This window comes from Verrucomicrobiaceae bacterium (genome assembly GCA_016713035.1).
Lineage (GTDB): Bacteria > Verrucomicrobiota > Verrucomicrobiia > Verrucomicrobiales > Verrucomicrobiaceae > Prosthecobacter.
In genome coordinates this window covers 517524-573573 of sequence record JADJPW010000004.1, presented here as the reverse complement: position 1 = coordinate 573573, position 56050 = coordinate 517524, and the positions used below count along the sequence as shown (strand labels likewise).

56 protein-coding genes and 4 pseudogenes (2 of these 60 only partly in view) are annotated in these 56050 nt (G+C 60.2%); 22 read left to right on the top strand and 38 right to left on the bottom strand.

The features are described 5' to 3' along the window. Together IPK32_16665 and IPK32_16660 are read right to left on the bottom strand one after the other, a co-directional pair. Positions 1-1008 carry the 5' portion of a hypothetical protein gene (locus IPK32_16665; GenBank protein ID MBK8093557.1) on the bottom strand. 297 nt of this gene lie to the left of the window's left edge, so 1008 of the gene's 1305 nt are visible here — the first part of the coding sequence; its start codon is at positions 1006-1008; the stop codon falls past the left edge of the window. A 9-nt stretch (positions 1009-1017) separates the two neighbouring features. Further along, the gene (locus IPK32_16660) at positions 1018-1659 is read right to left on the bottom strand and encodes a response regulator transcription factor (GenBank protein MBK8093556.1); all 642 of its coding nucleotides are present in this window, start codon (positions 1657-1659) and stop codon (positions 1018-1020) included. Between the two features lie 42 nt (positions 1660-1701). Between IPK32_16660 and IPK32_16655 the strand changes: the two genes are divergently transcribed. Beyond that, positions 1702-2133, top strand: coding sequence for a DUF5069 domain-containing protein (locus tag IPK32_16655; GenBank protein ID MBK8093555.1), 432 nt, complete (start codon positions 1702-1704; stop codon positions 2131-2133). 7 nt (positions 2134-2140) lie between these two features. On the opposite strand, the pseudogene IPK32_16650 reads toward IPK32_16655, so the two are convergent. From IPK32_16650 to nrdR, 3 genes and pseudogenes are all read right to left on the bottom strand, one after another. Then, positions 2141-3475 (bottom strand): annotated as a pseudogene (locus IPK32_16650) (class I tRNA ligase family protein). A 232-nt stretch (positions 3476-3707) separates the two neighbouring features. After that, a pseudogene (locus IPK32_16645) lies at positions 3708-4982 on the bottom strand (class I tRNA ligase family protein). Positions 4983-5063: 81 nt separating this feature from the next. Then, positions 5064-5552 carry a transcriptional repressor NrdR gene (nrdR, locus tag IPK32_16640; GenBank protein ID MBK8093554.1) on the bottom strand — a complete coding sequence of 163 codons (489 nt, stop codon included), beginning with the start codon at positions 5550-5552 and terminating at the stop codon, positions 5064-5066. A gap of 117 nt (positions 5553-5669) precedes the next feature. On the opposite strand from nrdR, the gene IPK32_16635 reads away from it, so the two are divergent. Next, positions 5670-6212: a phosphopantothenoylcysteine decarboxylase gene (locus tag IPK32_16635; protein ID MBK8093553.1), complete on the top strand. Its 543-nt coding sequence runs from the start codon at positions 5670-5672 to the stop codon at positions 6210-6212. Here IPK32_16635 and IPK32_16630 read toward each other — a convergent pair. Beyond that, positions 6209-6646: a hypothetical protein gene (locus tag IPK32_16630; protein ID MBK8093552.1), complete on the bottom strand. Its 438-nt coding sequence runs from the start codon at positions 6644-6646 to the stop codon at positions 6209-6211. The two genes, IPK32_16635 and IPK32_16630, sit on opposite strands and share 4 nt — an antisense overlap. A gap of 46 nt (positions 6647-6692) precedes the next feature. Beyond that, positions 6693-7046, bottom strand: coding sequence for an HIT domain-containing protein (locus IPK32_16625; GenBank protein MBK8093551.1), 354 nt, complete (start codon positions 7044-7046; stop codon positions 6693-6695). 207 nt (positions 7047-7253) lie between these two features. Between IPK32_16625 and rplS the strand changes: the two genes are divergently transcribed. Next, positions 7254-7616: a 50S ribosomal protein L19 gene (rplS, locus tag IPK32_16620; protein MBK8093550.1), complete on the top strand. Its 363-nt coding sequence runs from the start codon at positions 7254-7256 to the stop codon at positions 7614-7616. Here rplS and IPK32_16615 read toward each other — a convergent pair. The 6 genes from IPK32_16615 to IPK32_16590 form a co-directional block, all read right to left on the bottom strand. Further along, complete coding sequence (locus IPK32_16615; GenBank protein ID MBK8093549.1) at positions 7613-9154, bottom strand: CocE/NonD family hydrolase; 1542 nt, start codon at positions 9152-9154, stop codon at positions 7613-7615. The genes rplS and IPK32_16615 overlap by 4 nt on opposite strands. A gap of 140 nt (positions 9155-9294) precedes the next feature. Then, entirely contained in the window at positions 9295-9861 is a 567-nt protein-coding gene (locus tag IPK32_16610; protein MBK8093548.1) for a Uma2 family endonuclease, read from the bottom strand. Between the two features lie 58 nt (positions 9862-9919). Next, positions 9920-10924, bottom strand: a complete 1005-nt coding sequence (locus IPK32_16605; protein ID MBK8093547.1) for a HAMP domain-containing histidine kinase — start codon at positions 10922-10924, stop codon at positions 9920-9922. A gap of 16 nt (positions 10925-10940) precedes the next feature. After that, positions 10941-11960: a hypothetical protein gene (locus tag IPK32_16600; protein MBK8093546.1), complete on the bottom strand. Its 1020-nt coding sequence runs from the start codon at positions 11958-11960 to the stop codon at positions 10941-10943. Between the two features lie 9 nt (positions 11961-11969). Continuing rightward, positions 11970-12653 (bottom strand): response regulator transcription factor, encoded by a 684-nt coding sequence (locus IPK32_16595; GenBank protein MBK8093545.1) that lies wholly within the window; start codon positions 12651-12653, stop codon positions 11970-11972. A gap of 132 nt (positions 12654-12785) precedes the next feature. Beyond that, a complete protein-coding gene (locus IPK32_16590) occupies positions 12786-13274 on the bottom strand; it encodes a hypothetical protein (GenBank protein ID MBK8093544.1) in 489 nt (162 codons plus the stop codon). Positions 13275-13390: 116 nt separating this feature from the next. Here IPK32_16590 and IPK32_16585 point away from each other — a divergent pair, with 116 nt between their 5' ends. Beyond that, positions 13391-14224 (top strand): aldolase, encoded by an 834-nt coding sequence (locus IPK32_16585; GenBank protein MBK8093543.1) that lies wholly within the window; start codon positions 13391-13393, stop codon positions 14222-14224. A gap of 150 nt (positions 14225-14374) precedes the next feature. On the opposite strand, the gene IPK32_16580 is transcribed toward IPK32_16585, so the two are convergent. Together IPK32_16580 and IPK32_16575 are read right to left on the bottom strand one after the other, a co-directional pair. Next, positions 14375-15175: a triose-phosphate isomerase gene (locus IPK32_16580; GenBank protein ID MBK8093542.1), complete on the bottom strand. Its 801-nt coding sequence runs from the start codon at positions 15173-15175 to the stop codon at positions 14375-14377. A gap of 39 nt (positions 15176-15214) precedes the next feature. Then, on the bottom strand, positions 15215-16429 hold the full coding sequence (locus IPK32_16575) for a phosphoglycerate kinase (GenBank protein MBK8093541.1): 1215 nt from the start codon (positions 16427-16429) through the stop codon (positions 15215-15217). Positions 16430-16591: 162 nt separating this feature from the next. Here IPK32_16575 and IPK32_16570 point away from each other — a divergent pair, with 162 nt between their 5' ends. Then, positions 16592-17788: an alpha/beta hydrolase gene (locus IPK32_16570; protein MBK8093540.1), complete on the top strand. Its 1197-nt coding sequence runs from the start codon at positions 16592-16594 to the stop codon at positions 17786-17788. A gap of 585 nt (positions 17789-18373) precedes the next feature. Then, on the top strand, positions 18374-18592 hold the full coding sequence (locus tag IPK32_16565; protein ID MBK8093539.1) for a hypothetical protein: 219 nt from the start codon (positions 18374-18376) through the stop codon (positions 18590-18592). Positions 18593-19256: 664 nt separating this feature from the next. Here the strand turns inward: IPK32_16565 and IPK32_16560 are convergent. Together IPK32_16560 and IPK32_16555 are read right to left on the bottom strand one after the other, a co-directional pair. Continuing rightward, positions 19257-19580 (bottom strand): hypothetical protein, encoded by a 324-nt coding sequence (locus IPK32_16560; GenBank protein MBK8093538.1) that lies wholly within the window; start codon positions 19578-19580, stop codon positions 19257-19259. A 7-nt stretch (positions 19581-19587) separates the two neighbouring features. Then, positions 19588-20241 (bottom strand): helix-turn-helix domain-containing protein, encoded by a 654-nt coding sequence (locus IPK32_16555; protein MBK8093537.1) that lies wholly within the window; start codon positions 20239-20241, stop codon positions 19588-19590. A 164-nt stretch (positions 20242-20405) separates the two neighbouring features. Here IPK32_16555 and IPK32_16550 point away from each other — a divergent pair, with 164 nt between their 5' ends. After that, positions 20406-22256 (top strand): ABC-F family ATP-binding cassette domain-containing protein, encoded by a 1851-nt coding sequence (locus tag IPK32_16550; GenBank protein ID MBK8093536.1) that lies wholly within the window; start codon positions 20406-20408, stop codon positions 22254-22256. 106 nt (positions 22257-22362) lie between these two features. Here the strand turns inward: IPK32_16550 and IPK32_16545 are convergent, their stop codons facing one another. The 12 genes from IPK32_16545 to IPK32_16490 all read right to left on the bottom strand — a co-directional run bounded on the left by IPK32_16545 (position 22363) and on the right by IPK32_16490 (position 35027). Further along, positions 22363-23193, bottom strand: coding sequence for a helix-turn-helix transcriptional regulator (locus IPK32_16545; protein ID MBK8093535.1), 831 nt, complete (start codon positions 23191-23193; stop codon positions 22363-22365). A 166-nt stretch (positions 23194-23359) separates the two neighbouring features. Beyond that, positions 23360-23968 (bottom strand): response regulator transcription factor, encoded by a 609-nt coding sequence (locus tag IPK32_16540; GenBank protein MBK8093534.1) that lies wholly within the window; start codon positions 23966-23968, stop codon positions 23360-23362. 32 nt (positions 23969-24000) lie between these two features. Next, positions 24001-25563, bottom strand: a complete 1563-nt coding sequence (locus IPK32_16535; protein MBK8093533.1) for a PAS domain S-box protein — start codon at positions 25561-25563, stop codon at positions 24001-24003. Beyond that, positions 25560-27920 (bottom strand): heavy metal translocating P-type ATPase metal-binding domain-containing protein, encoded by a 2361-nt coding sequence (locus IPK32_16530; GenBank protein ID MBK8093532.1) that lies wholly within the window; start codon positions 27918-27920, stop codon positions 25560-25562. The genes IPK32_16535 and IPK32_16530 overlap by 4 nt, the downstream gene beginning before the upstream one ends. Before the next feature lie 84 nt (positions 27921-28004). Continuing rightward, a complete protein-coding gene (locus IPK32_16525; protein ID MBK8093531.1) occupies positions 28005-28742 on the bottom strand; it encodes a hypothetical protein in 738 nt (245 codons plus the stop codon). 9 nt (positions 28743-28751) lie between these two features. Then, a complete protein-coding gene (locus IPK32_16520; GenBank protein MBK8093530.1) occupies positions 28752-29450 on the bottom strand; it encodes a sulfite exporter TauE/SafE family protein in 699 nt (232 codons plus the stop codon). A 110-nt stretch (positions 29451-29560) separates the two neighbouring features. After that, a complete protein-coding gene (gene ccoG / locus IPK32_16515; protein MBK8093529.1) occupies positions 29561-30985 on the bottom strand; it encodes a cytochrome c oxidase accessory protein CcoG in 1425 nt (474 codons plus the stop codon). Positions 30986-31065: 80 nt separating this feature from the next. After that, positions 31066-31620: a hypothetical protein gene (locus IPK32_16510; protein MBK8093528.1), complete on the bottom strand. Its 555-nt coding sequence runs from the start codon at positions 31618-31620 to the stop codon at positions 31066-31068. A gap of 17 nt (positions 31621-31637) precedes the next feature. Further along, positions 31638-32288 (bottom strand): hypothetical protein, encoded by a 651-nt coding sequence (locus tag IPK32_16505; GenBank protein MBK8093527.1) that lies wholly within the window; start codon positions 32286-32288, stop codon positions 31638-31640. Continuing rightward, the gene (locus tag IPK32_16500) at positions 32272-32886 is read right to left on the bottom strand and encodes a sigma-70 family RNA polymerase sigma factor (protein MBK8093526.1); all 615 of its coding nucleotides are present in this window, start codon (positions 32884-32886) and stop codon (positions 32272-32274) included. Before IPK32_16500 ends, IPK32_16505 begins: the two co-directional genes overlap by 17 nt. A 60-nt stretch (positions 32887-32946) precedes the next feature. After that, positions 32947-33300 carry a LysM peptidoglycan-binding domain-containing protein gene (locus IPK32_16495; protein MBK8093525.1) on the bottom strand — a complete coding sequence of 118 codons (354 nt, stop codon included), beginning with the start codon at positions 33298-33300 and terminating at the stop codon, positions 32947-32949. 413 nt (positions 33301-33713) lie between these two features. Further along, positions 33714-35027: an ABC transporter permease gene (locus IPK32_16490; GenBank protein ID MBK8093524.1), complete on the bottom strand. Its 1314-nt coding sequence runs from the start codon at positions 35025-35027 to the stop codon at positions 33714-33716. A 62-nt stretch (positions 35028-35089) separates the two neighbouring features. Between IPK32_16490 and IPK32_16485 the strand changes: the two genes are divergently transcribed. The 9 genes from IPK32_16485 to IPK32_16445 all read left to right on the top strand — a co-directional run bounded on the left by IPK32_16485 (position 35090) and on the right by IPK32_16445 (position 42458). After that, positions 35090-35737 (top strand): hypothetical protein, encoded by a 648-nt coding sequence (locus IPK32_16485; protein MBK8093523.1) that lies wholly within the window; start codon positions 35090-35092, stop codon positions 35735-35737. Next, entirely contained in the window at positions 35659-36063 is a 405-nt protein-coding gene (locus IPK32_16480; GenBank protein ID MBK8093522.1) for a CPBP family intramembrane metalloprotease, read from the top strand. Before IPK32_16485 ends, IPK32_16480 begins: the two co-directional genes overlap by 79 nt. Then, a complete protein-coding gene (locus tag IPK32_16475; GenBank protein MBK8093521.1) occupies positions 36060-36863 on the top strand; it encodes a hypothetical protein in 804 nt (267 codons plus the stop codon). Before IPK32_16480 ends, IPK32_16475 begins: the two co-directional genes overlap by 4 nt. After that, positions 36860-37084 carry a hypothetical protein gene (locus tag IPK32_16470; GenBank protein MBK8093520.1) on the top strand — a complete coding sequence of 75 codons (225 nt, stop codon included), beginning with the start codon at positions 36860-36862 and terminating at the stop codon, positions 37082-37084. The genes IPK32_16475 and IPK32_16470 overlap by 4 nt, the downstream gene beginning before the upstream one ends. Then, positions 37084-38622 carry a right-handed parallel beta-helix repeat-containing protein gene (locus IPK32_16465; protein ID MBK8093519.1) on the top strand — a complete coding sequence of 513 codons (1539 nt, stop codon included), beginning with the start codon at positions 37084-37086 and terminating at the stop codon, positions 38620-38622. The genes IPK32_16470 and IPK32_16465 overlap by 1 nt, the downstream gene beginning before the upstream one ends. Beyond that, positions 38522-39037, top strand: a complete 516-nt coding sequence (locus tag IPK32_16460) for a hypothetical protein (protein ID MBK8093518.1) — start codon at positions 38522-38524, stop codon at positions 39035-39037. The genes IPK32_16465 and IPK32_16460 overlap by 101 nt, the downstream gene beginning before the upstream one ends. A gap of 200 nt (positions 39038-39237) precedes the next feature. Next, positions 39238-40653 (top strand): AAA family ATPase, encoded by a 1416-nt coding sequence (locus tag IPK32_16455; GenBank protein ID MBK8093517.1) that lies wholly within the window; start codon positions 39238-39240, stop codon positions 40651-40653. Then, positions 40650-41885 carry a hypothetical protein gene (locus IPK32_16450; GenBank protein MBK8093516.1) on the top strand — a complete coding sequence of 412 codons (1236 nt, stop codon included), beginning with the start codon at positions 40650-40652 and terminating at the stop codon, positions 41883-41885. The genes IPK32_16455 and IPK32_16450 overlap by 4 nt, the downstream gene beginning before the upstream one ends. A gap of 27 nt (positions 41886-41912) precedes the next feature. Beyond that, positions 41913-42458, top strand: coding sequence for a hypothetical protein (locus IPK32_16445; GenBank protein ID MBK8093515.1), 546 nt, complete (start codon positions 41913-41915; stop codon positions 42456-42458). Between the two features lie 60 nt (positions 42459-42518). Here the strand turns inward: IPK32_16445 and IPK32_16440 are convergent, their stop codons facing one another. The 6 genes and pseudogenes from IPK32_16440 to IPK32_16415 form a co-directional block, all read right to left on the bottom strand. Further along, the gene (locus IPK32_16440; protein ID MBK8093514.1) at positions 42519-42803 is read right to left on the bottom strand and encodes a hypothetical protein; all 285 of its coding nucleotides are present in this window, start codon (positions 42801-42803) and stop codon (positions 42519-42521) included. Continuing rightward, positions 42737-43321 (bottom strand): HAMP domain-containing protein, encoded by a 585-nt coding sequence (locus IPK32_16435; protein MBK8093513.1) that lies wholly within the window; start codon positions 43319-43321, stop codon positions 42737-42739. The genes IPK32_16440 and IPK32_16435 overlap by 67 nt, the downstream gene beginning before the upstream one ends. Next, positions 43212-43508: a hypothetical protein gene (locus IPK32_16430; protein MBK8093512.1), complete on the bottom strand. Its 297-nt coding sequence runs from the start codon at positions 43506-43508 to the stop codon at positions 43212-43214. The genes IPK32_16435 and IPK32_16430 overlap by 110 nt, the downstream gene beginning before the upstream one ends. Next, positions 43505-43930 carry a hypothetical protein gene (locus IPK32_16425; GenBank protein MBK8093511.1) on the bottom strand — a complete coding sequence of 142 codons (426 nt, stop codon included), beginning with the start codon at positions 43928-43930 and terminating at the stop codon, positions 43505-43507. Before IPK32_16425 ends, IPK32_16430 begins: the two co-directional genes overlap by 4 nt. Next, positions 43927-44624 (bottom strand): annotated as a pseudogene (locus tag IPK32_16420) (response regulator transcription factor). The gene IPK32_16425 and the pseudogene IPK32_16420 overlap by 4 nt, the downstream one beginning before the upstream one ends. A gap of 108 nt (positions 44625-44732) precedes the next feature. Then, a pseudogene (locus IPK32_16415) lies at positions 44733-45936 on the bottom strand (exo-alpha-sialidase). Positions 45937-45988: 52 nt separating this feature from the next. Here IPK32_16415 and IPK32_16410 point away from each other — a divergent pair. Next, positions 45989-47542: a YHYH protein gene (locus tag IPK32_16410; protein MBK8093510.1), complete on the top strand. Its 1554-nt coding sequence runs from the start codon at positions 45989-45991 to the stop codon at positions 47540-47542. Further along, positions 47539-48738, top strand: coding sequence for a YbhB/YbcL family Raf kinase inhibitor-like protein (locus IPK32_16405; protein MBK8093509.1), 1200 nt, complete (start codon positions 47539-47541; stop codon positions 48736-48738). Before IPK32_16410 ends, IPK32_16405 begins: the two co-directional genes overlap by 4 nt. 825 nt (positions 48739-49563) lie before the next feature. On the opposite strand, the gene IPK32_16400 is transcribed toward IPK32_16405, so the two are convergent. Further along, a complete protein-coding gene (locus IPK32_16400) occupies positions 49564-49989 on the bottom strand; it encodes a hypothetical protein (GenBank protein MBK8093508.1) in 426 nt (141 codons plus the stop codon). 475 nt (positions 49990-50464) lie between these two features. Further along, a complete protein-coding gene (locus IPK32_16395; GenBank protein ID MBK8093507.1) occupies positions 50465-51454 on the bottom strand; it encodes a DUF808 domain-containing protein in 990 nt (329 codons plus the stop codon). Between the two features lie 353 nt (positions 51455-51807). On the opposite strand from IPK32_16395, the gene IPK32_16390 reads away from it, so the two are divergent. Further along, positions 51808-53232 carry a sulfatase gene (locus tag IPK32_16390; GenBank protein MBK8093506.1) on the top strand — a complete coding sequence of 475 codons (1425 nt, stop codon included), beginning with the start codon at positions 51808-51810 and terminating at the stop codon, positions 53230-53232. Positions 53233-53239: 7 nt separating this feature from the next. Here the strand turns inward: IPK32_16390 and IPK32_16385 are convergent, their stop codons facing one another. Beyond that, complete coding sequence (locus IPK32_16385; GenBank protein ID MBK8093505.1) at positions 53240-54526, bottom strand: DUF1552 domain-containing protein; 1287 nt, start codon at positions 54524-54526, stop codon at positions 53240-53242. A 350-nt stretch (positions 54527-54876) separates the two neighbouring features. Between IPK32_16385 and IPK32_16380 the strand changes: the two genes are divergently transcribed. The 3 genes in view from IPK32_16380 to IPK32_16370 are tightly spaced (at most 24 nt apart) and all read left to right on the top strand, a layout consistent with a single transcriptional unit that may run on beyond the window. Then, the gene (locus tag IPK32_16380; protein MBK8093504.1) at positions 54877-55407 is read left to right on the top strand and encodes a hypothetical protein; all 531 of its coding nucleotides are present in this window, start codon (positions 54877-54879) and stop codon (positions 55405-55407) included. Between the two features lie 24 nt (positions 55408-55431). Next, complete coding sequence (locus tag IPK32_16375) at positions 55432-55965, top strand: SRPBCC family protein (GenBank protein MBK8093503.1); 534 nt, start codon at positions 55432-55434, stop codon at positions 55963-55965. Between the two features lie 4 nt (positions 55966-55969). Further along, positions 55970-56050, top strand: the 5' end (the start) of a protein-coding gene (locus tag IPK32_16370) for a DUF2200 domain-containing protein (protein ID MBK8093502.1). The gene runs 312 nt beyond the window's last position; 81 of the gene's 393 nt are visible here — the first part of the coding sequence; the start codon lies at positions 55970-55972; its stop codon lies beyond the right edge, outside the window.

Below are 56050 nucleotides of genomic sequence, written 5' to 3'. Positions count from 1 at the left end.
ACGGCCGGGGCAGGCCAAGTCACAGTCCACTTTGATCCGCGTGCGTTGCGCAAATTTTTCTGCCAGCCAACGCAGGCCGGCTTCGAGGCCAAAATCGTCGAGAATGACGGGGCGCAGCAGTTGGGAGAGCTCACGCACATTGGCGATGGATTCATCGACGAGATGCAGGCAGTCGGTGCGGAGGGAATCGAGGTCGTGGGTGGCTCCACGCGTGAGATTGGAGCGCACGGCGGCGAGTGACTGGCCCAGCTCGTCATGCAGCTCATGGGAGAAGCGGCGAGCGGCCTCCTCCTGCGTTTGCAGCATGTGCCACGAGACGCGATTCAGCTCATCGGACTGCCAGCGGATGCGATGGATGCTGTGACGCACAAAGCGAATCGTCAGGATGGCGCACAGCATGGCAAACACGAAACAAGCGCCGAGCAAGAGCTTCGACTCGTCCGCTAGGTCTTTCAGCTGCGCCTCGATCTCCTGGTTTACTTCGGAAAGATGGCGGGTGCTTTGTAGAATCAGATCGTGAATGAGCTTCACCACCTCATCGTGGCTCGAAAAGAGAGATTCGAGCAGGTCTTTCGGCAGCGGCCCTTCGTAATCGAGTGCCTGCCGGGCTGTGGTTGAAAAATCCTGCGTCGCCAGTGCCAGTAGATGCCACTGTTCTGCTTGGGGTGTTTGCGCCGCTTCTGCCGCTAGGCGTGACACATCGCGGTCCGCTTCCTTCAGGTCCTCCAGCATGCGGCTGCGTGCTCCGACGTTTTCTGTTTTGACTAGCAGGTGCAGCACATGCGCCAGCGCATCTTCCTCTGCCTGTACTTCATAGAGCAGGCGAGCGATGAGGAGCTGCTCCTTCACCAGCCCGGCCGCGTTCCGGCGGATGGCATGGCTGTCCCGCACGGCCACGAGGCCGGCCATGCCCAGCAGCACCATGACGAGGCCGAAACCGATCACCAGCGCCCACAGCACCGTGCGCTCGGTGATGCTGCGGCTGAAGGGGAGCTGGCGGGAGATCATGGCGAAAGGTCAGTCGATGAGGCCGTTGCGGATGGCGAAGCGCACCAGCTCGCCGATGGAGTGCAGATTGAGCTTTTCCATGATGCGGCCGCGATGCGCCTCGACGGTGTACACGCTCAAATTCAGCGCGGTGGCGATCTCCTTGTTCGTTTTGCTCTCGGCGATCATTTGCAGCACCTCACGCTCACGCGGGGAGAGCAGATCTATGGGATTGGTGACGTGCTTCCGGTAGTCATCGAGCACGGCGTCGCTGACTTCGGGACTGAGCCAGCCCTTGCCGACGGCCACGGCACGCACAGCGGCGAGGAAGTCCTTTTCATCGCAATCTTTGAGCAAGTAGCCCTTCGCGCCTGCTCGGAGCATCTCACGGACATACACGCCGTCCTTCTGCATGCTCAGAGCGAGGATGCGGGTCTTCGGTTGCATCTTGGTGATCTGCCGCGCGGCCTCGATGCCGTTGAGCTCTGGCATCGTCACATCCATCACCACGACATCGGGGGTGAGTTTTTCCGCCATCTCGACTGCTTCGCGGCCATTCGAGGCCTCGCCGACGACGTCCATATCCCACTGCGCGGCCAGCAGGGCGCGGAAGCCATTCCGTACAACAGCGTGGTCGTCAGCAAGGAGGATGCGTGTTTGTTTAGCGGCCATAGGGGAGATTGACGGATGCTAGAGCTGTACTAAAGAGTACGCATGGCTTTTCCTTTTCGTTCCCCTCGTGACACTGTCGGCGGCATCGCGGTGTTTGGCCGTATCTTGGACAAGATTCGTTACTTTGCCCGTGAGGGTAATCTACCAGAAGGGTATCACCTGGGCTTCATGTCGGGGAATCGCACCTTTGATGACCGCGTGTGCCGGTTCCTAGGCGTGAGCTTTGAGGATCTGACAAAGCGCACGCTGGAAGGCGGCACGGATGAGGAAGTGCTGGAGTGGTGCTTTCAAAATGGCCGCCGCCCTGATGCCGAGCAGATGGAAATCTGGAACGGCTTCATGAATAAGCGCGGCTGGTGCGATGCCGCCTCCGCTGGACTCCAGAAGCAAAAAGAAGAGGCTGGCCTCGGTCACCGCGAGGACATTCAGGTCTTCTTTGATCTGATGGATGTGGAAGAGGGCCGGAAGGCCTGATGAGCCATCAACCCAGTGCTTCGAGCATGGTTTGGAGCTTCGCGAGCTGTGCGGCCCAATCGGCCTCGCGCTGCGTGTGATCGTCGAGGACCTTCTGCGGCACTTTGGAGGTGAAATTCGTGTCGGCGAGCTTCGCACGGACCTTTTCCAGCTCCGACTGCACTTTGGCGATCTCCTTGCTCACTCGAGCCGTTTCGGCCTCCACGTCGATCAAACCGTCGAGAGGCAGGAAAAGCTCTCCCAGAGGCGTGAGGGCCGCTGGAGTGCCTTTTTTCGGCTGGAAGGCCGAATCGACTTCCAGAGGCTCGGCGTTGAGAAGGATGCGCAGGACCTCGATTTCGTGCGCGGGCAGCTCGGAGGCCGGTTTGAGCACGAAACGCACCTTCTTGTTGATGTTGAAAGTGCTCTTGAGGCCACGACCAAGCTCGACGGCCTTGTACTTGTCGTTCGCGGCCTGTTCGTCCTCGGGAAGGATGCCGAAGTGGGCGAGTTCGTCCGCATCGAGAGGCTTCGGCCAAACGGCGAACATGATGCTCTTGCCGCCTTGGTTGTCGGGAAGGTCGGCGTTGAAGCCCATGCCGTGCCACAGCTCTTCGGTGATGAAGGGCATGAAGGGATGGAATAGACGCAGCGTGTGGCCGAGCACGAAGTCGATGACGGCGAGGGTGTTGGCCTTGCGCTTCTCATCGCTGCCTTGCAGCACGGCCTTGCTGGCCTCGATGTACCAGTCGCAATACTCGCTCCAGAAGAAGCGGTAGAGCGTGGCGGTGGCGTCGCTGAAGCGGTATTCTTCCAAAGCGGTGCTGACTTCGGCGATGGCGGTGTTGAGGCGCAGGAGGATCCATTTGTCGTCGCTGCTGAGCAGGGCGGCGCTGATCTCGGTCTCGACCTCGCCACCTTGCATCTGGCGGAAGCGGGCGGCGTTCCAGAGCTTGGTGCAGAAGTTGCGGCCGAGCTCGACGTTCTTTTCGTCGAAGCAGATGTCCTGACCGAGCGGGGCGCTGCGCATGATGCCGAAGCGCAACGCATCCGCGCTGTAGCTGGCGATCAGCTCCAGCGGATCGGGCGAATTGCCGAGCGATTTGGACATCTTGCGGCCCTGCTTGTCGCGGATGATGCCGGTGAAATAGACGTTCTTGAACGGCAGCTCTCCCATCCACTCGAAGCCCGCCATGATCATGCGGGCGACCCAGAAGAAGATGATGTCCGGCCCCGTGACGAGATCGGTCGTCGGGTAGAAAGCCTTCAGTGTGGAGGTCTTCTCCGGCCATCCCATCGTGGCGAAGGGCCACAGCCAGGAGCTGAACCAGGTGTCGAGGACGTCGGGGTCTTGGGTGAAGCCCAGATCCTCAAACTCCTTTTCTTGAAATCAGATTGCCGGCTGATCCTGCCATTCTCTTTGGATGACGTGAAACGACAGTCGTCTTCGCTTTCCCGGTGTTGTCCTGGCGAGTCAGATCAGGATTCGGTTTTCGTGAACAACTTATCCTTCAGGTGTGCGCGATTGCCTGACCTTTGACATGTTTCGACCATGCATTGCGGCAGGGATGTCCAGGAAGCTGTCGCGCTTGGCTCCACACCGGAATCCGATGCCCCCACCAGACTTGGCGGCTGATGCACCAATCCTGCAGGCCGGTCATCCAGTGGTCATAGACCTTGGCCCAGCGGTCGGGGTGGAATTTCATCTCGCCATTGGCCACGACGGCCTGGCTTTCCTTCACGCTCGGGTATTTGAGGAACCACTGCTCGCTCAAACGGCTCTCGATGGGCACGTCGGCACGCTCGGAGTAGCCGAGGTTGTTCTGATACGGCTCCTCTTTGACGAGGCTGCCGATTTCCGCGAGCAGCTCGGCGGCGCGTTTGCGGGCGGCGAAGCGCTCCATGCCGGCGAGGTCCTTGCCAGCGAGTTCGTTGAGCACGCCGTTCGGATGCATGACATCGACGGCGGGCAGGTTGTGACGCTGCGCGATCTCAAAGTCGGCCTTGTCATGCGCGGGCGTGACCTTCAGCACGCCGGTGCCGAAGGTGAAATCGACATGCTCATCGGCGATGATCGGCAGCAGCTCTTGATTTTCGACCGGCAGCGGACGGCGGACGTGTTTGCCGATGAGATGGGCATAACGCTCGTCCTTCGGATTCACGGCGATGGCTTGGTCGCCCGGGATGACCTCCGGACGCGTGGTGGCGATGGTGAGCCAGGTGCCGGGTTCCTCGACGACCTCGACTTTGAAGTGATACATGATGGCGTTTTGCGCCTTCATGACGACCTCCTCATCGCTCAGCGCGGTGAGGGAGGACGGGCACCAGTTCACCATGCGCTTGCCACGGTAAATGAGGCCCTTTTTGTAGAGATCGACGAACACGCGCATGACGCAGGCGTTGTAGTCGTCGTCAAAGGTGAAGCGCTCGCGGCTCCAGTCGCAGGAGGCGCCGAGCTTCTTGAGCTGCTCGATGATGATGCCGCCGTGCTTTTCCTTCCACTCCCAGATCTTCGCCACGAGGCCCTCGCGGCCCAGATCGTCGCGGTGCTTGATGACGCCCTGCTTTTTCAGCGTCTTCTCGACGACGTTTTGCGTGGCGATGCCGGCGTGGTCGGTGCCGGGCAGCCAGAGCACTTCCTTGCCCAGCATGCGGGCGCGGCGGGCGAGGATGTCCTGGATGGTGTTGTTCAGCACATGGCCGAGCGTGAGGATGCCCGTGACGTTCGGCGGCGGGATGACGATGGAATAAGCCGGGCGCTTCTCGCTCACACGAGCGGGATCGGCTTCAAAGCACTTGTCATCGAGCCAGCGCTGATACCAGCGGGCTTCGACATCGGCGGGCGAGTAGGTTTTCTCGAGTTCGGGCATGGGGGCGCGGAAAATGGGGCAGAATCGACAGCTAGCAAGGGGCAGGGAGCGTGGAGTTTTGCTCCTCTTTGCTGGCGGGGCTTAGCGGAAGAGCTCAGGCTGGCCTTTTTCACGCAGACGGCGCTTCCCGAGGCTCTGGATCTCGTCGATGAAGGCACCGACGTCCTCGAACTGGCGGTAAACACTGGCGTAGCGGACGTAGGCGACGTGATCGAGGGCTTCGAGGCCGTGCATCACCTTCGCGCCGATGACGGTGCTGGGGATTTCTTTGTAGCCCTCTTCCGCGAGTTCATTGGTGATGTCATCGACGAGGAGCTCGATGTCCTCCATTTTGACGGGGCGCTTTTCACAGGCTTTGCGCACACCGGAAAGGAGCTTGTCGCGATTGAAGTTTTCACGGGCACCGTTGCGCTTCACGACGCGGAGTTCCTCGCGCTCGATGATTTCGTAGGTGGTGAAGCGGAAGTTACATTTCATGCACTCGCGGCGGCGGCGGATAGAGCTGCCCTCACGCGCTTCGCGTGAGTCGATGACTTTATCCTGGGAGCTTCCGCATTTCGGGCAGCGCATTCGGTGGTGTGGGTGAAAGTGGGGGGCGGACTGTGGGCCTGCGTGGGCATGCTGGCAAGAGGCGGTTCGTAGTTCGTGCTTTAGATCGTGCGCTGGGCGTGCTAAAGCTGTGCAGACATGTCACGCATCATTCTCGGTATCACGGGCTCTATCGCAGCCTACAAGGCGGCGGACCTCGCCAGCCAGCTCACCAAAGCTGGGCACTCAGTGACGTGTGTGATGAGCCGTGGAGCGCAGGAATTCATCACTCCGCTGACGCTGGGCACGCTCTCACGGCATGCGGTGATTACGGACCTCTTTGCGGAGAAGGAGGGCTGGCAGCCGGGGCACATCCAGCTCGCGGATGATGCAGATTTGCTGCTGATCGCGCCGGCGACTGCGAATGTGCTGGCAGCGATGGCGCAGGGCTTCGCGCATGATGCGCTGACAGCCATCGCGCTGGCCACACGGGCACCGATTTTGATCGCTCCGGCGATGAATGGGAAAATGTGGCTGCATCCGGCTACGGTGCGGAATGTGGAGACGCTGCGGGGCTTTGGGGCCCAGTTCGTAGAGCCTGCGGAGGGTCTGCTGGCCTGCGGATACGAGGGCGTGGGCCGCTTGGCGGAGGTGGAGACGATTTTGAGTGCGGTGGACGCGATCCTCAGCGCCAAGGCCTAATAGAGCAGGAAGCTGATCTGGCTGTCACTGAGCTCGGAGGCGTCTTGCACGGCAAAAAGGGCCTCGGTGTCAAAAGGAGCCTCTAGCTCTGCTTCGGCCACGGGGAGCAGCGGCATGTCTGCGGCTACAGGAGTGACTTTTTCGATGATAGGAGCCGTTTTCGCCACGGTGGGGCCGGTGGCGGATGGTGCCCCGCCGCCACTGAGGAGGGCAAAACCGAGCACGAGGGCCGCCAAGGCACCTCCCGCGAGGCCGAGGCCCATCGGGGTGGTCTTTTCCTCCCACCAAGCACGTAGGGCCGAGAGAAGGCCACGATCCTGCGGCGTCTGGCGGGCCGCTCGGAGCACATTTTGGGCGAAATTCGGCCGCACCGGCACCTCGCGGGCATCGGCCAGCAGGTGTTTGATCGGATCTTGGGGTGACAGCGGTTCCATAGCGACTGGGGGAAACCTAGGCAGCGGGCGAAAGTTGCATTTTTTCTCAACCGGGCGGCCAAGTGAGCTCGCGGCCAGCCAGGAGGTGGACGTGGAGGTGGGGGACGGTCTCGCCGGCATCGTGCCCGTGGTTGATGACGAGGCGGAAGCCCTTTTCACGCGGGCGAATGCCCAGTTTTTCGGCGATTTTGCCCGCTGCGAGCAGCAGGGCCCCCAGCGTGGCCTGATCGTCTGCCACAGCCTCCCCGACACGCGGAATGAGCTTTTTCGGCACGATGAGCATGTGCACGGGGGCCTGGGGATTGATGTCGTTGAATGCGGCGACGAGATCGTCCTCATAGACGAGGGGTGCGGGGATCTCGCGGTCGATGATTTTCTGGAAGATGGTTTTTTCTGGCATAAAGACAGGGCTGTGAGGCTACACCGAGCTAGGGAAAATCGCAAACAGGCACCCCGCAGGGCAGGGGGCATGGATGAAAGATCCCAGCTCGACGGCCTAAAAAGCGGTTGCCAAAGAGGGTGAACTGCCCATCTTCGCGCCCCCTCGCCCCCCAGGCCTTGTTTTGCAACCCCCGTCTGAGGCGCGTTTTTTGGGACCCCTTTAGTCATGAATACCATCGAGAAGATCAATCAAGAGCAGCTCAAAAAAGACCTCACCGAATTCCGCGTGGGAGACACCGTGAAGGTGCACACCCGAGTGATCGAAGGTGACAAAGAGCGTATCCAGCTCTTCAACGGCATCGTCATCGCCCGCAAAGGCTACGGCATCAATGAGGCCTTCACCGTGCGCAAAATCAGCTACGGCGAAGGTGTCGAACGTGTTTTCCCCGTGCATAGCCCGAAGGTGGCCAAGGTCGAAGTGACCAAACCCGGCCGCGTCCGCCGCGCACGCCTGCATTACCTCCGTGGCCGTCAGGGCAAGGAAGCCATGACCGTCAAGGAAGTGGCCCAGCAGATCGAAGCGGCTTAATCGCCCACGGATCTATTTTTCATCACCGGAAGGAGCACGCGAGAAGCGTGCTCTTTTTCGTGTAACACGGTGTGGGTGGCCTTTACGGCATCTTTGAGCCAGTCCTGTGTCTGTGGGCCGCCGGTTTGGCTATTTGGCTCATAAAGTGGGGCTCCAGAGCTGGTCACGGTCACGCGTAGGCGATGTCCGGCATTCAGGATGATGCTGGTCCAGCCGAGGTGCCATTTGAGCCGTGCTGGCTGGCCGGGGGTGAGCAGCGCTTCGTGGTCGAACCCTTCGCGATACCGTGTCCGCAGCGGGTAATCCATCAGCAGCATGCTGCGCCCGTCTGGATACACGTCAGAGAGACGCACGATGACGTCGGTGTCTTTGGCGGTGGAGGTGATCCATAGGTCGGCGAAGACTTGGCCGGTGATTTCGAGCGGTTTTTCGAGCACGGGAGTGGTCCACACGCGCACGTCTTTTTGCGCCTCGAATTCGCGGGCGTCTTTGGCCCCCAGGAAGGCTCTGCCGGGCATCTGCATGGGATTCTGCGGATCGCTGTCATAGCTGGTGCCGCTCTGTTGGGCGGTAGGGGCGGCTGGGGTGAGTGCGGCAGCCTCTTGGAGATAAAAAGCGGTCTCGGTGCTCTGTGGGGGCCAGTCGGAGGCCTCGCGCCAGACGTTTCCGGGAGCATTTGGCTCACCAGTGGCTCCCATGACGTAGTAGCGCACGGCGGGCTCTTTTTCGATGCCATTGGCTGCGCCTTTGAGCCAATGATCGAACCACCGCACCATGTGTGGCAGCTCTGGCCATGTGGCGTTCTGGGGATAGACCATTTCGGCCACCTTACTGCCTTTATTGAGCCGTCCGTGCAGCCAGGGGCCGAGCACGAGCTGCTGGGGAGCATTTGCCCTGCGGCCGAGGTAGCTCATCACGCTGCCCTGGACCATGAAGTCATACCAGCTCCCGATGGTGAAGCAGGGCACCTTCATCTTGGCAAAGTGCAGCGTGCAGTCCTCTGCACGCCAGTAGTCATCGTAGTGCGGATGGGCATCCCACTGGCGCATGAGGGCGGCATTATCCTCTGGCACGCGGCAGTTTTTGCCGAAGTCGGCGAAGCGGCCCGGACGCGTGACGCCGCCGATGCGGTAGCCCTCTTGAAACAGGCTCAAGCCCGTATCGACCATGTACTGGCAGGTCAGATGCGGGGGCTGAGTGACGGCCAAAAAATTCTGCGCAAAGCCACCCTGCGAGCTGCCGAAGGTGCCGACCTTGCCCGTGCACCACGGTTGGGTTGCGAGCCACTCGCAGGTGTCGTAGCCGTCTTTTTGCTCACCCCAGGCGAGTGCGCGGTAACCGACGTAGTGCCCCTCGCTCTTCTGCGAGCCACGGAAGTTCACCATGGCCACGGCGTAGCCATGGCGGGCCAGATCGGCGGCATTTTTCCGAGTCCCCGCTCCGCTGATGTCTGCGTAGCGCTGCTCAAAGACGGCGGGCACTTTGGCATCCCCTGCGGGTAGATAGAGATAGGCCGAAAGCCGCACGCCATCCCGCATGGGGATCATCACATGCTGCTCACGCACACCGCCGAGGTCGAGCGGGGGCAATTCCTGCGCCAGAGTCGCTACCACGCCGCAGATCAGAAAGAGGAATGTCTTCATCAGGCGGTGGAATACGCCCGTGGAGCCGCCTTCGCTCAGATTCCCGCAAAAAGCTCACTCACATCCACCCGCACACCGGGTAGGGCCACGCAGTCGAGCACTTGGCCCGCAGCGCGGACTTCACTGATCATGTAATGTCCATCCACAGGCTGACGATGGACCTCCACGCAGCGGTGCTCTGCATCCACGATCCAGAATTCCTCCACGCCGGCTTCGGCGTAGATTTCGATCATGTCGCGGTCTTCTGCGAGTGTGGTCACGGAGACTTCGATGACGAGCTTTGCGGTGCGGGGATGGCCACGGTGAGTCTCCTCGGCTCCAGCAACGACGGAGAGGTCGGGCTCGGGCTCTGAATCTATGAGCGTGAGTGGCGTCTCGGATCGCACCCAGAAATGGTCGCTCAAGGCTTTGATTAAGGTCTTCAACAAACGTGAAGACAGCTTCGCGTGGGAAATAGACTTCGACATTTTCTCGATGATGACTCCGCGGATGAGCTCCGCACGCTTCGACACGAGTCCTTTGGCGATCATTTCGTGCCATGCCTTCACGGAGAGAGGCAGGGCACGCTTTTGGAGGCCGGGATGGAGATGGGTCAGCGCCATGATGGGGAAAATGCGGGCTTGAGTCGCTTTTGGCAAGCACGGAAAGCTCCCCGCCTACTCACGCCAGCCGTGGCAGCCGCACCACAAAGCATGCGCCGTCTTTCCATGCGGCATCCAGTGTGATCTCACCGCCCAGTGCTGTGGCGAGCCGCTGACAGAGCGCGAGGCCCAGGCCCACACCTGGGGCGGAGTGAGCTGCTTCATCGGCGCTTTTGTGAAAGGGGCGGAAGATGCGCCGCTGCTCGCCGCGTGAGATGCCAGCGCCATGATCACGCACACGCAGTATGGCGAACTTGCCACGCGTGTCTGCCTCGATGTGGATCACGGGCTGCGCGGCCCGTGGAGCGGCGTATTTGCAGGCGTTATCGACTAAATTAAAAAGGATCTGCTCCACCGCGCCAGTGTCGATGTGCAGACGCGTCTGCCGATCCGACTCGGTGACATCCACACGCACCTCCATGCTGCATTCACTCGCCCGCTGTTGCAGACGCGGGAGGATGCGATCCAGCAGGGCTCCGATGCTGGTCTGTTCTGCACGCGATTTTGCGCTGCCGCGCTCCAGCCGCGCATAGGCGAGTACATTTTCCACCAGATGACTCAGGCGACCAGCTTCACCCGTGAGTGTATCGAGGTAGGTTTTGCGCTGGGCCTCGTCCTTCACCATGTCATCGGACAGCATCTCGGAGTAGAGGCGGAAAGTCGTCAGTGGCGTGCGCAGCTCATGCGTCACGGCAGAGACAAAGGCAGCCCTACGCTCACTCAGAGCCACCGTGCCATAAAGCAGCAGCGCCACCGCGAGTGCGGCCAGCAGCACACAAGCGACTGCGGCAGCGAGTGATCGGCGTAGAGGAGTCCAAAAGGGTAGATCTGGCAGATCAAGGACGCCTGGCACCAGCCGCACTGGCAAGGCAGCAAAACGAAGCGGATCATCCAGCGGGGGCGTATCGCGCTCCGCATTCGCGGCGGGTTCTAGACTGGCTTTTTGGAACAAATCACCCAGCTCACCGATCCAGGCTTTTTGCAGTGCGGGCCAGTCCAGCCACACGCCTTGCACGATGCGCATGCCATCCACCCATGCCTCACGAGTGAGGATCAGATTCCCATCGAGCCACACACCCTGAAAGGGCCGCGAACCGGCCTTGGGGGCTGATTTGGACTTGGATAGGGCCGAAATCCCCAAGTGTCACGGCATCAATTTTGGCCTCAGCGGGTGCCATAGGCGCAATGGGCGCTGCTGCAGCAGCTGCTGCTGGGGCTGCCGTACGGGTTTTCGAGCCATCATCGGAATAAGCCAGCGATGGCGCTTTTGCGGCCATTGGGGCCGGTTTTTCGGCTAGGATGGGATTTGCGGCTAAGGTCTTCAATTGAGGCGCATTCTGCTGCTTGATCGCCTCCTCGCTCTGTTGCGCCACAGCACGGCTGCGGATGAAATTCTCCGTCGAGTTCAGGGTTTGCTGCTCAGGCACCAGCAAGCCTTGTTGAGAGGCCCAATTGTTGTTTCGCAGCAGGTTGGTGTTGGTGGCGGAGATATCGGCCTTGGCCTTTATCTCCAGTGGGCTCACGCAGGCGTGTTGCATGAGCACATCCCGATTTGTCGCTTTATCCGCAGGCTTCGCCAGCAGCGTGCGCAGGGTTTGCAGCCGCTGCTCACTGCGTTTCAGAGCGTCTTCATCGACGAAGAGAGCCAGCGCCACATCGCGCTCGCTGTTTTGCGGCACCTGGGGGGATTTTATCGTGCCTGCGGCGTCGATCTGAAAATGCAGCAGCACGTTCTCTGGTAACTCCGTGAGCAGTGACGAGGCTGCGAGCACCTCGCCCTTTTTAAAGAGGTCGTTATCCTTCCCCACCACGCCCTCAGGTGCATGAAAGGCGCGGAAATCATGCGGCGGCCGAGCATTTTCCCGCAGCAACAGCGAGCTCGCCTGGAAATCCATGCGCCACAGCGCCAGCCGCACGCGCTCCTGCCGATCCGCATCCATCGCCGCCATTTCGCGTGCTCTTTCCAGCCCCAGCGTGTGCCAAACGACCCACCCCGTCGCTGCCAGCAATAAGCTCAGGCAGGCGAAAAAGGTGATCCAGATGTGGAGTGGGCGGTGCATGGTTAGTTCTCAAACCAATTGATACCCCTTCCCCCGGATCGTCACGATCAGACGCGGGGTGTCTGCGTCATCACGGAGCTTGGAGCGGAGGTTGGCGACGTGCATATCGACGGTGCGGGTTTCCATCTGGCGGCCTTCTAGGTGCCAGACGCGTTGGAGCAGCTCTTCACGCGATACGGGGCGGCCACGATTCAGCGCGAGGTAGCGCAGCACCTCACGCTCGCGCTCCGAGAGCTCTGCTTGGTCGCCATTGGCAAAACGGGCCACTCCCAGGCCCAAATCGATTGTGGCATCATCGAGAGTGAGCGTTTCACTCACCGGCTGGCGCTCGGATGCACGGCGTAGCACCGCCTCCACACGAGCGAGGAGCTCCCGCACGGAAAAAGGCTTCACCACGTAGTCATCTGCGCCCAGTTTCAGCCCGCGCACGCGATCATTCTCTTCACCTCGGGCGCTGAGGATGATCACAGGCGTGCCGGGTCGCTCACGGCGCAGAGACTTCAAAATATCAAACCCACTGGCATGCGGCAGCACTAGATCGAGCAGGATGAGGTCAAAAGTGGCGCTGAGGGCGAGTTTCATGCCCTTTTCGCCATCAGGTGCCTCCAGGGTGCTGTGACCGGCGAAGTGGAGTGCGTCGAGCACTCCACGGCGGATCGCTGCGTCGTCTTCGATGACAAGGATGGTGCTCATGGTGCGTGCGGGCCGCTGGGTAGCGTGCGTGGGTGGAGTGGGGCGATCATGCGCCGAGGGATCGACCCGGCGGATGCGGAAGTCTGTAAAGGCCGCGTAAAGGAGCGGCAGCTCAGGGATGCCAACCTGGCTTTAGGGCATCGCGCCGGGCTCTGCACGCGGGAGTGAGCCGGTGAAGCGCTCGTTCGGCTTAAAGAGGTAGCCGGGGTTGGCACTCACCAGTTTGTGGTCTTTGAGCACGAATTCTGGCAGGACCATGTTGCTGTTCGGATCAAAGACCTTTCTGCCGCTAAAGTCACCCCAGAGGAGGTATTGGTAGTTGTGGTTGTAGCCGTAGGCGTTGCCACTGGAGGGGGCCTCTGGCAGGCGATCCGGGATTTTGCAGAAGCGCTCATTGACCACGACGAGCCGCGCCTTGTCCCAGGACTCGCCAGGGCGGCGCACATAGCCCCAGAAGTGCGTGTGATCGAGGTGGTAGCGCCGTGCCACCCAGTAATCTCCGCGGGGCTCCGCCGCGATCTCTGCGCGGCGTGCGATCTCGGCTTGGGAATTCCCACCGCCGCCTGAGGTGGCACAGGAGGCCAGTAGGGCCGTGAGGAGGAGCAAAAGAAGTCGTTTCAGCATGGTGTGCTGACTCTGCCGAAGGCCGCGCCCGCCTGCAAGTGCCGGGTCACGCCAAATACCGCTTACGCTCCGCTCTTGCAGGCGGGCAAAGACGGCCTAGATGCCCATTCGCCATGAAATCCTTCCGCCTGAAACGCCTCTTCAATGCCAAATCCAATCGCTGCTTCGATGTGGCGGTCGATCACGGTTTTTTTAATCAAGCTGGTTTCCTCCAGGGCATCGAGGACATGCGGCAGGTGGTGAAGACGCTGGTTGAGGCCGCGCCAGATGCGATCCAGCTCACGCTGGGCATGGCACGGCATCTCCAGGAGATACCAGGCCGTGAGAAGCCCAGCCTCGTGCTCCGCACCGATGTGGCGAACATCTATGGCAAGACGCTGCCGGAGAATCGCCGCTTTAGCCTCATGCTGGAGGACTGCATGCTCCAAGCCGTGCGCTACGACGCCGCCTGCGTGTGCGTGAATCTTTTCCAGATCCCTGGCGCACCCGAGGTGCACGCCGAGTGCGTGGAAAACATCCTCAAACTCAAGCCCCAGGCCGACTACTACGGCATGCCGATGATGGTCGAGCCGCTCGTCTTCCAGCCGAATGAAAAAGCCGGTGGCTACATGGTCAATGGGGATGAGACAGCCATCACCTACCTCGTCCGGCAGGCCGTGGAGCTGGGGGCAGACATCATCAAAGCAGACCCGACCGACGATGTGAGCCGCTACCACAAGGTCATCGAGGCTGCCTCTGGCATCCCGGTGCTGGTCCGCGGCGGTGGCCGTGTCAGTGACCGCGAGATCCTGGAGCGCACGCAGGGTCTGCTCCAGCAAGGAGCCGCCGGCATCGTCTATGGGCGGAATGTCATCCAGCATCCGAATCCGAAGGGCATCACTCGTGCCCTCATGGCCATGGTGCATGAAGGAGCCAGCGTCGAGGAGGCGCTGCGGCTCATCGCCTAGGGTGTGGCGAGAAAGAAGGCAGCCGCGTTTTTAGTGCGGAAGTGCTCAGTGCTCAGTAAATTGGTCTAGCTGACTGAGCACTCAGAACTGAGCACTCAGCACTTTTTAAAGGCATGAAGTGAACAAAATGCCAAGTGGCTCACCCACACATCACGCGTGGGCGTTGGTCCAATCAATCGCGGCGCGGCAGATTTCCCAGAAGGAGCCGGTTTCTAGGCTGGCTCCGCCGACGAGGGCACCGTCCACGTCTGGCTGGGCGATGAGCTCGGCCATGTTGTTTGGCTTCACGCTGCCGCCGTATTGAATGCGGATTTTCACGGCCACATCGGCGCCGAACATGTCACTGAGCACCTTGCGGCAGAAAGCGTGTGCGTCCTGTGCCTGCTGGGCACTGGCGGTGCGGCCGGTGCCGATGGCCCACACGGGCTCATAGGCGATCACCACATCCATGATGCGGCGGGGGCCGACTTCGGCCAGGGACTCGCGCAGTTGGCTTTCCAGCACTTGCTCGATCTTGCCGGCATCGCGTTCTTCGAGTGTCTCACCGATGCAAAGGATGGGGTGCAGGCGTGCTTCGAGAGCGGCGAGCACCTTCGCATTCACGATGGCGTTTGTCTCACCGTAGAGGCTGCGGCGCTCGCTGTGGCCGAGGATGACGTGCTTGCAGCCGCATTCCTTGATCATGCGGGCATTGGTCTCGCCGGTGAAGGCACCAGCGGGCTGGGCGCTCATGTTTTGAGCTGCCAGCTCCACGCTTTGCTCGCGGGCATTGACCAGCGCATTGTGGGAGCGCTCCAGGCTCACAAAGGGTGGTGCCACGACGATCTGCACCGGGCACTTATCCGGCACCAGGCGGGCGAAGGCGCGGAGGAAGTCATCGGACTCCTGCGGAGTCATGTGCATTTTCCAGTTGGCGGCGATGATGGGCTTGCGGAAGTGAGCGATGGGCATGGTTTTGAAAGGACGAATGTTGGAATGACGAATGACGAATTACTTGTCCTTCAGGCAGGCGACGCCGGGGAGGATTTTGCCTTCGAGGAGTTCGAGGGAGGCACCGCCGCCGGTGGAGATGAAGGTCATCTTATCGCCCAGCTTGGCTTTTTTGACGGCTTTCACGCTGTCGCCGCCACCGATGATGTTTTTGGCACTGGAATTGGCCGCCATGGCCTCTGCGATGTCGAAGGTGCCTTTGGAGGCTTCTTTGATCTCGAACACGCCCATCGGGCCGTTCCAGATGACGGTCTTCGCTTTGGAAATTTCTTCGCTGAAGAGCTTCACGCTCTCAGGGCCGATATCGACGCCTTCCCAGCCGTCTGGGATGCTTTCGCCCGCGCCGGTGAATTTGATGTTGCCGAACTTCTTCGCGTCGAAATCGAAGGCGTCGGTGATCATCGCGTCCACGGGGATGAGGATCTTCACGCCACGCTCCTTGGCCTTGTCCAGAGCGGCCTGGGCGATGGGTTCCCACTCGGGTTTGTAGAGGCTTTTGCCGATGGAGATGCCCTGCACCAGCTTGCGGAAGGTGTAGGCCATGCCGCCGCCGATGATGATCGTGTTGGCCTTTTCGAGCAGGCGATTGATGACGCCGATTTTGTCGCTGACCTTTGCTCCGCCGAGGATGACGACAAAGGGGCGATCTGGGTTCTCCAGCTCGTCATTGAGCCAAGTGAGCTCTTTTTCCATCAACAGGCCGGAAACTGCGGGGAGGTAGTCTGCGATGCCCGCTGTGGAGCTATGCGCACGGTGGGCGGAGCCGAAGGCGTCATTCACAAAGACCTCCGCCAGCTCGGCCATGCCCTTCGCGAGCGTGGCATCGTTTTGCTCCTCGCCCGCGTGGAAGCGGGTGTTTTCCAGCAAAAGCACGTCGCCATTGCCCAGAGCGAGGGCTTTGGATTTGGCCTCATCACCGATGCAGTCACTGGCAAAAGCCACCGGCTTGCCAATCAGGGCGCTGAGAGCCGGTGCGACTGGAGCGAGAGACTGCTTCGGATCACGCTGGCCCTTCGGGCGGCCCAAATGGCTCGCTAGGATGATACGGGCACCTTTTTCGATGAGGAACTGGATGGTCGGCAGGGTCTCCTGGATGCGGGTGGCATCGGTGATGACCATCTGGCCGTCTTTCTCCTCCAGAGGCACATTGAAGTCCACACGTACAAAGACGCGTTTTCCGGCGAGGTCGAGATCACGAATAGTCTGCTTGGGCATGGTTTTTTGGGGCAAAGGGGGTGCTATCCATCGCGACTTTAGCCACCTTGGCAAGGGCGCAATCTGGCCACGGGAGGCGGCCCGCACACTCACACGGCGTGCAAGCCTCCTACGCAGGGGCGCGTTTGGTTAGCCATGCGCATAAAGCATGCCTTTTGACCGATGAAATACTTCCTCCTCCTCACCGCCACCGTCTTTTTCTCTCAAACCGCCCTCGCGGAGCCCGCAAAGGTCCGCCTCTGGCCAGACGGTGCCCCTGGGGCGAAGGGGCAGGAGGATAAGGATCAGCCCTTCATCTATGTCTGGCCCGCCGCGAAGGAGCAGGCCAATGGCGCGGCCTTTGTCGTCTGCCCTGGCGGCGGCTACGGGGGCCTCGCGGCAGATCATGAGGGCACCCAGGTGGCGCGGTGGTTCAATGGCATCGGCGTCTCCGCCTTTGTGCTGCATTACCGCCTGGGCAGCCAGGGCTACCACTTCCCCACGCAGCTCATCGACGTGCAGCGGGCCATCCGCCATGTGCGGGCGAATGCGCAGACCTATGGCATCGATCCCCAGCGCATCGGCATCATCGGCTTCAGCGCCGGTGGGCACCTCACCTCCATGGCCGCGACCATGTTCGATGAAAAACCCGCCGGCATGACGAATGACGCGGTCGATCAAGTCAGTGCCCGGCCAGACGTCGCCGCGCCCACTTACCCCGTCATCTCCATGATCCAGGACTATGGCCACAAAGGATCACGCAAAAACCTCCTCGGCCCAGGTGACACGGACGACCTCGCACGGCATGTCAGCACCGAGACGCGAGTGACGGCCAGCACGCCGCCCATTTTCATCTTTCACACCGATGAAGACACCGTGGTGCCAGCGGAGAATCCCGTGGCGCTCTACCTCGCCTGCCGGAAGCACAAAGTGCCCGCCGAGCTGCACATTTACCAGCCAGGGCCGCACGGCGTCGGTCTTTACCTCGGTGATCCCGTGCTGGGGAGCTGGAGTGGGCATCTGCGTGATTGGCTGCGCAATCAGGGCTTCCTCAAGCCCGCGAAGCGCAGCGCCGTGAATGGCAAACTCAACATCAACGGCAAGCCGGTGAGCTGGGGCAGCATCATCTTCACCCCCCAGGATGCCAATCAGCCCGTAGCCTGTGCCCGCGTGATGCATGGGAATTTCAAACTCGATGAAAAAAGCGGTCCCGTGGTCGGAAAAGTCACTCTGAAGGTCAGTTACAGCGCCGCAGACGTCCCCGATCTGGAGACACCCGATGGTACCGTCACCACCACCGAGCAAAAACCCGGCTCCGGCACCTGGAATCTCGAAATCGGCGAAAACGCCAAAAACCTCGTGCTCGACGTGCAGCGCTGAAAAAGCCACACCGGGGGCTTCCAAGAATGTCGCCTCCGTTCCACCGCCCTGACCGCCCAAAAGACCCCCCCCCCCCCCCCGCCGCAGAAGGGCCCAGCCTCCGCTGCGCAGCAATTTCTCCACCACGGCGGTAATCTGCTGCTCCACCGTCTCCGTGTAGGGAGCACGGTGGCCGTATTCATACATGCCAGAGCTGCCCTCGTAGCCGCCTTCCCTCAGCACCCGCAGGCTGGGGACGTAGCTGAGCAGGTCGTTGTTGTAACCACTTACCCAGGTCGTGTTCCAGCCCTGCGCGGCTTTGAACTTCAGCGAGTAATCCACCACCGTCTCGCCCGTGAGTGCGATGAAAGTCAGCTCCGGCCCGAAGCGCCACACCTGCACCGGATAACGCACCCGATCTGGCAGAGCCCCCAGTGCCTCATATTGGCGGATGAAGTGCTCGAACTCACGCTTTGGCATGCCGGTGAGGTTTGGCACGCGTTGCTTCAGCTCCTCAAGCGGTAGGCCGGGTTGTAAAAAGAGCTCCGTCTCGCTCATCGCCGTCTTCAGCGGGCCTGTGAGCGGTTTCATCGGCGCTGCGAGCACTTGATTCACTGCTTCGGCCAAAATGTGGCCGTACATGCCCGTGAGCGATGTCGCCTCTGCATCACGTCCACGGATGCGTGGCAGCGGATTGGCATCCCCACCGCAATTTTGCACAAACATCGCCACACAGCCTGGATGCGCCTTTTCGAGCTCGATTTGGGCAAAACCGGCGTAGTCGCCATTGATGCTCAGACCTCCCAGCGCGGTCGTGTGGCATGAATAGCCGAAAAGCACGGCCCGCAGCGCATCACCGCTCTTTACAGCGATCACGGGCACATCCTGATCGACCTGCCCACCGAGCGCACGACTCTCCGGCCCACGCGAGCGTCGTCTGTTCACCGCCACGCCGGCCAGTCCCTGCTCGAAGCTCAACTCCGCCGGTGCTAGCGCCGCGATGGCGGCACCGATGACTTCATCATACTTCGCATACACCTGCGCCGTGTAGCGGTCCTTCACCGCAGCCTCCGCAGCCGTGAATTCGTAATACAACCACAGCACATCCTCCGTCACCGGGCAGGAGTGATTGTGTGAGGAATTGAGGATCAGGCGCTCACGCGGGATGCCGTGCTTTTCCGCCGCATTTTTGGCGATCACAGCGATCATTTTATCACTCAGGCCTACCAAATCCGCCGTCACGATCACCGCTATCGGCCCTGCATCCTCTCGCAAAGCCAGCGCCTTCAGCCAGATGGCATGCTCCACCCGTTGCGACATGCGTGTCTTCCCACCATAGCCTGCCAGGGGCACGGATTCGCCCGGTGTGATGTCTGCCCGTGCGGCTCCTGCCTGCCATGCCGCCTGGGCAAAACTCCCACCGAACAAAAGCGCCAGAATCAGGTTTTTCATGCCCGGCTATACGCCCACGTCAGGCACGATCTTCAGCTCAGTGCAACTCACCCTTCGACTTCGCCTCCTCAGCAGGCGGTGCCTCAGGCTCCTGACGCACCTCCATCTCCACCCAGCCATCTCCTTCACGCTCGATACGCAGGCTATTGATGATCATCACGATGGCTAGGCCGATGCAGGCCGTCGTGGCCTCTAGGATGAAAGGGGATGTCACAAAGACGAAAATGTAGCTCGCGCCCTCCAGCACCACTTGGCGCAGTTCCTCATTGATCACGCATGCGACGCCGATCAGCGCCAGGAAGCCCAGCGACCATAATACGGGCGGCAACCAGCCGCGATTCGATGGCGAAGAAGAAGGCATCACGCGTTCACAGGCCCTCGCGTGGATTGAGTTCGATGAGGCCGTTTTTTGTCGGTGGTGCGATCACGATGGGATCGACCGGGATCGCAGGCTGCACCTGCACAGGCTCCGCGGGCAGCACCTTGTCCACGGGAGCTATAGCGGGAGGTGCCTCAGCAGCCACGCTAGTCTCCTGGGCGGCGGTGGTGGTCTGCTCGATCGTCTGCACGACGGGCTCATCCTTCTTTAAAGTGGCGACATATTGACCGTACAGACCTGCCAGAGCCACGAGGAAGAGAAAAATCCCGATTCCCGCTGGCACGGGCGACTTGATCGTCTGCACACTGCTGCTGCTGACGGGCTCAGAGAGCCGCACAGAGGGCTTTTTGCGCTCTGCGAGCCATGGGCCGAGGGAATCCGTGAGATAGCGGTAATCCTGCGGTCCGCCCAACATCGCTGGTGGCAACTCATGGAGCACCTCAGAGGCATCCACATCGAGGTAATCACTGTACAGCTTCAAAAACGACCGTGCATACGTCATGCTGCCGAATGCGGCGATGTTATCTGTTTCCAGATGATGCAGACGCTGTGCTGGCACACGCGTTTCGTGAGCGGCGTCGGCCAAAGAGAGCCCGCGTGCTTCGCGGGCGGCCTTCATGCGCTGTCCGAGGGTGAGATGCATCGTTTCTGGCTGGTGACGGGCCGATACTGACATCTCATCAAACGGATGCGATGAGTTTTTTATAAATTTGTCACCAAAATGGGCCAGGTAGCCGCATCACCACCCACTTGCCCCTTTGACCTAGGCGTCACTCCCGCCTACCTCCCGCGCCCCGCTTCCCCCACATGCTCTCCGTTTCCAACGTCAGTAAAACCTACGCCGGCCGTACTCTCTTCAGCCAGGTGTCTTTTCACATCAACCGTGGCGAAAAAATCGGCCTCATCGGTCCCAATGGGGCGGGGAAATCCACCCTGTTCTCCCTCCTCCTCCAAGACGCCGTGCCAGATGATGGCCGTGTCATGATGGAGCGGGGCATCACCTTCGGCTTCCTGCCGCAGGAGAGTGCACCCATTGATGACGTCACCGTCCTGGAACTCGCCACCGGCCATCTCGATGAAAATCACCGCTGGGAGGTCGAGCCGAAGGCCAAACGCATCCTCAGCGGCCTCGCCTTCCGCGAGTCGGACTTCGAGCGCAATGCCCGCACCCTCAGCGGCGGCTGGGTGATGCGTGCCCATCTGGCCCGTTTGCTCGTGCAGGAGCCAGATCTGCTCCTACTCGATGAGCCGACGAACCACCTCGATCTCGAGTCGCTCATTTGGTTCCAAGATTACCTCCAGGGCTATCCCGGAGCCATTTTGATGATCTCGCACGACCGCGAGTTCCTCAACACCCTCTGCGACAGCATCCTCGAGATCGCCCATAGCAAAATCACCCGCTACACCGGCAATTACGACGACTACCTGCGTGAAAAAGCCGCCCGCATGGAGCAGATGCAGGGAGCCTACGACAACCAGCAGCGCGAGCTGGCCAAAATGCAGGCTTGGGTGGATAAATTCAAAGCGAAGGCCAACTTCGCCTCCCGTGCGCAGGACAAGGCCAAGATGATCGACCGCATCGAAAAGATCGAAGCCCCCGTCGCCGATGCCAAAACGGTCAAATTTCGCTTCCCCCAGCCTCCACGCAGCGGCCTGCGGGTCATTCGCATGACCGGCATCGACTTCGCCTATGGCGAAACACCGGTCTATACCGGCCTCGATCTCGAAATCGAGCGCGGACAGCGCACCGTGCTCGTCGGCCCCAATGGCGCGGGCAAATCCACGCTGCTAAAGCTCCTCGCGGGTGCTTTGACCCAGCAGGCCGGGAACCGGGAACTCGGTCACAACGTCAAGCTCGGCTACTTCGCCCAATATCGCGGGGATGTGCTCAACATGCGCCACACCGTGCTGCAATCCGCCATGGATCTGCCTAGCCGCCCCGGTGAAAACCTCTGCCGCACCCTCCTCGGCTCCTTCCTGTTTCACGGTGATGATGTTTTCAAACCTGTCGGCGTCCTCAGCGGTGGTGAAAAAAGCCGCCTCGTGCTCGTGCGCCTGCTGCTCGATCCACCGAACTTCCTCCTCATGGATGAGCCGACGACGCATCTCGACATGGGCAGCATCGATGCCCTCATCAGCGCCCTGGATCAATACGAGGGCACCCTCGTCTTCATCAGCCATGACGTGCACTTCATCCGCCAGATGGCGAAAAACGTCCTGCATGTGAGTGCGGGCGTCATCACGCCCTACGCAGGTGATTATCAATACTACCTGGATAAATCGAAGGCGGGTAGCGCTCGTGAGGCCCTCACCGCCACGCTGCACAATGCCCAGCCTGTCGCCTACACCGCATCCACCGTCCGCGAGCCGCCCAAATCCAAAGAGCAAAAGCGCCTCGAAGCCGAAGCCCGCAACGCCCGCAGCAAAGCGAAAAAAGACGCCGAGCAACGTGTCAGCAAAATAGAGGCCGAACTCGCCACTCTCGACAAACGCAAACATGAAATCGTCGAACTCCTCCAAGACGAAGCGACGTATGCCGACGCTGTGAAATTCCGTGCCCTGAGTGCCGAGTTGGAGGCCGTGGAACCGAAAGTCGCCAAACTCACGACCGAGTGGGAGAAAGCGGCGGAGGAAGTCGAAAAACTGGCCGCAGTGTGATGGTGGACTGAGGCTGCAAAAATGGAGCACGAGTAAAAAACAACCCCGCACGGCTGTGAAAGCACGCACGGGGTCTGGAACCTGACTTTCAGGTTTTGGGGGGATTTTACGCGGCCATGGCTGCCATCTCGGCGCTGCCGGATTTTAGACGGCTGCGGAACTCTGTGGGGCTCTCGCTGGTGATGCGGCGGAAGCTGCGATTGAAGTGCGAGAGGCTCTGGAAGCCCACGTCATAGGCCACTTCTGTGATGCGGCTAGCAGGGCGCATGAGCATGCGGCGGGCTTTTTCCACGCGGGCGTGATTGACGAAATCGGTGAAGGTGAGGCCGGTAGCCTTCTTGAAGAGCTTGCAGAAGTGGAAGGGGCTCACATTCACCGCGCGGGCGACGGCTTCGAGGCTGAGGCTTTCGGCCAGATGGGCGTGGATGAAGGTTTTGGCATTCCGCACAGCCTCTGGCTCATGCGTGGTCTGTGCAAAGAGCATGCGGTGGGCGTTTTCACCGAGCTGGGCGGCAAAGGAGACGAGGACTGTCTTTGCAGCCTCGTAGCGAGCGACGTCGAGTGCGGGGTGGCTGTCAAAGTGGGCTTTTGCAGCGCGGATGTCGGCAGCGCTGCTGTCTTTGGAGAGCATGTCACGAGCCACGTCGTGGAAGGCGGCGTCTCCGGGTGGGATCAGGCGTGTCGCGCCAGTCTGCATGAAGGCGATCGCGTTTTTCCCGATTTTGACCGGCACGCGGGTGACGGTGAGGCCACCAGTGCGGAGGGTGATGGGATCGAGCACGTCATGTTCGCTTTCTTGGGCGGCGACGAGGCTCAGATCAAGGCCTGTCAGTGCGAGGAAGGAATCCTGATGGAGGCGGAAAATGGGGCTTTCGGCAAGGTTTTGGATGAAGCGAGCTTTACTGGCTGGAGTGGCGGTATTGGTGTTGGTATTCATAGGCGTCAGGTGTGTTGATCTTGACGCTTGGAGACTAGGTTGCGCGGCATCATGCAGCTATTGTCTGCGGCTACGGCATTTCGCATGAGGGATGACCGTAGTGGCGGCCTAGTGGATACCAGTAGTGCTCCCTTCAGCGGTAGAGCGTGTGTGGCGGTGGCTGGGGCTACTTTTTGCCTTCGACCCACTGCACCGCGTAGCGCACGAGTGCGGCTCCGTCGGTGATGCCCAGCTTTTCTTTGATGTGAGCGCGGTGGGCCTCCACGGTGCGTGCGCTGATGCCGAGGCGCTGTGCGATGATCTTGGTGGCGGTGCCGGTGCCGATGAGCTCGAGGATCTCGAGCTCGCGGTCGGTGAGCGTGTCGGTGCCAGCGCTGCCGCCTTTGCCTTTTGCCCCGCTGATCTGGCCGAGCATGCGTGCTGCCATGGCATCACTGATGTAGATGCCACCAGAGAGGATTTTCCGCACCGCGCTGACGAGGTGGTCTGCGGCGGCTTCTTTCATGATGTAGCCGCGTGCCCCGGCCCGCAGTGAGCGCTCACCATAGAGAGACTCGTCATGCATGGAGAGGACGAGGCAAAGGGTGGTGGGGAACTGCGCCTGGATGTCTTTGAGCAGCTCGAGGCCGCTTTTATCCGGCAGGGTGAGGTCGATGATGGCCACATCGGGCCTGAGAGTGCCGACGGCTTCGAGTCCTTCGCGTGCGGAGCCTGCTTCGCCGCAGATTTCGAGGCCTTCCTCCATGCGTAGGAGCTGCGCTAGGCCATGGCGCATGATGGGGTGGTCGTCGATGAGCAGGAGTCGTTTCACTCGGGAGAGGGTGCTGGAGGATGAGTGAGCGGGAAGCGGCAGCGGACGAGCGTGCCACCTGTGGGACCAGCTTCAATCTCTAAATCACCACCGATCATGCGTGCGCGGTGCGTCATGGTGAGCAGGCCCATGCCGGTGCGTTTGCCACTGATGTTATCTGGGATGCCGAGGCCGTTATCTTTGATGCTGAGTGCCAGAGTACCGCCGCTGGCAGAAAGGGTGATCTCGATGCGGGTGGCGTGGCTGTGCTTGATCGCATTGGCCAGGGCCTCCTGGGCGATGCGGAAGATCTGCACAGCAGCTTTGCTGTCGGTGACCTCCACAGGTGTGTCACAGCGGTAGGGGCAGGGGATGCGAAAGATGCGCTCCGTGCTCTGTGCCAGATCCGCGAGTGCAGCCATGAGCCCGCCGGAGTCTAGCACCACAGGCATCAGCCCGCGTGACATCTCCCGCGCACGCACATTCGCCTGGGTGACGAGCCGCCCGATCTCATCCACGCCCACGGCTTCATGACGCTGATCATGGGAGAGCTTGCGATGCACCACCTTGGCGAGGCAGCCGATGGCGGCGAGTTGTTGGCAGAGGTCATCATGGATGTCCTGACCGATGCGGTTCTGCTCCTCTTCGCTGATGGAGAGGATTTTGTCCTCCAAGGCCTTGCGATCTGAGAGGTCGCGGATGATGCCGGTGAAGACTCGCTTCCCGCCAGGCAGCATCACCTCGCCGACAGAGAGGTCGATGGGGAAAATGCTGCCGTCTTTCCGCTGGGCCACAGCCTCGCGGCCGATACCGATGATTTTTTTCACTCCGGTGCGCAGGTAATTCTGCACATAGCTATCGTGGTGATCACGATAGGGCTGCGGCATGAGCATGGAGATATTTTGGCCGATCATCTCCTCCTTCGTATAGCCGAAGAGCCTCTCCGCAGCGCTGTTTACCGTCTCGAGGATGCACTCGGCGCTCATGGTGATGATGGCGTTCACTGCCGTCTCCACGATGGCCCGGCTACGTAATTCTGAGGCGACTAGCGCCTGCTGCGCTGTGCGTAGGTCTGTGATGTCACGCCCGATGCACAGCAGCCGCGGCCCATCGCCATCCGTGCCACGCAGGGCGGAAAAATGCCACTCCACATAGCGCAGAGTACCGTCATCGGTCAGGAGCGGCAGCTCATGCCTGCGGCTCTCATTTTGCTGCGCCTGCACCGTGCTACAAAGCTGGCGTGACGTGGCTCGCAGGTGCTCTGGCACGAGCAGAGAAGTCCACTCCTGACCACGCAGCTCCAATAGGCTGTGCCCGGTGGCTTTTTCCACTGCGCGGCTAGCCCAGATGATGTTCCCGTGTGGATCGAGTTCCATGACGAGCATGCCAGCGTGGTCGGCTAGGCTCTGGAAAAGGACGTGATCGGGACTGGGCATGGCGTGTGGGGAATGATCTACACTGGTGCTGTGCAGCCCAGTGGAGATGCGTCCATGCTTCCTGCCGCTGCCTGTGCTGTCAAGACGGCCATCACTGCGCAAATGACGCTTGCCGGATGCGGGTATGTGGCGTGCAGCGATCATAAGGCTGGCGCTGCTGTCGCGAGCATGGGCGAATCAGGGTGAGTACGAGCAGCATCCACACGCATCCTGCTCTGGCGGAAAGTCAGCGCTACGATGCCCAGTGTGGCGACAGAGCTCAGTGGCATCAAGACAGCGGCTGCCAGCGGGCTGAGGTGGCCCATCAGGCCTGCTACGGCGGTGATGAGATTGTAGCTCAGTGAAAAGGTGAACACACGCCGCGTCGCACTCCGGTGTACCCTAGCGATGCGCAGCAGACCGCTCACAAAAGTCAGGCTACTGCCGATGAAGAAGAAGTCCGCTTTTTGCTCCAAGAAGCTGCGCCCCGTCACCGGACTGCCTGCGGCGAGTGCTGCGTCAAAAGCGAGGCTGTCATTCGCCCCATCGCCGATGAAGAGCGCATCATGGCGTGTGTGCTCGCTGATCCAGGTGGCTTTTTGCTCCGGGGTGAGTGCGCAGGCCCAGTGCTCTCGGCCCAGACCTAGCTGGGCAGCGATTGCGGCCACCTTCGCCTCGCGATCACCACTCAGGATGGCGACACCGAGGCCGCGCTGCTGGAGGTGCCGCACCTCGTCGATCGACTCGGCCCGCAAGGCATCACGGAAGCGGAAGGCGGCCAATTCTTTGCCATCACAAGTCAGCACGGCATCTGCTGCGCCATCCTGGCTGCGTTTCAGTGCCCAGACATGGCCGCTGGTGGTATCGGTGAACTCCAGGCCCTGCCCCACGACCTCCTGGACATCCTGGCCCGCGATTTCGAGCCCTGGGCCGATGGCATCAAACAAGCTGCGACTGACGGGATGCAGATTCCCACGCACGAGAGTGCGCAGGGCGGTTTTTTCATCCGCGCTCATCTTTTGGAGTGCGGCAGGATTCTCCAAAGCTGGGTTCTCCAGTGTGAGCGTGCCCGTTTTATCGAAAATGACGTGCTTGGTCCGCATCAGCCGCTTCCACAGCGCTAGGGAGCGCACAAAGACGCCCAACCGCTCCGCCCGCGATGAGGCCAGCTCCTCTGCCAGCGGCACCGCCACACCCAGGGCGCATGGGCAGCTCACGACAAAGATGGAAATCATCACACTGAGTGACTGCGTCACACCAGCACCACTCAGAGCCCACCAGATGGCACCACAGATGCCCACCACCACCACAGCGGCCAGATACCAGCGCAGCAGACGCTCCAGGCCCGTATCACGCTGATCCACACCACGCCGGGCATGCAGGAGGCGCTTCAGCGTTGAGGACTCCCAGGTCTCCAGCGCCTCCAGATCGAGCATGTCGGCACCGATATTCAGTGCGCCAGAGGGCAGTAGCTGCCCCTCATCACGCTGGAGGGAGTCGCTCTCACCATTCATCCACTCCATGCTCACGCTGGCACGGTCACTGAGCAGCTTCGCCGCGACGGGCACGGTCTGCATGCTTTTCACGCGGAAGTGCATGCCGGGTTGCAGCGCAGAGAGCGGCAGGTTTTCCTCACCATCGATCAAGCGGACAGTTTCTGGGATGGAAGTGTCACGCATGAGCTTGCGGCGATTTCTCTCCACCGCCGCGTGCTGCGCCCAGCGCCCCACCAGCATCAAAAAGATGAACATGGCCACAAAGTCGAAGTACTTCAGTCCCCGCACGCCAGCCACCCAGCCGCCCATGGACCCGATCCATGCTGCGATGATCCCCAGCGCGATCGGCGTGTCGATATGCAGCACGCCCATGCGCAGGCTACTCCACGCCCGCTCGATGAAGTACGAGCCACCCACTAGCAGCGCCAGCGTGGCGGAAACAGCCGCGATCATGTCAAACCAGCCCGCAAAGGCAAAATCCTCGGGCATGCCAAAATAAGCCGGGACGCTAAAAGCCATCGCATTCATCGCAAAGGCACCACACACGCCCATTCGCCGCTCCAGGCCACTCGCGGCTGGTTTTTCGCCCATTTGGGTCTGCGGAGGCCCGACGAGGTAACCGAAGTGCTGTAGCTGTTTGGCGAAGGCAACGGCATCGAACACCCCTGGCAGCATTTTGAGCCGGATTTCACCGCGCAGCACATCCACGTCGATCTGCGCGGCACCCTCCATGCGGGAGAAAATCTTCTCCATGAGCCACACGCAGCCCACGCAGGTCATGCCCTGCACGGCGAGCGTGAAGTCCGCCGGATTCGCCTGCACGATCTGCTCTAGCCAGGTGTAGTCTCGCTCACGCAGCGCCTGGGCGGGCACCGGAGGCAGGTTTTTATCACCCCGCAGGTCATAGAACCGGTCTAGGCCCTCATCATGCAGCATGCGGTACACGAAATCGCACCCGCCGCAGCAAAAGGCGTCGTGGCGCGATGCTGGGACCGGAGTCCCGCAGTGTAAGCAGATATCAGGCATGTGTGAAGAAGTGCTTCGAGTATCCCGATTTCACCTCCCCCATGCTCTGCGCTCCTTGGCATAGAGGAGGCGGGAATTGCCGCGTCAGCCTTCATCACGCAGGCTCAGCATGAGGAGATCAAAGGGCAAAATGCCGTCCGCAGTCTTCACAAAGTTGTCCGGCTTGGCATCCAATACGAGCAGCGCCTTCACCTCATTGAACCAGCCGAAAAACGATCCCGGAATGTGCTCAAAACCCAGTTCGTTCATGAGAGTGGCGATTTCCTGCTCGGTCGGATGTGGGCGCTCTGGATCATCAGCGATCAACCAGCGCTGGGAGATGACGATGGATGCACCACCAGGCACGATGCCGGGCAACTGACTCACTTTGTCCGAGACGATGACGCCTTCCAAGATCACATCGTCATCAAAGATGTGATTGTGCATGGCAAAGCGTCGCAGGTAGTCGAGCGGTGTGGCGGAGGCGGGCTTCCAGCAGCCGTCCTGCCAGCAGGGCACCATGCCAAAGGTTCCTGTCCAGGTGCGCTTCAACACGCGGTGGTCAGAGTCGCGAAAACGCACCTCGTGCTCGCCTGTTTCATCGCTGACCAAGGGCAAGGCTTCAAACTCAGACTCTGCGATCAGGCACTTGGCTGATTTTGCCCATTTGATGAGGCGCTGAACCTGAACTTCCGCGAGGCTTCCGCCTGTGCCAGCACCTGCTGAAGCGAGGGCTTCGGCCGCTTCGCCAAAGCCCGACGTGTCGCGACGACCTTCGGATGGGGTGTGAGGTGGGAAATGCTCATGCCACCGAGGTTCGGCTTCGGGAGCCGATTTGTCAATCTGGGAGCCTCACATCGCCGCGTGGCAGCAACTGGGGATTTCCTCACTGCCGAAGTCCAGTGTGCCGCGTAGCCGCCAGGCGAGGATGATGGCAGCAGCGAGTGCGAGGCCGCGCTGCACACGCTGCATGGTGCCGGGTGGCCATTTCGCAGTGAGCCGGTGGAGCTGCGTCTGGGCGAGAGCGAGCAGGGGCAGCGTGCCCAGGCCAAAAGCGGCGGCGAATTCTGCCCCACGTGCGGCACTGCCATTGGCCAAAGCGAGGCCGAACATCATGTAAAGTGGCCCACAGGGCAGTAGTGGTGTGGCTAGGCCGAGCAACGCAGCGCGGGACATGCCAGGGAGCTTGTAGGCGGCGAGTTGCACCTTCCGCAGTGGTTTGGCCAGCAGCGCGGGCTTTGGCATCCAGCGATCCACGCCGATACCGATGGCGATAAAGACCAGCACGATCATCCACGGCAGCACCAGGCCAGCGCCGCGATGAAAAAAGCCCAGTGGCATGGCCCCCAGGCTGCCTGCTAGGGCACCGATGAGTGCATACGAGGTGAGCCGCGCTGCGTGATACGCCGCCGTGCTGCGCATGAAGCTGCCACCGCTACCAGACAGTGCCCAGGAGCAGGAAAGCGGCCCACACATGCCGACGCAGTGCAGGCTGGTGACGAGTCCGGCCATGAAGGCCGCTGCGCTGGTATCAATGACTTGCATGGGCAGGTGGCACCGCCAGCGGCACTCGCTGCGGCGCATTTTGGAAAGCGATGATGAAGAAAAAAGTCCAGCCCGTCAGAAACAGGCCGAAGAGCAGCGCCACGAGCAGCCAGGGCTTATTGGAGATAATCTTTGGGATTGAGGGGAGCATTGTTTTGGAGGCGTGGATCGGGTCCGAGCAGCTCGATCCCGCGTGTGAGCACGAAGTCGTTCGTTTCCGTATCAGTGATGCGGGCTTTGAAGAGGATGCCATCGCGGAAGGACTTCACCGGCACGGAGATGATGAGCGTGCGCTGGTTTTCCTGCATGGGCTGGAGTGTGATGACCTGCTCATTGCCGCTGACCTGCGTGTCTGTGGGCAACTGGCCATCCAGCGTGATGCGGAAGCTACCTTCACGGTTGCGCTTGTTGATGACGCGGATGGTGAACTGGTTCCTCACCACGCCATCCTGCACGAAGTAAGAGGCCCCCTGCATGCGCACGAGGCTGGCACCCATCGGGGAAAGTGAGCGTGAGGCCACGATGAAGGCCGCGACTCCTGCCAACAACATGAAGGTATAAAACAGCGTGCGCGGGCGGATGAGGCGTGTTTTCCCGCCATGCAGGCCGGTGTGTGAGTCGTAGCGCACCAATCCCGTGGGCCGGTGCAGCTTGGTCATGATCTCATCGCAGGCATCCACACACGCGGCACAGCCGATGCACTCGAGCTGGAGCCCATTGCGGATGTCGATGCCGGTGGGGCACACTTGCACGCAGCGGCGGCAGTCCACACAGGAGCCAGCGCTTTCCCCTTTGCCGCGTGGCTCCCCACGCTGCTTATCGTAGCCGATGACCACGCTGTGATCGTCCGTGAGCGCGGACTGGAGCCTGCCATAAGGGCATAAAATCACGCAGAACTGCTCCCGGAACCAACTGAAGCTAAAATACAGCGCACCTGTCAGGAACAGCACCACTCCAAAGGCCACTAGATGCTCCTGCGGTGGCCCACTCATCATTTCATACAGCCCATGCAGAGAGACGAAGTAGCTCAGTGCCACATGCGCGATGAGTGCAGAGACGGCGAGGTAGATGCCGTGCTTGAGCACACGTTTGGTGATTTTTGCGCGGGTCCACGGTGCTGCATCCAGCGCACGCCGTGCAGTCGCATCTCCGTCGATCAGCCGCTCGATGCGGCGGTACACGTTTTCCAAGAACACCGTGTAAGGGCAGGTCCATCCGCACCAGAGCCGCCCAAAGAGCGCCGTGAGGTAAAAAAGCGAGAAAGCCAGCCCCGTGACGACAAAGAAGCCGATCCACAGATCCTGCGTAGCAAAGGTGATGCCGAAAAAGTGAAACCGCCGCTCCATCACATCGAGAAACACGGCCGGGTAGCCATTGATGGGAATCCACGGCAGCGCGACGTAAACCAAGAGCATCACCAGCGCGGCCAGCCTACGCCAGCGTGTGAAAGGGCCGCGAACATCCGCTGGATGCAGGGACTTCTTTGATCCGTCTGCGTGGATGCTGGAGAGAGACTCGAGCGTGGGTGTGTTGGGCTTCATTGAGCAGTGCTAACATGGCGCAGAATGCCCCTAGAGCTTTCCCCTCTTTGCGGATGGGTGAGTGATTTTTGCGGCGGAGCTTACTTTTTCTGCGATTCCAGCACAAAGATGAGCTGCCCATCACGCCATTTCGGGCCACCGATGAAGAGGGGGCTCTGTGGGTGCAGGACGGCATCCGTTTTGACCAGCACTTGCTGCTCGCGCCAGACTTGGAGGTGCAGATTCATGCCGCCATCAGCCGCTGGGCCTTTGGAGTCGATTTTGAGGAACAAATCACGCGTGGGCACCACCCAGGATTCATATTCGCGGAGCACATCCTGCAGGTGCTGCCCCAGGATCTCGTAGTGCTGGTAGGGGAAGACTTTGGCGAGGCGCTTGGTGAGGTCTTTTTGGCCTTCGGGGGCTTTTTCGGCGCTGCCGGTGAGCTTGGAGGCATCATTCACAGCGAAAATGAGCGCTCCCCAGACTTTGCCGTCGGTGGCCGGTTTTTTGGCCGGGAGCGGTGCTGGCTGCTGCGCGGCTCCGAAGGATGAAAACAGCATCAAACCTGCCGAAAGCAGCACGCGGCACGCCGAGCGCCGCTGGGGGCGGCGACAGTTTTTTGCGGCATTGAGTGCGGTGGCTTCGTTCGGCATGCGGAATCGTGTTTTCGTTATTTGAGCACCTGGGGTTGGCCTTTGGCATCGGTGGCCATGACGAGCAGTACGCTGCCTTTTTCGTCAAAAAACGTGGTGGTGGCCACTTCGGCGTCGGATTCCGCGTGGTGGACTTTGAAGCCAGTGATCTTGTGGTCGGCGGGCATGGGCTCTAGGCCTCCGAGCATGATGACGGTGGCGCGGGCTTCTTCGGAGTGGAAGACCTCGGCGCTGATGGTCGGATTCGGCGTGTAGGAGCTCAGAATGGCTGTGGTGCCGCCTCGGGAGCCCATTTGCATCCAGGCAAAGCCGGCCACGACTAGCGCCGCTGCCGCTGCGGTGGCGAACCAGGGCATGCGTAGCCAGCTAAGCCAGCCGCCGGCAGCGCTACGGCTCTCTGCGCGGCGGTTTTGCTCCCGCTGCTCGTCGATTTCCATTTGGGCGATGCGGACTTGGATCTGGGAATTGAAAAAGTCCGCATGAGGCATGGGCAGCTCGGCGGGCAGATGCGCCTTCAGCGTGGCGCTGAGGCGGCGCATGGATTCTGCCTCCGCAGCGAGCTGCGGATCGTTTTGGAGCGCGGCTTCGAAAGCGGCGTTCTCGTTGGGACTCATTTCGCCGTCTAGCCAGCGAATGAGGTCGTGGTTTTCGTCAGACGGGGTTTTCATAAGTGTCTTTGAGCATTTCCTGGAGTTTCTTGCGTGCGTAAAAAAGGCGGGACATCACGGTGCCCAGTGAGCAGGGCACCATCTGCGCGATCTCTTCGTAGGAGAGCCCCTCCACCTCACGCAGGACGACGACTTGGCGGTGATCTGGGGAGAGGCGGCTGATGGCATCCTGGATGCGGCGGCCTAGCTCCTCACGCTTCATGGCGCGGTCGGGTGCATCGAATCCCTGCGGTGCAGTGCGTGCGCCGGGCATGGCGCGGTGCTCGGTGTGCTCGTCATCGAATTCGCCTGCGCTTTCGATCTTCTTTTTGCGCAGCCAGTCGTAGGTGACGTTGTGGGCGATGCGGTAGATCCAGGTGTAGAAGGCCGCGTCCAGCTTGAAGTTCGGCAAGGCACGCCATGCCTTGATGAAGGCCTCTTGGGAGAGGTCCCATGCTTCAGTTTCATTCTGTACGAGGTGGTAGGTCATGGCGTAGATGCGCCCGCGGTAGCGTGTGACCAGCAGGTCAAACGCGCGTGTGTCGCCCGCTTGGCTACGTTTGACCAGATCCACGTCGGTGGGTTCGACGGGCTCGGTCGCGGCAGCGGCTGCGGACATGTTTCAGTGGTATTGGCGGGTTTCTGACGCGGGGGCCGGGCTCTTTATTCGAGTGAAAAATCAGGGAATTTTCAGAGTCTGTCCGGGGCGGATGAGATCGCTCGTGAGGCCGTTGGCGGCCTTGATCTTGGCCACGCTGGTCTTTTTCTTCAAAGCGATGCCGTAGAGGGTGTCTCCCTTGCCCACAGTGACTTTGGAGCCGCTGCTGGATTTGGGTTTGGCCTTGGACTTCGATTTGGAGGCGGTGGTTTTCGGTTTGGACTTGGGTTTTGAGCTGCTGCTGCTCGTGGTGCTGCGCTTGGGCGTGCTGTAGGAGGTGGAGGCGACGGTTTTCTTCGGCGCATCAAAGGAATACGGATTCGCGGGTGGCTCTGGTGCGGAGGCGGGTGGTGGCGGTGTCTCGTAATTCGGCATGGTCACATCCGCCGGGCCGCTGGAGCCAGGGTAGGGGTTGTAATGGCCGTCGTTGAAGTTCGAGGCGTAGGGGTCGCTCACATTCGCTGCGGGATCGTTGGTCGATTTGCAGGCGGCTAGGCAGAGGGATGCGGCGAGGGCGAAAAGAAAGGGCGTTTTCGTCATACAGAGGTCGCCATGATGCGGTCAGCGGTGGGGATGGTCAAGGCTAGGGAATGTTTTAAAACGGAGAGAAATTAGCCCGCATTTTTCGCGCAATGACTCGGAAAGTGCCCAGTCCTCAGTGCTCAGTGGGGAGTTTTATGAGGCAAAAATGCAACTGAGCACTGAAAACTGAGCACTTGGCTCAGAGGGTCACAAAATCAGAAGGATGCGCTTCCATCCCGGAGTGTGAAAATGCGGGATTAGGCGGCTTACCGCCGCCGCTCTGCCACCACGGCCAGCAGGATCACAGCTCCGAGCACGATGTTTTGCGTATTGCTCTCTACATTGGTCAGATTCATGCCGTTCTGGATCACGGCGATGACGAAGGCACCCAGCAGCGTGCCCAGCATGGTGCCACGCCCACCACTGAGACTCGTCCCGCCGACGACGGCGGCGGCGATGGCGTAGAGCTCATACTTCGTGCCAAAGGTGCCGCTGCCGCTCTTGAGCTGCGAGGCCATGACCACGCCGCCCAGACCTGCGAGCAGGCCACAAAGCGTGTACGCCAGCACCGTCACTCGCTGCACCGGCACGCCGGAGATCATGGCCGCCTCCGCATTGCCGCCCACGGCATAAAGATGCCGCCCCAGGGCTGTCTGCGTCATCAGCACATGCGCTACCGCGTAGAGCAGCAGCATCAGTAGCACTGCATTCGGCACACCAGCCAGATCCGCGCCGCGTCCCAGCCAGATGAAGCTCTCTGGCACCTGATACACGCTCTGATTCTCCGCCAGGCGGAACGACAGGCCACTGCACACCAGCATCAGCGCCAGCGTGACGATGAAGGCTGGTAGCCGTAGCCGCGTGATGAGCACTCCATTCAACCAACCGCATGCGCCGCATACCGCCACCCCGCATGCGCCTGCCGCCAGCATGCCCACGGTGCCCGCGCTGGTGCCGCCGTAGGCATCACGGATCACCAGTGTCGTCACCACCGCGCTCAGGGCGATGAGACTGCCCACGCTCAGGTCGATCCCGCCTGCCACGATCACCATCGTCATGCCGATGGCCAAAATGGCGATCACCGCGATCTGGCTGGCGACATTGAGCAAATTCTCCGCAGTCAAAAACACCGGCCAGCGTGTGCTGCGTGGCTGGAGCACGCGTGCGTCCTTCATCGACGGGAAATCCGCGCCCAGATCGCTAAAGACCAGCCACCCCGCAGTCACATCCGTGCCGGCGATGTAGTCCAGCCCGCCGCCAGCCTCGGCGATGCGCCGCAGCGCGGCACGGGCATCACGCGGCTCGCCCTGCACGACGGCGAGCACGCTCGCGCCGCGATTTCTCAGCTCCGCCTCCGCTGCACTGGCAAAGGCGCTGTCCTCCGCCTGACCACCGCGCACAGCCACCAGCACGCGGGCACCTTTTTCCACCTGCGCAGCCACTTCACGACCGGCGGCCGCGCCACGCGGCATCACCTCCGTCAGTTCTCGGGCTCGATCAGGTAGTGCCAGATCCAGTTTCGGAAGTCCCAAGAGGCACGCACATAGCGCTTGCCTCCTTCGGGGATGGATTCGTGCCATTCGTGCGCTTGGTTTTTTTTCATAGATTGATGCGAGGCTAGCATGCGATAGTCACCCCGCGCATGCAACCTCCCGGTCCATCTCGTTCTGCCCTGCCGCCCCTGCTCGGCTACCTCGCCGCCGTACTTATCGGCGGGGCACTCCTCGCGCCGCTGCTCTTTGATTTGGGGAAATGGGCTCAGGCATGGCTCAGCGGCTCCTCGCTGCGTGATCTAGGCATCACGCAGTGGCTGCTGGATGAGATCCGCCGCGCTAGCTTCACTCGCTACTTCAACCGGGCCGTGCTGGTGCTCGCGCTGGGGCTACTGTGGCCGCTCATGCGGCTCATCCGGCTGGATCGGCGTGTGTGGCCTCCGGTGGTGCCTGTGGGCACTGGGATCAAAGAAGCGCTCACCGGCTTCGCACTAGCGGCGGGGCTACTTTTTGGCCTGGGGCTGCTTTTTATCCAAAGTGGCGTGTATCAGCTCAAAGCGGACGCGGCTTGGCTACGGCTCGCGCCGCATCTCACGGCCGCATTGGGCGCAGGAATCATCGAAGAGCTGTTTTTTTCGCGGCGCACTGCTCGGCATCCTGCTTCGCAGCATGAGCACGCGGCAGGCTTTTTGCTGGTGTATCCTTCATTTTCGCCATTGTGCACTTTTTGCGCCCACCAGAGAGCTGGCAGCTCGCGGATGAGGCTGTGCGCTGGCATAGCGGATTCGCCGTGCTAAGTCAGCTCTTCAGCGGCTTTGGCGACTGGCGCTTTTTCGTGGCAGAATTCCTCACGCTGACCGCTGTGGGGGCTGTTTTGGCCTTTGCTCGGCTGCGCAGTGGCCGTCTGTGGCTGCCCATCGGCCTGCATGCGGGTTGGGTCTTTGGTTTGAAGTATTGCATGGCCCTCACCCTGCCCACTGCGCTCATCACCAGCGGCCAGAGCCTGCCCCGGATCGGCGCGAACCTCAAAATCGGCCTCGCACCATTCGCGACGGTACTTTTCACTGGCTTCATCGTGTCGCGGCTCCAAAAGAAGCCGCCTCACTCGATCACTCTCACATGAATCCCCGCACCATCCGCAAGCTCCACCGCTGGCTCGGCCTCTTCTTCAGTATCTCCGTCCTCATGGCCGCTGGCAGTGGGGTGATTCATAACGTCATGACACGCACGCAGGCCCCGCCACCGCAGGCGAAGCCCTCCGGCGGTGGCATGGACGTGAACGCCATCCGCATCAGCGTCGCAGAAGCCACTGCCAAGCTCAGCAACCCCGCGCCCACCGTGCAAGCCGTGAATCTGCGCGGCATCGGTGGCCAGCCCTGGTATCAAATCTACACCCCAGAGTCGAAGACACCGCACTACGTCAGCGCCGTAGATGGCCGTGTCGATGCCGCCCAAGATGAAGCCTACGCGGCGGAGATCGCACGCGGCTTCCTCGCAGGCTCCGAGGTGAAAAAACCGACTACCTCACCGCCTTCAACACCGAGTACCTCAACATCTTCCGCATCCTGCCCGTGTATCGCTTTGATACCGGCGACGCTCTCGACACCCGCGTCTATGTCAGCACCACCACCGGCAGCGTCACACGCCACACCGATCGCCAGCGCCAGCTCGAAGCCACCATCTTCACGAACTTCCACAAGCTCGGCTTCATCCGTGACAAAGACACCCGTGACTTCGTCCTCACCGTGCTCACCGCAGGCACCGCAGTCGTCGCGCTGCTTGGCATCGCGCTCTTTTTCGTCACGCGTCCGCGCTCACGCGGATGAATCAGGGGCAAAATGCCGCCCTCCGCTCTCATGGACATGCCGCACGTTCTTTGAGCGTGGAATTTGGCCAGCCAAAGCCGTTATGATCGCGCCATGAAGCTCTTTTTGTGCCTCGCTCTCCTCACCACCCTCGCACTCGCCGATGACTCGGCAAAACTCGCCGCGCTACTCGAAAAAAGTGGCGTCGTGACCATCCCTGCGGGCGATTACCATCTCGATGGCACGCAGCCGATCCCCCCTGCGATCAAACACCACCATCATGGCCCACGGCGCACGCTTCCTCCCTGCCGGAGTCGCTGCCGGACAAAGCTCGCGTAGTGCTCTTTGCTGGTGAAAACATCGCGCACTTCGCATGGCATGGCGGCGAGTTCATCGGGCATGTCTTTGACCCCGCGAAGAAGGACAACACCTGGGAACCGAACGCCAACACGAAAGGCATCGAGATCACCACCACCGTCGAAGGCGGCACGCACGACATTTTGTTTCGCGATGTGAAGGCCGACGGCATGGCCGCCGCCGTCATCGGCGTGCATGGCAAATACGGCACGAAAAGCGAGAGCGAAGTCGAGCACTACGCCGAGCGTGTCACTCTCGATAGCTGCACCCTGCTGCGCAGCGGCAAGTTCATGTGGGACTACGGCTACCTCTGGCAGATCATCACGTTTCCCGAGTCCTACCAGCCCTGGGAAGTCGAGCGGGCCAAAAAATACTTCCGCACCGATCTCATGCGCGAAGTAGCCTTCAGCGGCGACCTCGTGAAGTTCGACAACACCACTCGCCCGCTCGCCATCAGCGCCACCGATGAGCCGAAAGAGGCGCTAACCTTCATGGGCAATGATTTGCCGAAAAACATCCTTCGCGGCCTCCAATACTTCGTCGTCGAGTCCACACCCACCCACATCAAAATCGCCGAAAAACCCGGCGGAGCACCGATTCGCTTCACAAGCGACGGTAGCGGCACTTTGGCCTTTAACCTCCAGGCCACCTACCTCGCCGCTTATGCCCCCACTGGCAGCGGACCCGGCAAAGGCGCCTTCGACATCGTCGGCGCACGCGATGTGCGTGTCACGGGCTGCCAGCTCAGCGCCATCGGCGACACCATGCACATCCAGCGCTGCAAAAACATCGTTTTCGCCAGCAACCACATCCTCGGCAGCCGCATGGGAGCGTTCTTTTTGGCCGAGTATTGCCAAAACGCCTCCATCACCGGCAATCTCGTGGATGGCACCAATGGCAGCCGCGTCATCAGCGTCGAGAAAAGCTGCACCGATGTCACCATGACCGGAAACACCTTCCGTGGCGGCGGTCGCGGTGCCTGGATCAACCAGCCCGTGAACTTCATCATGACCGGCAACATCTTCGTCAACAACACCACCAAAAACGACCCCGACCCACGCCTCGGTCGCATCGCCTTCCAGACCGCGCAGCCAGGCCACTTCCCCGAGCTCTACTTCACCCTCTACGAGCCCGGAGCCACCTACGGCCCCATCATCGTCAAAGATAACATTTTCCACCTCGGCCCCCATTGCCCCGAAGAAGCCGTCACCTTCGCCCCCCAACGGCCACGACCTCGTCTTCACCGGCAACACCTTCCAAAACAAGCCCGCCACCATCGTCGTCGATCCCACCTGCACGCGTGGAACCATCGAGGGCAATCTCGGCGCAAAAACCGTGAAGAAGCCCGTCGATTTCAATCACGGGCGGCGGTGAAAAGAACCCGGTTGTTCCGCATTCCTAGCCGGATAGACCTGCCTTATGCTCGTCAAAGCCTTTCTCGATTTCGTCGCCACTGTGGATCGTGCCACGATTCTGCCCACACTTGCGGCGGCGGATCAAACCCGTGCAGAAATCATTGAGCGCTTCCCGCTCGACGAGTTTGCCACACTGCCGCTGGAGCGCTTCGCCGTCGGCAAAAATGACAAATCCACGCTCTGCTATCTGCTTGAGTTTGGTTCAGATGGTCTCGGCAGCATGAGTGGTGGCAGCGCGGGCAAGCTCGGCGTGTATTATAATCGCAAAAGCCAGATGTGGCGCAGCGCAATACCGGACATGCCTGACCCGCAAGCAGCTTGGCAGGCACTACGGGCGGACTTTCTCAGCTGCATCGAACTCGGCAAAACTGGACGTTGGGATGAGATCGACGCACTCCCGGTTGCTCGCTATACCTCAGCTCTGCGCACGAAATGGCTGCACTATATTTCCCGGATGAAGTCATCAATATTTACTCCTTCTACCACCTCAAGCAGTGGATCAGAATGTTCGGCGGAGTGAGCAAACGCATTCATGGCAAAAGATTCACCGCCTTTGCCAACCGCCAGCTTGTTGAAATCCTCCGTGCTATTCCAGAGCTCAACGGGCGCAGCCTCCGGGAGATTGGCCACCTTCTCTACAGTTGGCCGGAGAGTCCTTTGCGCAAAACGAAGCCTAGCGACGATGGAGATGACGATGATGAAACCAAAACAACGCCAGCCATGATATGGACGAAACCACCCCTGAACCAAATCCTCTACGGTCCGCCTGGCACTGGCAAAACTTATGAAGCCATTCGCCGTGCCGCTGAAATTATAGAAGGCCGAGAGATTCCAGACGATGACCATGCCAAGGCCGCCTATGACAAAGCCTGTGATTCAGGGCGCATCCGTCTGGCCACCTTTCACCAGTCATTCAGTTACGAGGACTTTATAGAGGGAATTCGTCCGGTGATGAGCGAGGACAGAGAAGCACGATTTGAGGTGAGGGATGGCGTTTTCAAAGAAATGGCGATCGAAACCCTCGCTGCATGTTTGGAGCGCCCACAAGGGTCTGCGGATGGAAGCCTCTTTGATACATGTTGGAGAATTCTCATCGAAGTTGTAAACGAGACGGATGGTCTTGAGATTGATGGTCTCAAGGGAGTGATATGGCAACTTTCCGCAACGGAGCTTGGAAACATCAAGGCTATCAACAAATCGACCCAGAAGGAACTTACCTGCGGAAGGGCAAATGCAGCCAAGATTTGGCAGGCCTATTTTCCAATGGAGCGAATTTCATCCATGGAAGTTTCTGAAGCACTCAGCAAAGGCGCTCATTTCGGAGTGGTTGCCGCGATTTACAACTACCTCGCTTCTAAAATTGCTCCTCAAGCCAAGAAATCCCAGCAAGCACCTGAAGGGACTTCCACGGAAGGAATTGCAGACAAGGCATCCGTCGTGTCCTCCTATCTTGAAGAGGGTCCACGTTCCGGCTGGCAGCTTCGCGCTGACAAAAACTATCCGCCCTACGTCCTGATCATCGACGAGATCAATCGAGGGAACATCAGCCGCATCTTTGGGGAGCTGATCACGCTCATTGAGGAGGACAAGCGTGAGGGCGCGGAGAATGCGTTACGAGTGACTCTGCCTTCCTCGCGTGAGCTTTTCGCGGTGCCACCGAACCTTTACATCCTTGGCACGATGAACACGGCGGACAAATCGTTGGCCCTGCTGGATGTGGCGCTGCGGCGGCGTTTTGAGTTTGAGGAGCTGGCTCCGAACTTCAGTGTTTGCGAGGGGCTGACTGACGAGATGAAAAGCGTGCTGAACCGGCTCAATGAGCGGATCGAACTGCGGAAGGATCGCGATCACCGCATCGGTCATGCGTTCTTCATGGGTGTGAAGGATGCAGAAGGCTTCAACCGTGTGTTTCGACGGAAAGTGGTGCCGCTGCTACAGGAGTATTTCTTCAATGACATCGACGGTGCACGCTTCGTGCTCGGAGAAGAGGCCCCAAACAGTGAAAAAGGCTTCCTACGGCCCCTGAAGGCCAAAGTGGAGTCTAAATACCAGCGGAACCGCTGGCGCTGGTTCACCGATGAGGAGCCGGGTATGGACTGCTGGGCCGTTTTGAACGCCAACCTCGCTGAAACGTGATTTCTGAACCTTTCCGCCTCTGCGAGCATCAACGTGTGAATGTGAGCTGGAGCCACGACACACGCCAAGCGGTGCTGGCTTCGGCTACGGCCTGGCAGGAGGCGCATGGTTTGAAGCAGCCGCCATTGAGTTTTGAAGGGCTGGACGGGAACATTTTGAGAGCGCAGCAGCATGTGGGCGTGATCGAGGCGGGCGGTGTTTGTGTGGAGATTTATCCCAAACTCGACGCCGAACTCGTGAAAGATGGGCAGGTGACGAATCAAAGCGCCGCCACAGTGATGAAAAACCTGCTCTGGCTGCTGGAGGAGTCCGGCCACGAAGGTCTCATCGACGCTGGCGAGGCCGAGGTGGAGGAGTCTCCCGATTCCATCTGCGATCTCCTGGCCTGGCTCTTTGCGCGGCGACTGCGTCACCAGCTCGGTATGGGGCTGGCACAGGAATACATCAGCATGCGAGATGATCTGCCGCTGGTGCGGGGCCGGATTGACTTTGCAAGGCAGTCCACGGTTCATTTTGGCCGCCCGGATGTGATCGCATGCGCATGGGATGAGTTCACGCCGGACACGCCGCTCGCCCACCTGCTGCGCTGCGCTGCTGAGGTGCTCTTGGAGCGTGTGCGCCTGCCCGGTGCCGCCGCGGACTTGCGTGATGCACTCGCCATGTTTGATGAAGTCGAATCCGTGCAGCCCGTTCAGGCAGTCGCATCAGCCACAGGCATCCGTTGGTCACGGCTGAATGTCCGCTGGAGGCCGTGCCATGATCTAGCGCTCGCTGTTTTGACCGGTCAGGGCCGTGAAATGCACGCTGGGAGCAGCGGCAGTTTCGTTTTCCTCATCGACATGAATCGCCTCTTTGAGGACTACTGCCTGTGTTGGCTCGAAAAGACCTACAAGCAGCGCATCGAGCCGCAAAAACGTCTTGGCACGCTGCTTGTGGCCCCGGACAAACGTATCGCGCAGGACGCGGACTTCTTCTGGCTGGATGAAAACGAGATCTGGGTCGGCGATGCAAAGTACAAGCTCCCCGATGTCCAAAACTGGCCGCGCATCGAAGATCTGCGCCAGCTCATCTGCTACGGCCAACTCGCACAACGAATCCACACGGGCAAACCCAGTAGGCTCATGATCCTGCACCCTACGACGGGTGAGGAGAACTGTGAGACGCTGCAAACCTTCGATGCACAGGAATTGCGTCTTCAAAGCATTCGAGTCACTCGCAGCGATCTAGCCTGAGATTCATCTCCAACACAACCCACCACCATGATCCTCCGCCTCATCTCCCTCCTCACGCTCGCGTTTCTCACCACGGCTCGTGCAGAGCAGTTTGTGCTTTTTGATGTGACGTTCACCTTCACGCAGGAAGATGCGCTTAATTCGAAGCCCAGTCAGTCGCACTACTACCTCAAAGACGACCGACTCAATCCGCAGCGTCCGAAGGACTGGACGACACCGGTGGATTACCGCAACGGCACGGCGCATCTGCGGCTGGAGGTGCTCGAAAAACCGGCGGGGGATCAGCCCACGTCGTGGAGCGTGTGCTACATCCCTTACAAAGGCCAAAACCACGGCTACGGCTGCATCGGCACGGGGGCGTATTCCAAGACGGGCGTGATCGAAAAGGATCTCGATATGACGAAGTTCTGGCAGAACAACGACATCATCTGGAGCCAGGGCATCAAGGAGATGCATCTCGTCCTCAAAGACGACAAAAATCTCCACGTCCACAAGCGCCCTGATCCCGAGAAGTTCTTTCCCACGAAGGTGCGCATGACGCTGATCCAGGTGTCCAAGGGGGGCGAAGTATGATCCCTCACAAGTTCCAGCCGCGAAGTAACGGATCGACGGCTTTTTTGCCAGCCGCTCATCTCATGGCAGAGTGATGTCCACCACCAGCCCGCCGCCCTCGCGATTCCGTGCCGTCACGGTGCCACCGCAGGCTTCGATGCAGCGCTTCGTGATCGCGAGGCCGAGGCCGCTGCCACCTGTGTTGCGGCCACGGGCCGCCTCAGGGCGGAAAAAGGGCTCAAAGAGGCGTGCAATGGCCTCTTCGGGCACTCCGGGGCCACGATCTGCGATTTGGAGTGTCACGTGGCCGTTTTCAGCATTGGCGGTGATTTCGATGTTTTTGGCGTAGCGGATGGCGTTGCGCACGACGTTGCCGATGCCGCGATCCAGGGCGTTTCGGAGGCTGTGGAGCTTGAAGTCGCCGATCTCGAGTTTGATGCCGTTTTCGGGCGCTTCGCGGGCGAGGATGTTTTGGAGCAATTCGCGCAAATCGAGGTCTTCGGGCGTTCCGCGGCCGGGGATGGTTTCCGCTTTGGAGAAGGCGAGGACCTCTTCGACGAGTTTGGCCATGTGCTGGAGTTCGCGGTCGAGTTTTGCAGGTAGGTGGATTGATCGGGCGTGCTGCGCTGCTCCACCACGCCGAGCGCCATCTGCATGCGGGCGATGGGGCTGCATAGCTCGTGTGCGACATCGGCGGTGATGCGTTTTTGCTCGCGCATGTAGTCGCCGAGCTGCGCGGCCATGGTGTTCACGGAGGTGGAGAGCTCGCCGAGTTCATCGCTGCGTTGTTTTTCGATGCGCTCGTCGAATTTGCCATGCGCGATGCGGCCTGCGGCGTGGTTGAGCGTGCCGATGAAGCCGGTGATGCCGCGCACGAAGGGCATCCACATGGAGTGCGGAGATGAGGAGTGCGGCAGCAGCGAGCCAGAGCCACGGGCGCAGATCGAAAAAGAGGCCGCCGCCGCTGATGCTGTCAGAGACCATGACGAGCGTGAGTGAGCGACCATCCTGCGCGACGAGGTCGAGATGCACACCAGCCCAGTAGCGAGCGGGATCGCCAGCACGCATCATGAAGCGCGGCTTCGGCGGTGCATCGGCAGGACGTTTCGAGACAGGGCCGGGTGCGCGGCGGGCGAGTTTTTCTCCGAGTGGACGGCGGTCGATGAGTCGCGGCATGACCTCGGGCGGTGGCGTGAGCGGTTTGCCATGGAGCTGCTCGCCGCGTCCGTCAAAAGGCCGAAGGTGACGCCGTGTTTTTGATCGTAGTCGCTCAAATGAGCGGGCCATTCGCTCTCGGCGAGGCGGGAGAACTCAAAGGTGATGGTCTCGCCGATGGCGGCGATGCGATCACCGGGCTCGCCGGAGAGCATCCAGTCGAGACCGAGGCGAAACTGCGCCTTGAGGAAGAAAAAGAAGAGCAGCGCCAGCACCGCGAGGTTCAGGGCGAACCACGAGAGGATCTTGCCGTAAAGCGGTAGGCGCACGCGGCTCATCGGGCGGGAGTGACGAGTTGATAGCCGTAGCCGCGCACGGTTTTGATGTAGCGCGGCTCCTTGGGGTCATCGCCGAGTTTTTGCGTAGCGTGGAGATGTGCATGTCGATGGCGCGGTCAAAGACATCCCACTCGCGGTCGGCGACCTCTTCGATGAGCTGCTCGCGTGTTTTGACACGACCGTGGGCCTTCGCGAGTGACAAAAGAAGGCCGAACTCAGCCGGCGTGAGCTGCACGGGCTGGTCGCCGAGGACGACATCATGCGTTTCGGGATTGATGCGCAGTTCGCCGATGACGATTTCTTTGATAGGAGCCTGAGGAGCAGTCTCCGCGATCCAGCCGGTGCGGCGCAGCAGGGCGCGGAGGCGGGCGAGGAGCTCGCGGGAGGAAAAAGTCTTCGGCAGGTAGTCGTCTGCACCGAGTTCGAGGCCGACGATGCGGTCCACCTCCTCGCCGCGGCCGGTGAGCATCATGACGGGCACTTTGGACTTCGCACGGATGCGGCGGAGGACTTCAAAGCCATCGCAGCCGGGCATCATGACATCGAGGATGATGGCCGCCCAGCCCTCGGAGGTGGCGCGGTCAGCTCCACGCTCGCCATCGTGCTCCATTTCGACCTGGAAGCCCATCGGCGTTAGGTAATCGGCCACGAGCTGGCAGAGCTCGGTGTCGTCGTCGATGATGAGGAGGCGCATGGCGGAGTGTGATGCAGACCTTCCTGTCTGCACGGCTCTTTACACAATCCCGACAAATTTATGCACAGCTTGAGAAGCACGAATCTGAACGGCGTTGTGCTGCCTTGGCTATGCCACCAACGCATTCGCCTTCCGCCACTTCACGCGGGCGAGGTTGAGTTCGCCGGTGTTGGTTTTGGGGCACCAGGAGCCGTCGGTGATCCAGGATTCGGCGGGGCTGGCATTGCAGACGCCGAAGTTGCCGTTGAAGGCGACGAGGTCGGCGGCGTTCACGCCATCGCCGATGAGCGGGAGCACGACGCGCTCGGTGGCGCGGATGAGGCGGAGCGTTTTCCGGGTCCACCTGCGCCACCCAGAGCGGGGCACGCCAGCGGATGACCTTTTCGTTGGTGGGATCGCGTCGCGTATAGACGAGGAAGAGGCCGTCGGAATGCGTGAGCCAGTGCTGCTGCGTGCTGTTCGTCATGAGCGGCGTGCCGTCGTCCCAGCTCCATGGCTGCTGCGGCTCGTAGTGCAGGCCGTCATCGCTCACGGCGACGTAGCCTTTGCGATCCTCGGCGCGGATGGTGAGGTAAAAACGGCCTCCGAACCGCGTGAGCGAAGGCTCGAGCAGTCCGCGGCCGACGCTGTTCGTAAGCGCGTTGCCGGTTTGTTTGATGAGGAGCTGGTCGCCATCAAAGGAGCAGCGCACGCCGCACACGGAGCGCGTCTGGCCTTTGACGCCGAAGGTGAAGCTCATGAGCACATCGCCATCCGGCAGCATGTGGCGCTGGCCGCAGTTGTTTGAGTAGATCTCGGTGGCACGCGGGTCGTCCCACACGAGCTTGCGACGCGGCCCCCACGTGCCGTCTTTCCACACGGCGTAGATCGGCCAGCGCGGCGGCTGGTTGCGATCAAAGCCTTTGTCCTTGTAGAAGACATTGTGACCGAGCGCGAGCACGCTGCCGGTCTGCGGATGAAACTCGGGCGTGATGTCGCAAACGGCCTCATTCAAGCCATCGGGCAGCTTTTCCCAACCCAGCGGCGGCGCGGGCATGAACTCGCTCCAGGTTTGGCCGAGGTCATCGGAGGTGGTCCAGTGCACATGCCCGAAGTGATCGGAGCCCACGATGGGCTGCGTGGTCATGAAGGCCTTCTTGCCGACCATGCAGGCTCGCGGATGGAACCAGGTGCCTTTGGGCAGCGCGGGGGTCTTCAGCACGACTTTCTCGATGGACTCGATGAGCGGGTCCTCCGCGGCCAAAACGTGCGTGTGAGCCGAGGCGAGCGCGAGGCTGGTCGTTTGGAGAAAATGGCGGCGGGTGAGGTGCATGCGTTTGATTAAGACGCGTCGCACGGGCAGCGCTTTGCAGAAGTGGGCGCGAATGCCTGCCTGCGGCTGCCTTGACGCAATCCTGACAAATCTCCCGAGAATCGCTGAAGCCGTTTTGACGCGTCGAGAGTTAGTAGGCGGTGCTATGAAAACGCTCTCTGCCCTTCTTCTATTCGCGACAAGCCTCGCCGCGCATGATCTGGCCACCACCGACCGCGAGGCGCTGCGGGCGCATATTCTCGAGGAGTGGATGCAGAAGGGAGCGCGGGCACTCCTGCCCGCATCTTCTGAAAATGGCGGCGAAGCCGCGAAGAGGAATGAAGCGGAGAAGAGTCTCCGCGCTCCTCTTCTCGCCTCCACGGCCTCGGTCGTCCAACTCGCCGCCGCGGCAGTCGCGAACGCGGCGAATGCCCCGCAGACCGCGAAGGCCTTTCTGCCCTTCACGAAGCTCGATCTGCGTGCGGATGGTGAGTTTCTCTATGTGGGCTCGAATGGCATGCCGGATCACAACATGATGGTCGGCATCACCGCGTGGCAGCAGCAGGTGCCGCTGCCGCAGCCGTATTTCGATGACAATGCCTGGCGCATTCCGCTGAAGCCGGTGCCAGCCAAGGAACCCGCCATGATCAAAGGTCGCTTCCTGCGCGGCGCGATCGCTTTGGCGGTGAATGGCATCCCGATCTTCAACCCGCAGAACAATCGCGGTGAGATCAGCTATGAAATCGGCGAGCTCGACGAGTGGGGCGGTCATTGCGGACGCGCGGATGATTATCACTACCACATCGCGCCGCTGCATTTGCAGGCGCAGGTGGGCAAAGGCATGCCGGTGGCTTATGCGCTCGATGGCTATCCGATCTATGGCCTCACGGAGCCGGATGGCTCGCCCGTGGCGAACCTCGACGAGTGCCACGGCCACGAATCGCCCGGCGGCTATCATTATCATGCTTCGAACAAGTATCCGTATGTCTTCGGTGGCTTCCACGGCGAGGTCGTGGAGGCGGGCGAGCAAGTGGATCCGCAACCACGTGCGCAAGGTGTGCGTGAGGCCCTCACGGCGCTTCGCGGTGCCAAGATCACCGCCTTCGAAAGCACCGGCAAGGACAGCTACAAGCTCAGCTACGAGGTGAATGGCGACAAACGCAGCGTCAGCTACTCGATCAAGGCCGATGGCACCTATCCCTTTCACTTCGACAATGGTCGCGAAGGCACGGCGGATGAAGTTTACACCGCACGTCGCCAAGGTGGCGGTGGTGGTGATCGTCCGCCCGGCGGCGGTGCTGAAGGCATGAAGGGCAAAGGAAAAGGCAAGGGACAGGGCAAAGGTGGTCGCGAAGGCGAGATGCGTCGCGGTGATGAACCGCCGCCCCGTCCCGGTGAAGAAGGCGGTCGCCCGCCGCGTCCGCAGGCCGAGGTGGAAGGCATCCTCGATGTGAATGGCGATGGCGTCCCGATGCGATGGCGAAGGCCAAAGAGCAGTTCAACACCTTCGATCACAATCGCGATGGCAAACTCGACACCCCGGAACTCGATGAACTCGCTGGCAACGCACCTGCCGGTGACGCCCCTCGACCCCGTGACAATGAACCTCCAGCACGCGAAGAGATGAAGCGCGGTGAAGGTGGAGGTCGTGGAGGCAAGCAGGAAACGTTCGTGGCACTGCCGGATCAGCCTCGCAGCAGCGATGGCAAGTTCATGCTCAATAGCCCCGTGGTGGAAGACCTCAAAAATCTGCCCATTGAGTTCACTGGAGACGGAGTCGGCATCAGCCCACCTCTCGAGTGGATCGGGGCACCCTCTGGCACACAGAGCTTCGCCTTGATCATGGATCATGTGACGCCTGATGGAGACAAGAAGTGGTATTGGACCATCTATGACATCCCCAGCGAAGTCGCAAGCCTGCCAAAGGACTCGCAACGCATTGGCAAGCTAGGCACTGGCTTCAAAGGTGACGCGGGCTACGAACCCCCGCACTCCAAGGGGCCTGGCGCAAAGACCTACGTGATCACGATGTACGCCCTCTCTGGCCCGCTGAAGGTGAATAACACTCCCGGTCGTGAAGAGCTCATCGCCGCGATGAAGGACAAGGTGCTCGCGAGTTCATCTCTGCGTGTCGTTCACAGCAGTGGATCAGGCGCAGGGTCATTCCGTCCCCGCCGAGAGCCAATGCGGGCCAGGAACCCAAAAAGGGGGCGGCAAAGGAAAAGGCAAAGGTGGCCCTCCCGGCCTCGTGAAGCCCAGCATCGCCGACACGATCAAACTCAACGTCTATGCCGACAATTGGTTCATGCTCTACGTCAACGGCCGCCTCGTCGCCGTGGACAGCATTCAGTTCACGCCGCACAATGTCGTCAGCGTCGATTTCCTGCCCGAGTATCCCATGACCATCGCCGTGCTTGCGAAGGACAACGCCGATCCGAAGACCGGCATGGAATACGGCACCAGCATCGGCGACGCCGGCCTGTGCATCAATTCGCCGACGGCACCGTCACCAACGCCACCTGGAAGGCCAAAACTTCTTCCACGGCCCCATCAACGCCGACACCGCGAACCCAAAAGTCATCCAAGAGCCTCTTCCTGCCAATTGGTGGACCGTGGACTTCGACGACAGCACCTGGAAAAACGCCAAGGAATACACCGTCGAAGAAGTCGATCCCAAACAGCCCTACTTCGAGAACGACTTCGAAGGTGCCAAGTTCATCTGGAGCGACGACATCGCCCTCGACAACACCGTCATCTTCCGCACCAAGGTCGAAAAACCCGGCTGGACGCCAAGATGGAACACGAAGCCCGATCTCGATGTGAGCGGCGTGCCAGTGAAGTGATGGTCCTCTGATGCATTCCAGTAGTGCTGGTAGAGCCTTTCACGGGTCATTGCCCCACACTAAAGCGAGCGACAACATGGGGGCGCAGCCCCGACTCAGCTAGCCTTCCCTTCTTCATTAATGGAAGGAGGGGCGGAGAAAAAGCAGCAGCGGAGCCAGCCGACAATGCTCCACCGACGATCATCCATGTCGTGGGCCGTTCGCAGGGCCTGTATCCAGGCAGTCAGCCATGATTCCGCAAAAGTGCACCCGTGGCCATCTTGCTCATCAGCAGCGGAATGCAGGACAATGATGCGAATGAGGCCTCTTGGCCTTTGGGCGCTATGGAGGCGGCATACTCATAGACACGCGGCGAATAGAGTGCCTCCCCGATTGAGAAAACCACCTGCCAGAGAACAATCATCACGATGTAAGCGGATGAATTTGCCCCTGAAAATCCAGGTAACCATGCCCCACCGCGTCCCCAAGGCACCATCGGCTAGCCCTTGAAAAAACTGCCCGGGAGCGCCATGAATATAAATGAGACCGCCGTGACAAATCCGCCGAAAATAACCATCGAATAGGCTGAATGCTTCCGCGTGAGAATACCGATCAGAGGTGCTAGGACTAGAATGAGCACACTGTTGACCGCATTGAAGCGCCCTGCTCGATCACCGCCTTCCACTCCAGTTCGCGTTCCGGGAAAGTGGGAAGCACGCTGTCCATCGTTCCAAAAACGATCTTGAGAAGGCCGATCATGGCTAGGAAAGTCAATAGCCGCGCGAAGCCAGGGTGCCGCACCAATCCCATGAGTTGTTTACCGGTTTCACTCGCTGTGTTCGGATGGTGGTGCCAAATTTCGCCAGAACCCACCGTCTTGGCCACTGCTTTTAGTTGCAGCGGTCATATCATGGTCGGCTCGCATCAGCCACAACAGAGGCAACATGAGCAACTCCACTGCAATACTCACGAAGATGAGCACCCGTTCTTGGCTAAATGGCACTCCAGTAAAACTCACCATTCCAGCTTGATCGGGCGGCAGAGCGGAGAAGACGGAATCGCGAAAGAAATAAGCAACGAGGAAACCAGCGTTCATGATCGCGTAGAAGATCGAGAACGCCACGGAGCGCTGTTCCGGCGTGGTGAATTTACGCGTGGCCGCCACGAGCACTGGCGTGCAAAATGCCTCGCCGATGGCTGCTGGCACCATGCCAAACACAAGAGCGACCCATACGTTGGTGCTGGCAAACATCACGGTCCGGGAACACGACGGAAAGCAGCATGCCGATCATCAGAGTGCGTCGCATTCCAATCGCATCAGCAAGAGAGCCAGATAGCAACGTGGCAACCATGATGAATGTGCCCCAGGCAGCAAAGACCGCCTGCCCCTGGCATCACTCAAATGAAGGTCTTTGATTGCCCAATTTGTGATACACCACGTTGAGCAACTTGTAGGCGGTCACGATTACCATCTTCAAACCAAAGGTAATCCAAAGTTCACGCTGGGCTCCGCGAGCTTGATGAGCGCAAACATTCCGATTCCGAAAATTGCCCCTCCAACAATGCAACCTGGTACGACACCCATTTTTGCCTTCTCCGAGACAAGATAGGCAAAAGCTGCGCCGATGAGTGCCAGCACACCTCCACGGAGGAGGAGCGGTGAAAACGAGGTGGTAGCAGGAGGAGTGTCAGTCATGGGCAGAGGGGGACAGCTTATGTGCCTTTGGTCAAGCTCTGTGGCGAGGCAACGATCTTATCTTGCCCCTCCAGCGAGCGATGAGAGGCAGCATCACATGATTCACAAATGGATCGACCAGGGCTCCGACGATCACACCGAGGATGGATGCGATGCCCGCCTGCCCCAGCCACGCCAGAAAGCCGTGCAAAGCTGGCAACAATCCAGCAAAAGCCTCCGCCGAGTGATGCACCGCCTCCTCAGGCCCGTGTACACCCATCTGATGCAGACCATGGATGAGGATGCCACCACCTACCCAAAGCATAGCGATCATACCGACGAAACTCAGCACTTTGAGAAACACTGGCATACCGGCGACCATTCCGCGTCCGATGCTGCGAACGATCCCACTGCCAGAGCGTGCCAGCGCTACCCCCGCATCATCCGCTTTCACGATCAGTGCGACGACTCCATAGACCAGCAATGTCATGCCCAGACCCACCACGGCGAGAACAAACGCCTGCATCCACAATGGCGAGCTGGTGACAGATGCGAGCGTGATAGCCATGATCTCGGCAGAGAGGATGAAGTCCGTGCGGATGGCGCTGGTCACGCGTTCGTCCTCCAGCTCCTCCGCAGTGGTCGGGGCGGCTGATTCTGCTTCATCCACCTCGGTATGATGGTCTGGACGGATGATCTGGACCACCTTGTGATAGCCCTCTAGGCATAAAAACGCACCTCCAGCCATCAGCAGCGGAGTGATGATCCACGGAGCCACGAGGCTCAGGATCAGGGCTCCAGGCAGGAGGATGAGCAGCTTGTTTTTCAGAGAGCCTTTGGCGATTTTCACGATGATGGGCAATTCGCGCTCGGCACTCAGGCCCACGACGTATCGTGGTGTGACAGCGGCATCGTCGATGACGATGCCCGCAGCTTTTCCACCAGCTTTCGCGGCCATCGCGCCAGCATCATCCAGGGAAGATGCGGCCACCTTGGCCAGTGCGGTGACATCATCTAGCAGGGCAATGAGACCAGAGGTCATGGCCGACCTCCTTTCATAGGAATTTCGCAGTGAAATGAAGCGCTACGTGACTGGTGGAAAATGCGGAAGAGACGAAGGGAGATAAACATCATATGATGGGAGGACTGGGATGTGCGCATGAGCTGTGGAAGGTCAACTCGGGCCATAAACTTGTTTTTGCCGACTTAGAGACACCTTTTTGCGGCAAAACGTCGCAACTTACTCGCGGCACCTACTAGGGAGGTCGAAGGCGAAGGCGGAAACGGTCGAATCATGCCTCAGACCGTATTGACGTCGTTTCTATTGACCCAATCCTGACAAATGAACTCGAATTCCGTGATACCACCCTGACGTGGAGAGTGTTCATGGAGGATATGAAAATCCTGCTTCTCCTCCTAGTCGCGATGAGCTCATTCGCAGCAGAGTCGCCAAACTTCATCTTCATTCTCTCCGATGACCAGGACTGGACGGGGCTGTCCGTGCAGATGCATCCTGATCTGCCGAACTCGAAGAGCGATTTTTACCGCACGCCGAATCTGGAGATGCTCGCAGCACAGGGCATGAGGTTTAGCGCAGCGTATGCGCCTGCTCCCGTGTGCTCGCCTACGCGGATCAGTTTGCAGACAGGGCGGAATCCTGCGGCACTGGGCTGGACAAAGGCTGCACCCGCAGAGGAAGGGCATCGTTTGATCGAAGGAGCCTCTCGCAAGCATATTGGCAGCGAGGAAGTCACTGTGGCGGAGTTACTGCATTCGGCGGGCTATGCGACGGCGCATTTTGGCAAGTGGCATCTCGGTGGTGGTGGGCCGCAGGCGCATGGTTACGACGTGAGTGATGGAGATACGGGCAATCGCGATGCGGATCAATATGTCGATCCGAACCCGGTGGACATCTTTGGCATGAATGAGCGAGCGGAGGCCTTCATGAAGAAGCAAGTCGATGCACGGAAGCCCTTCTACATGCAGATGTCCTACTACGCACTGCATCTGCCGGAGAACGCGCTCAAGGCCACGCGGGCCTTTTACGAAAAACAGACGCCCGGTCGCATGCACAGCAATGTGGATGTCGCCGCGATCACAGCGGATCTCGACACGGGCGTGGGACGCTTGCTGTCTGCTGTCGAAAAGCTCGGCCTCAGCAGAAACACCTACATTATCTACATGTCTGACAACGGCGGTGGTGGGGGTGGCGGCGGCGCTGGAGGCGGCGGCAAAGGAAAGGGGAAAGGCGGCGGTGGGCGTGAGCAAGTGCGGCCACTCAGTGCAGGGAAAGGCGGCGTGTCGGAGGGCGGTATCCGTGTGCCCTTAATCATCCGTGGCCCAGGCATCGCGGCGAACTCGTGGTGCCATCAACGAGTCGTGGGTTACGATTTTCTACCGACACTCTGCAAGCTAGCCGGTGTGAAAGTGGCGCTACCCACGAATCTCGATGGTGGCGATTTTTCGCCCTTGCTGCGGGGTGCCCAAGAACCGGTAAAGCGTGCTCGCGAGGAAATGGTGTTTCACTTCCCGCACTATCAGGGTGATACGCCGCACAGCGCGATCCTCAGTGGAAACATGAAGCTGATCCACTTCTACGAGACTGGGGAGGATAGACTCTTCGATCTCGATGCGGATCTGGCGGAGAGGAGTGATCTCGCTGCCAGGAGCCCGGATGTCACTGCACGCCTCTCCAGGCGACTCGCAGACTACTTAAAGGAAGTCGGCGCTGAAATGCCGAAGCCGAATCCCAACTATGACCCTGCTAAAGAGCCTGCGAGGAAGGGCGGGGCCAAAGGTGGGAAGAAGCCAATGAAGTGACCAAGCGTCACGCCACGATCTCCTTCAGCACGCCGGAGCTATCGCCATGCCGCTCGGCATTCACGCCGATGCCATGCAGCAGAGTGAGCCAAGTGTTGCACAGTGGCGTGTCTTTCGGTGCCACGATGTTGTGTCCGAGCTTGATGCCCGCGCCGCCGCCGGTGAGCAGCGTGGGGCAGTTGTCGAGATTGTGCTCCGTGCGGATGTTGCTGCCGTAGGCGAGGGCGACGTGATCAAAGAGGCGGCTGCCATCGGCTTCCTTGGTGGCTTTGAGCTTGTCGAGGAGCCCAGCGAGCAGCTCGCTCTGCACCAGATCGCGCTGCTGCGAAGCGGCGAGCTTTTCGCCCATGGTCGAGTGATAGTGACTCATGTCATGCGGGGCCACTTTGATGCCGATGCTCGTCAGCAGCGTACTCACCGGCTGGCGGTAGGTCAGCACGCGGGTGCTGTCCGTCTGCATCGCGGCGACGATGATGTCATACATGATTTTGATCTCTTCTTTGCCCGCCAGGCCTTCCTGCGGCTGAGGGATCGGCGCCTTCGGCTGCGGCACGCCGATCCATTGCTCGTCCTTCGCGAGCCGCGTCTCGATGTCGCGGATGCCCTGGAAGTATTCGTCGAGCTTCGCCTTGTCGTTTTTGCCAAGGCCACGCTGCATCGCCTTCGCGTTCTCCATCACCGTGTCCAGCACGCTGCGCTTCTGCGCCAGCATCGCCTTCTGCTGCTCGATGGGCGTCGTGTCCTTGGAAAACAGCCGATGAAACGCCTCCACCGGGCCTTTGTGACCGCCGATGGGTTTGCCGCTCACATCCCAAGCCATCGAAAGCCCCGGCCCATGTCCCGAGGCCTCCGCGTTCTCGCTGCCATTGAGCTGAAGAGAAGCAAAACGCGTCTCCATGCCCAGCTTCGCCGCAGCGACCTGATCCGCCGAGATGCTGTTGTGAAACGTCTGCCCAGGCTCCGCGAAGCGGTTCGCGCCCGTGAGCCACATCGTGCTGCCCCAGTGGCCTTCGTTCGAGTATTTGTTCCAAAGCCCCTGTACGATGGAAAAGTCCGCCTTGTGCCTCGCCAGCGGCTTTAGGCCCTCCGGCAGCGTGTAATCCTTCCCCGTCTGCTTGCTGTCCGGAAACCACGTCTCCGTCGTGATGCCCCAGCCAAAGCCTAGGAACACCAAACGCTTTGGCGGAGCCGATAAGGCAGCCGCCGAGGCAAAACGACGAAAGCCCAGCGACTCCAAAGCGGGCAAAGCAATGAGCGCAGTTTTAGACTGGAGAAAGTGGCGGCGGGTTTTCATGGGGGCTGGGCTTTGATCAATACCTCCATCGTGAGGCAATCCTTGCCGGATACTTGCGCCTTGCTGATACCCACTCTTCAGGGGCTTGTCCGCTGCACATGGTGCAGCCCACAATCACGCTCAGATCTGGCTAGAAAATGCCTGGCTTTGCGATTTGGCCTCAATCTGGCGGAACAAGAACATTCAGGCCATCGCGAGCTACACGATCGATCCTCTTCAGCCTACTTGTGGTAAGGTTATATTTTCACTTTTCTGTCCTCGCGGTGTTTTATCGTTCGTCCATGCTGTGACTGGTAGTCATTTCATCATGTTCTGCTTGTACCCAAATACATCCCAACCGCATCGTTAACATGTTAACACACTCTCTCTTCCTCACCCTAACCGCTTTGGCGGTTCTCACGTCCTGCCAGTCCGGCCAGACGAAACACGCTACCTGTGCCGAGATGCCGCCTTACAAAGGCTCCACAGCGTTTGAACGCATGAAATCACTCGTCGGCAAATGGTCGGGCGAATCGCCTGAGATGGGTGTGATGAATACCGAGTTCCGCCTTATCGCGGGCGATTCGGTTATTGAGGAGCGCTTCGCTGCGGGCACTCCGATGGAGATGCTCAGCGTGTATCACGATGTGAATGGCAAGCTCACCATGACGCATTACTGCATGCTGCGAAACCAGCCGCGCATGAAGCTAGCGAAGCAGACCGCGGACTCGCTCACCTTTGATCTCGCTCCGACGCCCGGTCTGAATGTGCAGAAAGACATGCACATGCACGGTGCCACCTACACCTTCATTGATGCGAACCACTTCAAACTCGAAGGCGTGTCTTGGAAAGACGGCAAAAGCGCCCCCTGCGGACCGCCAGTCATCTTCACGCGGAAATAGCTCACACCCAACCCACCCACTATCATGCTCAAGAAGATCCTCATCGTCCTAGTTGTGCTCATCGCCGGCCTCATCGCCACCGCCTTGCTGAAATCGCCAGATTTCCGCGTCGAGCGCAGTATCACCGTCGCAGCTCCGCCGGAGGCGGTGTTTGTCTGGTTCAATAGCCACAAAAAGTTCAACGAGTTCAATCCCTGGCTAAAAATGGACCCCGGCTCGAAGGTAGAATATCTCGGGCCTGAAACTGGCGTCGGCTCCGCCTCGACTTGGGAGGGCAAAATGACCGGCAAGGGCAAGGCCACCATCACCGAGAGCAAACCGAACGAACTCATCCGCCTGCGCATGGACTGGCTGGAGCCGATGGAGGGCGTCAGCACCGTGGATTACCTCTTCAAGGCCGATGCCGGCCAAACCACCGTCACCTGGGCCATGTATGGCAAAAACGAAGGCCTCATGCCCAAGCTCGTGAGCCTCTTCATGGACTGCGAGTCCATGTGCGGCACCGAGTTTGAAAAAGGTCTCGCCGAGATGGCAAAGCTCGTCGCCACGCCAAAGTGAAGCCATGAAAAAGCCATCCACTGCATCCTCCACCGCCAGCGGCGGAAGGCACCGCATCTTTTCCACCAGCTTTGCGAGCGTGTAT

Coding starts and splice junctions, on each gene's coding strand:
- IPK32_16630 (MBK8093552.1), bottom strand. CDS start 6,646: ATGGAACCGCTGTCACCCCAAGATCCGATCAAACACCTGCTGGCCGAT.
- IPK32_16600 (MBK8093546.1), bottom strand. CDS start 11,960: ATGCACCGCCCACTCCACATCTGGATCACCTTTTTCGCCTGCCTGAGC.
- IPK32_16410 (MBK8093510.1), top strand. CDS start 45,989: ATGCCTGCCTGCGGCTGCCTTGACGCAATCCTGACAAATCTCCCGAGA.
- IPK32_16405 (MBK8093509.1), top strand. CDS start 47,539: ATGAAGCGCGGTGAAGGTGGAGGTCGTGGAGGCAAGCAGGAAACGTTC.
- IPK32_16555 (MBK8093537.1), bottom strand. CDS start 20,241: ATGCATCTCACCCTCGGACAGCGCATGAAGGCCGCCCGCGAAGCACGC.
- IPK32_16610 (MBK8093548.1), bottom strand. CDS start 9,861: ATGGCGCTGACCCATCTCCATCCCGGCCTCCAAAAGCGTGCCCTGCCT.
- IPK32_16505 (MBK8093527.1), bottom strand. CDS start 32,288: ATGAAAACCCCGTCTGACGAAAACCACGACCTCATTCGCTGGCTAGAC.
- IPK32_16495 (MBK8093525.1), bottom strand. CDS start 33,300: ATGCCGAATTACGAGACACCGCCACCACCCGCCTCCGCACCAGAGCCA.
- IPK32_16660 (MBK8093556.1), bottom strand. CDS start 1,659: ATGGCCGCTAAACAAACACGCATCCTCCTTGCTGACGACCACGCTGTT.
- IPK32_16470 (MBK8093520.1), top strand. CDS start 36,860: ATGAAGCTCTTTTTGTGCCTCGCTCTCCTCACCACCCTCGCACTCGCC.
- IPK32_16500 (MBK8093526.1), bottom strand. CDS start 32,886: ATGTCCGCAGCCGCTGCCGCGACCGAGCCCGTCGAACCCACCGACGTG.
- IPK32_16380 (MBK8093504.1), top strand. CDS start 54,877: ATGTTAACACACTCTCTCTTCCTCACCCTAACCGCTTTGGCGGTTCTC.
- IPK32_16485 (MBK8093523.1), top strand. CDS start 35,090: ATGCAACCTCCCGGTCCATCTCGTTCTGCCCTGCCGCCCCTGCTCGGC.
- IPK32_16425 (MBK8093511.1), bottom strand. CDS start 43,930: ATGAGCCGCGTGCGCCTACCGCTTTACGGCAAGATCCTCTCGTGGTTC.
- IPK32_16445 (MBK8093515.1), top strand. CDS start 41,913: ATGATCCTCCGCCTCATCTCCCTCCTCACGCTCGCGTTTCTCACCACG.
- IPK32_16550 (MBK8093536.1), top strand. CDS start 20,406: ATGCTCTCCGTTTCCAACGTCAGTAAAACCTACGCCGGCCGTACTCTC.
- IPK32_16545 (MBK8093535.1), bottom strand. CDS start 23,193: ATGAATACCAACACCAATACCGCCACTCCAGCCAGTAAAGCTCGCTTC.
- IPK32_16475 (MBK8093521.1), top strand. CDS start 36,060: ATGAATCCCCGCACCATCCGCAAGCTCCACCGCTGGCTCGGCCTCTTC.
- ccoG (MBK8093529.1), bottom strand. CDS start 30,985: ATGAAGCCCAACACACCCACGCTCGAGTCTCTCTCCAGCATCCACGCA.
- IPK32_16460 (MBK8093518.1), top strand. CDS start 38,522: ATGCTCGTCAAAGCCTTTCTCGATTTCGTCGCCACTGTGGATCGTGCC.
- IPK32_16625 (MBK8093551.1), bottom strand. CDS start 7,046: ATGCCAGAAAAAACCATCTTCCAGAAAATCATCGACCGCGAGATCCCC.
- IPK32_16605 (MBK8093547.1), bottom strand. CDS start 10,924: ATGCGCATCGTGCAAGGCGTGTGGCTGGACTGGCCCGCACTGCAAAAA.
- IPK32_16510 (MBK8093528.1), bottom strand. CDS start 31,620: ATGCCGAACGAAGCCACCGCACTCAATGCCGCAAAAAACTGTCGCCGC.
- IPK32_16595 (MBK8093545.1), bottom strand. CDS start 12,653: ATGAGCACCATCCTTGTCATCGAAGACGACGCAGCGATCCGCCGTGGA.
- IPK32_16635 (MBK8093553.1), top strand. CDS start 5,670: ATGTCACGCATCATTCTCGGTATCACGGGCTCTATCGCAGCCTACAAG.
- IPK32_16375 (MBK8093503.1), top strand. CDS start 55,432: ATGCTCAAGAAGATCCTCATCGTCCTAGTTGTGCTCATCGCCGGCCTC.
- IPK32_16455 (MBK8093517.1), top strand. CDS start 39,238: ATGATATGGACGAAACCACCCCTGAACCAAATCCTCTACGGTCCGCCT.
- IPK32_16535 (MBK8093533.1), bottom strand. CDS start 25,563: ATGATCGCTGCACGCCACATACCCGCATCCGGCAAGCGTCATTTGCGC.
- IPK32_16580 (MBK8093542.1), bottom strand. CDS start 15,175: ATGCCCATCGCTCACTTCCGCAAGCCCATCATCGCCGCCAACTGGAAA.
- rplS (MBK8093550.1), top strand. CDS start 7,254: ATGAATACCATCGAGAAGATCAATCAAGAGCAGCTCAAAAAAGACCTC.
- IPK32_16575 (MBK8093541.1), bottom strand. CDS start 16,429: ATGCCCAAGCAGACTATTCGTGATCTCGACCTCGCCGGAAAACGCGTC.
- IPK32_16570 (MBK8093540.1), top strand. CDS start 16,592: ATGAAATACTTCCTCCTCCTCACCGCCACCGTCTTTTTCTCTCAAACC.
- IPK32_16385 (MBK8093505.1), bottom strand. CDS start 54,526: ATGAAAACCCGCCGCCACTTTCTCCAGTCTAAAACTGCGCTCATTGCT.
- IPK32_16655 (MBK8093555.1), top strand. CDS start 1,702: ATGGCTTTTCCTTTTCGTTCCCCTCGTGACACTGTCGGCGGCATCGCG.
- IPK32_16560 (MBK8093538.1), bottom strand. CDS start 19,580: ATGCCTTCTTCTTCGCCATCGAATCGCGGCTGGTTGCCGCCCGTATTA.
- IPK32_16435 (MBK8093513.1), bottom strand. CDS start 43,321: ATGCCCTTCGTGCGCGGCATCACCGGCTTCATCGGCACGCTCAACCAC.
- IPK32_16540 (MBK8093534.1), bottom strand. CDS start 23,968: ATGCGCCATGGCCTAGCGCAGCTCCTACGCATGGAGGAAGGCCTCGAA.
- IPK32_16530 (MBK8093532.1), bottom strand. CDS start 27,920: ATGCCTGATATCTGCTTACACTGCGGGACTCCGGTCCCAGCATCGCGC.
- IPK32_16400 (MBK8093508.1), bottom strand. CDS start 49,989: ATGTTTGCCAGCACCAACGTATGGGTCGCTCTTGTGTTTGGCATGGTG.
- IPK32_16390 (MBK8093506.1), top strand. CDS start 51,808: ATGAAAATCCTGCTTCTCCTCCTAGTCGCGATGAGCTCATTCGCAGCA.
- IPK32_16615 (MBK8093549.1), bottom strand. CDS start 9,154: ATGCGGGATGGCGTGCGGCTTTCGGCCTATCTCTATCTACCCGCAGGG.
- IPK32_16430 (MBK8093512.1), bottom strand. CDS start 43,508: ATGATGCGTGCTGGCGATCCCGCTCGCTACTGGGCTGGTGTGCATCTC.
- IPK32_16395 (MBK8093507.1), bottom strand. CDS start 51,454: ATGACCTCTGGTCTCATTGCCCTGCTAGATGATGTCACCGCACTGGCC.
- IPK32_16490 (MBK8093524.1), bottom strand. CDS start 35,027: ATGGCACGAATCCATCCCCGAAGGAGGCAAGCGCTATGTGCGTGCCTC.
- nrdR (MBK8093554.1), bottom strand. CDS start 5,552: ATGCGCTGCCCGAAATGCGGAAGCTCCCAGGATAAAGTCATCGACTCA.
- IPK32_16585 (MBK8093543.1), top strand. CDS start 13,391: ATGAAATCCTTCCGCCTGAAACGCCTCTTCAATGCCAAATCCAATCGC.